Genomic DNA, 41,176 nt, shown 5'->3' on the forward strand with positions numbered 1-41,176 from the left:
GTCCGACCCCTACGCCGTCCGCCCGTTCGCCGAATGGAAGCAGACAACCGCCCCCGGCGCGTCGCAACCACCCATGATGCACGGGACGGGGCCACAGAACGCCGCTCCTGTCGACCTGTCATCAGGGCAAACGCTCGTACTCCCCGACGAAGCGCTGCAAGGGCTCCTGATCGCATTCGCGTTCGCGGGGGCGGACGCCGACCTGACGCTCCTCCTGCTCGACGACTCGGGCAAGGTGCGTGGCGATGAGGACTTCGTCTTCTACCATCAGCCGACAGCGGCCGGAGGGGCGGCGCGGCTGCTCGGGAAGCAGCCCGAGGGCCAGGTGATGACCGAGCGGGCCGGCCTGCACCTGTCCGCACTACCGGAGGACGTTCGCCGGGTCGCGGTCTCCATCAACATGGACGTCGACACCGGCCTGACCTGCGCCGCCCTCACCTACGCAGCACTGCACATGCGCTGCACAACCGGCGCAACCTGGACGTTCCGCCCACCACCAGACCCATCCATCTCCGCGATGCTGATGGCCGAGTTCTACCGCCACACCGTGAACGGCCACCCCGCCTGGAAACTCCGAGCCCTGGGCCAAGGCTGGTCAGACGGCCTAGGCGCCCTAGCCCGCACCCACGGCGTCAACGTGACCTGATCCGGGCACTGGGGCGTCCGCGAACCTGCAATCGGTCAGTCAGATCCACTCCCGGTGCGGGAACAGGCGGTGTTTGAGGGGGCGTACACCCACAGCAACGGCACCGGGAACCGGAACTCGCGCCGGTCGTACAGACCGACGCACCGCCACCCCAGCGGCAGCAGCGCGACCCGCAGGACCTCCAGCCGCCGCACCGCCGCCTCATGGCCGACCAGCGTTCGCGCCTCCAGAACCAGCCGCCACCGGCCGACCGCCCGCACCAGCCCGTTCGTCACCGCACACCGTCCCCGAACATGAGGTGCTCGACCTGCTGACGACTGAACCGGCGGACGCCACCGAGGGTGCGAATGGACGCCAGCTTGCCGCCATCGGCCCAGCGTGTGACGGTCTTGGGCTCGACGCGGAACATCGTGGCCACATCACCGGGCGTCAAGAGCTGCCCGGCACCGAAGTCCCACCCATCGACGATCACCGGTTCACCACCCACCGGGGGCCTCCGCCTCTGTGGCGGCGTTTTCGGCGGGCGGACGCCCCACTCGGCGAAAACGGTCTTGCCGCCCGCCACGTCGCGCAGTGCGCCCCAGCGCGAGACCAGTTCACCGACGATCACCAGCCCGCGGCCGCCCACCGCGTCGGGGCCGGGCGCGCGCGACACCGGAAGCGTCCCGTCGCCGTCCCAGACCTTCACCGCGTGCACGTCACCGTCCGAGCCGGCGTCCACCCGGATCTCATCGGTCCGCGCGTGCCGGATCGCGTTGGTGACCAGCTCCGACACCACCACCCGCACGTGATAACCGTCGACCGGCCATTCAGCGGCGATCTCCGCGACATAGTCCCGGGCCACCTTGATCATTTCGACGTCCGGCTTGAACGCGAGCATCTCGCCCCTCCTTACGCGTTTTCTGGCCACAGCGTGACGGCCCGCGCTAGGGTTCAATTCGTTCAACCAGGCAATCTGTACTTAAAGGATCAAGAATGGGCGCCCGCAACGATCTCGACCCGGACCGCGATCATTGGCATTGGCTGGCATCTGACCTGCGAGTATGGCGTGTCGAACGGAATATGACACAGACCGATGTGGGCAAGATCCTCGGCGTCACAAAAACCCAGGTTTCGAACTGGGAATCGGCCCGCGAAAACCTACCCTTGAAGCACGCCGAAACCTTGGACCGAGTTTGGCGCACATATGGGCATTTCACCCGACTTCGCCGTCTGGCGGAACAGGCGCACGACCCGGGCTGGTGGGCCCAGTACACGCCAATTGAGGCACAAGCGTCCCGCATCTGCTATTGGGCTCTCGCGATCATCCCTGGATTGCTCCAGACGCCGGACTACGCCAGGGCCCTCCTGGAGGACGGCCAGATCATCGAGGACGTGGAGGCCACGGTCGAAGCTCGCATGGCCCGGCAAGAGGTACTGAGCCGGGACAGGCCGCCCGAACTACGGGCACTTATCAACGAGTCGGCACTCGACCAGCCCGTCGGCGGCCCGGAGGTCATCAGAGAACAACTCGCCCACCTCATCACGCTCAGCCACCGGCGCAACATCATCCTGCGCGTCGTACGCCGCAGCGTCGGCGCGCACATCGGCCTGGACGGCTCCTTCGCAATCCTCGATGGGCCAAGGGATTCCGCGGCCTACATGGAGGCCAACGCGGGTGGCAGACTGACCCACGACCCGACTGGGCTGGACGACTTCCACCGGCGCTTCGACCTCATCGGCTCCGAGGCGCTGTCCGCGTCCGCCTCACGTGCTCACATCACGCAGATCATGGAGGCCATGCAATGATCGAGTGGCGCAAGTCCAGCCGCAGCAACGCATCCGGCAACGAGTGTGTGGAGGTCGCGGCACTCCCCGACGGGTACGGCCTCAGAGACAGCAAGGCCCCCGAAACCGGCCACCTGACCCTCACCACCGAAGATTTCGCTCAACTCCTGACACACATCAGGCAGGGCGAGCCGAACCCGTGATGACCGGCCTCGAACCCCCCGCGCTCAATTGGCGCATGGCAACGGCCAGCCAGGGAGTCAGGGCTGTGTCGAACTGGCTCCGCTGCCGAACACCGTCACGATCCGCGACTCGAAGGCCCCGGAAGGCCCTCGCCTAATCCTCGGCACCGAGACCGCCCGAACCGTACTTACCGCCGTAAAACACGGCAACCACCGCCTCTGACCGACAATGCCACGGCGACCGGGCGCCCCGGCGTCAGCCGCCGCCCGGGCGGTCATCGCCGTGACCGTCCCGGCCGAGACCGGGGCGCAGAACACCTCCGCCAGCGCACGCGCGGTGCGATCCTTGGACGGGTCCCTCGAACCGGTGCCGGCGGGCAAACCCGGCGCCACAGGCCAAGCCTGCATGCAGTTTGCATGCTAAAATGCCTGCATGGGAGTCATACAGATCCGGGACGTCCCCGACGAGACCGAGCAGACACTGAAGGCGCGAGCCGAGCATGAGGGCAAGTCGCTGACGGCCTATGTGCGAGATCTCCTGAACGAGGAGGCCGCCACCCCGACGCTGGACGAGGTGATGGCCAAGATCGCCTCCGATGAGCCCGTGCCTTACGACCCCGACTTCGTTCGCGAGACCATGCGTGAGGGACGCCGGTGAGCCTGGTCGTCGATGCCTCGATCGTGTTCCGCCTGCTGGCCAACGTCAAAGGCGACGATCTCCTTCGGCAACGGCTGGCCCGTAAGGTACACGCCCCAGCGTTGATCGACGTAGAGATCGCCTCAGTTGTGCGCGGACATGCAATCACCAGCAAGCCGGAGGTACGCATCTCCGAAGCACGTGCCCAGATCATGCTCGAGCGCTACGCACAACTCAAGATCGTCCGCCATCCCATGCTGCCCCTGCAGCGGCGCGTGCTGGAGCTACGCAACAACCTCACCGCCTACGACGGCATGTACGTGGTCCTCGCCGAACTGCTCGGGGTGCCCCTGCTCACCGACGACGCCAAATTCGCTGGCTCCGCAGGGCACCGAGCAGAGATCCACCGCTACCCACCACCCCAGATGTGAGACGGAGGCCGCGTCGTGAGCGCCCGGCCGAGAACCTGTACGAGGATCGCTTGAGAGAACACCAAGTGCAGTAGGAGCAGCGATGACAGATCTCCCCAAGTGGAGCGGGGTCGGCGCCGACGTCGTCGCAGCCGCCGGCGGCGAGGAAGCCGTTGCCGAAGCCCGCAAGCGCAGCCAGGCCTGGCAGTGGTCACGGTCATCGGCGCACGTCCTCAGCCCGCGCTCATTCGTCCGCGAGACCGGCTCAGCCAGGCACCTCCAGGCCGACCCGCGCACGCGGTGACAGGCCGCTCAGCCGGAGGCTGAGCGGCCTGTCACGCTCTTCGTCGGTATTCCCGACCAGGTCTCATCCGGCCTGGGAGAGGTGCGGCTGGGTTCCTGGTGGTGGAAAGCGTGACTGGACGCGGCGCCGCCTCTCCTGAGGACCGGGTCAGGGGGTCAGGGTCAGCGTCCGTTGGAGTTCGTCGGCGGTGGCTCGCATTCGGGCGGCGGAGCGTTCGACCTTGGCGAGTTTGGCGGGACGGCACGAGATGGCCAGGGCGCCGAGGACGGTGCCGGTGGCGTCGCCGACCGGGACGGCCGCGCAGACGGTGCCGAGGGCGTACTCCTCGCGGTCGTACTGGATGTCGCCCGGCGCCGCGAGGGACCGGAACAGCCGGGCCGGGTCGGTGATGGTGTGCGGGGTCAGGTCGACGAGCGGGTGCCGGGACAGGTAGTCGCGGCGGGCGTCCTCGTCGAACTGGCTCAGCACGCACTTGCCGATCGCGGTGGCGTGCGCGGCGTCCTCGAAGCCGACCCACACGTCCACCCGGGGGGTGCGCGGGCCGTCGGCGATATCGATGAGGCGGATCTCGTCGTCCATGTGCATGCTGAAGTACGCCGCGACGCCGAGGTCGTCCCGCAGGGCCATCAGGGTGGGGCGGATGCGGGCGAGGAGCTGCTGCGTCCGGCTCTGCCCGTGCAGCGCCTCGACCCGCTCGCCCAGCACCCAGACGCCGTCCGGCAGGCGCGTCGCGTAGCCCTCGTGCGCGAGGGTGCGCAGCAGGTGGTAGGTCGTGGCGAGGGGGAGCCGGGCCTCCCGGGAGAGCTGCTTGGCGGGCGCGCCGTTCGGATGCGACGCGACCACCTCCATGAGCCGCAGGGCACGCTGCACCGAAGCGATGAGCGTGGGTTTGCGTGTCTCATCCATTACCCACAGCGAACCCCTCTGGCCCGGCGCGGTCAAGGCCCTCGGCGACGGTCGGTCCTTCATTGGATCACTTCGGGCGTGCGGACGCGGAGGGTTTCTCCATACCGCCTGGGGAAAGGGCGCTCACATGTACGGGACCACCCAGGAGTACGGGGAGCCGCCCGAGGAGGACGCATGAGCCAGACCAGACCCGCGCAGACCGGCCGCCAGGGGCACGTGGACGAGCGCACCGCCCGGAAGGTGGCCGAGGAGGCGCGGGAGACCGAGTGGCGGCTGCCGAGCTTCGGCAAGCAGCTCTTCCTCGGGGACTTCCGCCTCGACCTGATCCACCCGCATCCCCGGCCGGACGGGGAGGCCCGCGGCAAGGGCGAGGAGTTCCTCGCGCGGCTCACCGAGTTCTGCGCCACGAAGATCGACCCGGCGGTGATCGAGCGGGAGTCGCGGATCCCCGACGACGTCCTGCGCGGCCTGCGGGACATCGGCGCGCTCGGCATGAAGATCCCGGAGAAGTACGGCGGTCTCGGGCTCAGCCAGCTCTACTACGGGCGCGCCCTGATGGTCGCCGGGTCGGTCTCTCCGGCGCTCGCCGCGCTGCTGTCGGCGCACCAGTCCATCGGCGTCCCGCAGCCGGTCAAGATGTTCGGGACGCCGGAGCAGCAGGACGAGTGGCTGCCGCGCTGCGCCCGGGAGATCAGCGCGTTCCTGCTCACCGAGCCCGACGTCGGCTCCGACCCCGCCCGGCTGCGCGCCACCGCCGTCCCCGACGGCGACGACTACGTCCTCAACGGCGTCAAGCTGTGGACGACCAACGGCGTCGTCGCCGACCTCGTCGTGGTCATGGCGCGCGTCCCGAAACAGGACGGGCACCGCGGCGGCATCTCCGCGTTCGTCGTGGACATGTCCACGCCGGGCATCACCGTCGAGAACCGCAACGCGTTCATGGGGCTGCGTGGCATCGAGAACGGCGTCACCCGCTTCCATGACGTCCGCGTCCCGAAGGCGAACCTGATCGGCAAGGAGGGCGCGGGCCTGAAGGTCGCGCTGACCACGCTGAACACCGGGCGGCTGTCGCTGCCCGCGATCTGCGCGGCGGGCGGCAAGTGGGCCGCCAAGATCGCGCGGGAGTGGTCGAAGGAGCGGGTGCAGTGGGGCCGGCCGGTCGGCGAGCACGAGGCCGTCTCCCGCAAGATCGCGTTCATCGCGGCGACCGCGTACGCGATGGAGGCGATGCTCGACCTGTCCGGCCAGCTCGCCGACGACGAGCGCAACGACATCCGGATCGAGGCGGCGCTGGCGAAGCTGTGGTCGTCGGAGATGGCGTGCCGCGCCGCCGACGAGCTGATCCAGCTGCGCGGCGGCCGCGGCTACGAGACCGCCGAGTCGCTCGCGGCGCGCGGCGAGCGCGGGGTGCCCGCCGAGCAGCTGTTCCGCGACCTGCGCATCAACCGGATCTTCGAGGGCTCCACCGAGATCATGCACCTGCTGATCGCCCGGGAGGCGGTGGACGCGCACCTGTCGGTCGCCGGCGACATCATCGACCCGGACGCGTCCGCGGGGGCGAAGGCGCGGGCGGCGGCGAAGGCGGGCGGGTTCTACGCGCGCTGGCTGCCGACGCTGGTCACCGGGGCCGGGCAGCGCCCGAAGTCCTACGCCGAGTTCGGGGCGCTGGCGCGGCACCTGCGGTTCGTCGAGCGGTCCTCCCGCAAGCTGGCCCGGTCGATCTTCTACGCGTCGGGACGCTGGCAGGGCGGGCTGGAGCGCAAGCAGGGCTTCCTCGGCCGGATGGTCGACATCGGCGCCGAGCTGTTCGCGATGAGCGCGGTGTGCGTCCGCGCGCACGCCGACTCGTCCGCGGACGGCCCGCTCGCGAGCGCCGGGCCAGGCGGCGAAGGCGCCGCCACGGCGCCCGGCAAGTCGGCCGTGCTGCTCGCGGACGCGTTCTGCCGGCAGGCGCGGGTCCGGGTGGAGGAGCTGTTCGACGGGCTGTGGCGCAACACCGACGCGATGGACGTGAAGCTCGCCCGCGCCGTCCTCAACGGCGACTTCGCCTGGGTGGAGGAGGGCGTCCTCGACCCGTCCATCCCCGGGCCGTGGATCGCGCCGTCCGAACCGGGGGCGAGCGAGAAGGAGGACGTCCACCGCACCATCGGCTGACCGGACCGGCGCGGGCGCCTGACCTGCGTGAACCGTCGGTGCGGGCGCGCCGCGCGGTCACCGCCGGGCGCCCGCGGCCCGCGGCTGGGTAGACTGGCCCGGCTTCGTGCCGGAGATCGGGCCGTCCGAGCGGACCAGGTCACTCGATCCGGCCAACGAGAATCCGAGCGCCCACGCACCCAGCGAGCGGGAAGTAATGCACTCACCTGGTCAGAAGAAGTCCATCGCAGGCACCCTCCTCAACCTCGTCGGCAGCCGCCCGAAGGGCACCGGCGCCGCCGCCCCCGCGCCGCCGGGCGCGGACGGGGACGTCGTCCAGCCCGCCGCCGGAGAGGGCGCGCTGGAGAACCACCTGGGCGGGGACGAGGCCCGCAACTACCGCAAGTACGAGTACGAGACCGTCGCGCCGCACGTCGGGCGGTCCATGCTGGAGGTCGGCTCGGGGCTCGGGCACTTCTCCGAGCAGTTCGCTGGGCGCCTCGACTACCTCGTCGTCAGCGACAACGACCCGTACTGCGTCGGCGAGCTGCGCAAGCGCTACGACGGCAGCGACGACGTCGAGGTCATCGACCTGGCGCTGCCCGCCGACATCGTGATCCGGCGCAAGGTCGACACCGTCGTGATGATGAACGTCCTGGAGCACATCAAGGACGACGTCCAGGCGCTGCGCGACCTCGCCGCCGTCACCGAGCCCGGCGGCCGCATCGTCATCTGGGTGCCCGGCTACATGCAGCTCTACGGCGACTTCGACCGCAAGGTCGGGCACGTCACCCGGTACACGCCGAAGACGCTGGAGGCGTCGGTCCGCGAGGCGGGCCTCGTCCCGGAGGTGCTCAAGCCGATCAACTTCCTCGGCGGGATCGCCTGGTGGTTCGCGGTCCGCCGCGGCGGCGCCGGCTACCCGGACCCGAAGCTCGTCAAGATCTACGACCGGACGGTCGTGCCGCTGACCCGCACCATCGAGCGCGTCGTCAAGCCGCCGTTCGGGCAGACGGTGTTCTGCGTCGCCCGCGTCCCGCGCTGACGCGCGCCCCGGGCCACGGGCCCGTAACGCTCCGACGGGGACGGATCACGGAAGGTGACACGTCCCCGTCGCTATTTTTCACCGCCGCTCCCCGGTATGTCGTCCGGCATTCGGCGGCCCCCGGACCCGAGACTGTGCAGTGGCCGGAACGATGACGGGCCGCCTCTCCGGGCGGCGAAGCACCGCCTGCTTCCGCGGGACGTCACCGCGACGGCCGGCCACGAAGTTCCCGTGTGGTCCGACGGTTCGGCGGCGGGGGTCCTGCGGAGGGGAGATCCCCGCCACCGAATCAGCCCACGGCACCAGCCCACCGGCATCAGCCCGTGGGATCAGCCCGCGGCATCAGCCCACCGGGGCTTCGTCCCGCCCGGCGGGGACGGCGAACAGCGCCAGCCGGTGCGCGGTCGCGGCGGCCTCGCCGCGACTGGCGACGTCCAGCTTCCCGAGGATGTTGGACACGTGCACGCTGGCGGTCTTCACCGAGATGAACAGCGCCTCGGCGATGTCGCGGTTGCTGCGGCCGTCGGCGACCAGGCGCAGCACCTCGTACTCGCGCGGCGTCAGCCCCAGCGGCGCCGCGTCGCCCCCGCGGGCCGTGCGGGTGCGGCGCAGCAGGTCGGCGACGCGGTCGCCGAGCGGGACGGCGCCGAGGCTTTCCGCCAGTTCCGCCGCGGTGCGCAGCCGGGCCGCCGCCGCGTCGTGGTCGCCGTCCGCCAACGCGGCCCGCGCCGCGTTCAGCAGCGCGCACCCCCGCAGGAAGGGGTTGCCGAGCGCCTCCCACGCGGCGGCGGCCTCCTCCCAGGCGGCGAAGTCGAGGACGCCGCGGGCGCGGGCGGCCTCGGCGGCGAACGTGGCCCGGTGCGCCCGCTGCAGCGGGCCGACGGCGCTCAGCCCGGCGGCGCGCTCCTCGATGCGCCGCAGGTCGCCGGCGGCCGCCTCGCCGAGCTCCGCGCAGATCGACGCGCCGGTGACCAGCGCGGGCCACGCGTAGCGGGCGTCGTCGGGCAGGCCGGCGTGGTCGAGGACGGGACGGATCGCGTCCAGCCCGGCCTCGGGCCGGCCCTCCGCGAGCGCGACGTTGGCCTCCAGCCAGAGGGTGGTGAAGTAGTCCTGGGTCTTCAGCCACTTCATCTTGAGGTTCATGATCTCGCGGGCGCCCGCCAGCCGCTTCCGCGCGGTGGGCAGGTCGCCGCGCGCCAGCGCGAGCCAGCCGGACAGGACGAGCAGCGACGTCCTCGTCGTCACGGCCGGCTCCTGCTCCATCGCCTGGTTCAGCACGGCGGTCGCCTCGTCCCACCGGCCGAGCGAGACCAGCGGCTCGGCCGTGTTGATGGACAGGGACGTCCCCTGCGTGCGGGCCACGCCGTACTCGCGGGCGAGCTCGATGCCGCGCCCGGCGACCGCGGCGGCCTCCTCGTGCCGTCCCGCGCCCTCCAGGAAATGCGACTTGATCACGTGGAAGCGCAGCAGGACCCGCTGGTCGCCGGTGCTCACCGCCGTCCGGTCGATCTCGGCGAGGTACTCCTCGCCGAGGTAGTCGACGTCGGCACAGAACTGAGTGATCAGCGCCTCGGCCTCGGTGACCGGGTCGCCGAGCGCGCGGGCGACCGCGAGCGCCTCGGCCGCCGCGTTGCGCGCCTCGTCGATCTCGGGCGTGAGGCGGACGTAGTTCCCCAGCGTGGACAGCGCCCGCGCGCGCAGCGCCGTCGGCGGGTCGGCCGGCAGCATCGCCACGGCGGACCGCAGGTCCTCGACGAAACCCGGGCGCGCCATCTGGTACCGCATCCGGCCGCGCAGTTCGAGCAGCATCGCCACCCGGGCCGGATCGTGGCCCCCGCCCCGCTCCCGGACCGCCTCCACCTCGCGCAGCGCGGCGGTCACGAGCTTGATGCCGCGGTCGTACTCGCCCGCCTCGTCGGCGGCGGCCGCGGCCTGCTCCAGGACGGTGACGTGGTCGGCGCCGATGCGCTCGGCCGCGTCGGGGACCCGGTCCCACAGTTCGAGGACCCGCGACAGCATCGCGAGGCACTCGGCGTAGGCGAGGGCCTTGCGCGCGTCGGCGGCGGCCCGCCACGACGCGACCAGCGCCCACGTGCTGTCGTGGGCGGCCTTCCAGTGGTGGCTGAGCTCGACCCATAGCCGTCCCGCCGGAACGAGCCCGGGATCGTTCTCCAGCGCCTCCGCGTAGCGGCGGTGGAGCCGCGTGTGCTCGCCGGGCAGCAGGTCGTCGTGGATGACCTCGCGGATCAGCGCGTGCCGGAACGCGTAGCCGTCGCCCTCCACGACGAGGACGTTCGCGGCGACGGCGGGACGCAGCGCGCGGGTCAGCCCGCCGTCGCCGAGGCCGGTGACGGCCGCCAGCAGCGCGTGCTCGATGCGGGTGCCGCCGCCGCTCGCGTCCCGCAGCACGTCCTGCGTCTCCTCCGGGAGCCGCTGCACACCGGCGAGCAGCAGGTCGCGCAGCGACTCGGGCAGTTCGCACGCCAGCGTCCCGTCGTCGTCGAGCAGCGCCTCGATGAACAGCGGGTTGCCCTCGCTGCGGACGGCGATCCGCTCGACCAGGCCGGGCGGCGGCGTCCGGCCGAGCAGCTCGGTCACGAGCGCGGCGATGTCCGTGCGGGTCAGCGGCGCGATCTCCGCGCGCCGCACGTGCTCCACCCGCTCCAGCCCGGCGAGCAGCGGGCGCAGCGGATGGCTGCGGTGCAGCTCGTCCGACCGGTACGTCACGACGATCAGGATCGGCGCGGTGCCGAGGTTGCGGATCAGGAAGGCCAGCAGGTCGCGGGTGGAGCGGTCGGCCCAGTGCGCGTCCTCGACGACCAGCACGACCGGGCCGCGCTCGGCGAGCCGCTCCAGCAGCGTGAGCATCACCTCGAACAGGCGGGCCCGCTGCTCGCCGGAGGCGGCGTCGGTCTCCGGCTCCCCGAACTCGGGCAGCAGCCGGGCCAGGCCGCCGGTGTCGCCGCGCGGCACGAGTTCGGCGACGCCGCCGGTGCCGATGTCGCGGACGAGGTCGCGCAGGACGGTCGTGAACGGCGCGAACGGAAGGCCGTCGGAGCCGAGCTCCAGGCAGCCGCCGGTGAGCACCCGCGCGCGGCCGTCCACGGACCGGGCGTACTCGCGGATCAGGCGGGTCTTGCCGACACCGGCGTCACCGCCGATGAGCACGGCCCCGGGTGCGGCGGCGAGCGCGTCCTCCAGTTCCGCGAGCTCGGCGGATCTGCCGATCAGGACAGGGCTCAACGCGCGTGGACTCACCGTCCCAGCATGCCAAACGACCCCGACATTCCCACCTGTTTTTCCGGCCGGTGCGGCTCCGCCGGTCAGCCCTGCGGGTTCTTGTCCAGCTTGCGCCGCTCCCAGCGGTTGGGGTGGCGGATCACCACTCCCGCCATGCCGCCGGATCCGATGACCCTGATCAGCGGGGTGCCGGGCAGCCGGTCGCCGGTGGTCTTGTCCGAGCAGCCGCCGACGCCGGGGTCCATGCCGCCGGTGTCGGCGGCCCAGCCGTCGGGCAGGACGATCACGACCCCGGCCGCCTCCCCGTACGCCTCCACCAAGACCTCCGGCAGCCGGCACTCGACCCGGGTGAAGTCGATCTTCACGCCGCCCAGGCCGCCGTGCGCGATCACGTGCGCGGGGACGTCCCAGCGCCCGGGGCCCCGGGAGGCGCCGTGCATGCCGCCCTTGAGCACCAGCGGCGGACGGTTCTCCACGGGCGCCGGGCCCGGCAGGTCGCCGGTCAGGGCGGCCAGGTCGGCGTAGGTCTTGGCCGTCAGCGCCTGCTCCAGGCGCGTCTCCAGCTCGTCGAGGTCCAGGCGTCCCTCGGCCGCCGCGTCCCGCAACCGCTCCACCACCGCTTCCCGGTCGTCGTGCGAGGCGCGGAGGTCTCCCGAAGGGGCGGGGCGCGGAGCGGGCTCCGGAGGCAGGGGCGTCATCCCCCAAGAATATGCAGCGGCACGCGCGACCGCCTGCCCCGGCGCCATCGTTGACAGGGCGTCCGGTCGGGACGAGGCTGACTCGCAGGCGACCGGGTGACGAGAGGCGGCGCCGCCCGATCCCGTCCTGGAGGTGGTCACGATCCGATTCGCGCTCTTCTACGAGCACCAGTTGCCGCGGCCTTGGGGGGAAGGGCAGGAGCTCAAGCTTTATCAGGACGCCCTTGACCAGGTGGAGATCGCCGATCGGGTGGGCTTCGACTACATCTGGGAAGTCGAACACCATTTCCTGGAGGAGTACTCGCATTCGTCGGCGCCCGAGGTGTTCCTCGGGGCCGCTTCGCAGCGGACGAAGCGAATCCGGCTCGGGCACGGGATCGTGCAACTGCCGCCGGCCATCAACCATCCCGCACGTATCGCCGAGCGGATCGCGACGCTCGACCTCGTCTCCAACGGGCGGGTCGACTTCGGGACGGGAGAGGCCAGTTCCAGCGCCGAACTCGGCGGGTTCGGGGTGCGGCGCACCGACAAGCGGGCGCAGTGGCAGGACGCGATCGACGCCATCACCAGGATGTTCGTCGAGGAGCCGTTCGCGGGGTGGAACTCGCCCGATATCCGGATGCCGCCGCGGAACGTCCTGCCGAAGACCGTCCAGAAACCACACCCTCCGCTCTGGGTGGCGTGCTCGCGCCGGGAGACGATCCATTTCGCCGCGCGCAACGGGATCGGCGCCCTTTCGTTCTCCTTCGTGGAGCCCGAGGACGCGGGCAAATGGGTGGACGAGTACTACCGCATCATCGAGTCGGAGGAATGCGTCCCGGCGGGGTTCGCGGTGAACCCGAACGTGACCGTCGTCCTGCCGATGATGCTGCACGAGGACGAGGCCACCGCGATCGAGCGCGGCATCGACGGCGCGCATTTCTTCGCGTTCGCCCTCGCGCATTACTACGGGACCACGCCGCACGATCCGGGGCGCACGGACGTGTGGCAGGAGTTCCTGGAGCGGCGCGCCTCGCGGGGTCTGTCGCGGGAGCAGATCATCGCCAACGCCGGGACCCTCAACGTCAACGTCGGTTCGCTGCGCGGCGCCGTGGGGACGCCCGAGCAGGTCATCGACCTCGTCCGGCGGTACGAGTCGGCCGGCGTCGACCAGGTCGCCTTCGTCCTGCAGTCGGGCCCGAACAGGCACGAGCACATCTGCGAGAGCCTGGAGCTGTTCGGGAAGGCCGTCCTCCCCCATTTCACCGAGGGACGGGACGAGCGCGAGGCCGCCAAGGCGGAGCGGCTCGCGCCCGCCGTCGAGGCCGCCCTCGCGCGCCGGAAACCGGCCCGGACCAGCCCGCCCGGCTACCGCATCGACGAGGACGCGGAGGTCGCCCGCGCCCGTCGCGCGTCCCGTGGCCGGCGGCCGGTCGAGGACGTCCGCGCGGCGGGCCGCAGAAGGTTCAGGCAGGGCTTCTACAAGCTCGTGCACGGCCGTTCCGACGCGCAGATCGAACGGCGGTTCGGCCCGGCGGCGCAGCGCGTGTTCTTCGCCGCGATGGCCCGCGCCTACGACCCGTCCGCGGCCGGCGGGTTCACCGGTGAGCTGGAGTTCCGCTTGAGCCGTGCGGACGAGGAGTCCGTCTGGACGCTCACCATCGGCAAGACCCGTGCCCGCGCCAGTCAGGGGCCTGCGAAGGATCCGTCTCTCACGCTCATCGTGGCCGCGGCGGACTTCCTGCGGATGCTGGCCGGAGACGCGAACCCGGCGTCGCTTCTCATGGACGGCCGCCTGGAACTGCGCGGAAATTTCGACCTCGCGCCGCGGCTCAGCGAGATGTTCGGCGGGCCGTCACCCTACTGATGGCGGGTGGCCGTGGTCCCCCGACGCACCACGGCCACCCAACGATGAGACGCCCGCATTGCGGGTCGGGTTCGCCAGATCGACCGCCGCGCACACTCAAGTGGAGGGGCGGCCGGCGACGAGGTCGCTCAGGCGGTCGCCGAGGCGCTGGACGGGGCGGCGGTAGCGGCGTTCGCGGTTGCGCGCCCATCGTTCCTTGCGGGAGCCCGGGGTGTAGCGGCGGCGTGCCCACGGGGAGTCCGGGCGCGCGAGCCGGATCGCGCCGACCAGCGCGACCACGCCGATGAAGAGGCCGATGACGCCCGTCCAGATCTTGCCCTTGAGCAGCGCGACCACGGCGAGGGCGGCGTTGAACAGGAGGACGAAGACGATGCTCCAGAGTCCTTCCCCGGCGACGTCGTCCATCCCGACCGGGTGCAGCCCCAGCAGGAGGAGGCCGCACAGGGCGACCGTGATGAACACGGCCTCGACCGACAGGCGGCCCTTCTCGCTCCAGTAGACGTCCTTCAGGTAGAAGACGAGCGCGAACTCGTCCAGGACGAGGGCGGCGCCGACCCCGAACAGCGCCGCGGCGGCCGCCGCCAGGCCGGACGACCCGTCCTCGATGGCCAGCCCGCCGACTCCGCCGACGCACATGAACACGAGGCCGAACACCACGTGGTGGACGTGCTGCCCGCCCGGGGTGACGTTCCCCGGCCACCACCGCACCTGCCGCCGGATCATCCGCACGCTGAACCGGATGAACAGGAACCCGGCGATGAACGCGACCAGGAAGCAGAACAGCCGGAGGCGCCCGGCGTCCGCGATCTCCCGTGTGAACCACTCCCCCACACGGGAGGCATTCCCCTCGAAGGTCGGCCCCTCAGGTCATCGAGGACCTCGGCGGGTAATACTTGTCCCAGGTTTCCCAGGGCTGCGGGGGCGCGAATTGAAGATCATCGTGGACGACCTGTCCGGCGCGCAGATCGCCGGCTTCCTCCAGGAGCACGTCGAGGAGATGCGGTCCGTCACGCCGCTGGAGAGCAAGCACGCCCTCGACCTCGACTCCCTGCGCGTCCCCGAGGTCACGTTCTGGTCGGTGATGGACGGCGGTTCGGTCGTGGGGTGCGGTGCCATCAAGAGGCTGGACGACGCGCACGCCGAACTGAAGTCGATGCGCACCGCACCGCGGCGCAAGAGGAGCGGGGTCGCGTCCCTGCTGCTTGAGCACATCCTGGCCGAGGCCGGGCGCGCGGGGTTCACCCGGATGAGCCTGGAGACCGGGTCCGCCGAGTTCTTCCTCCCCGCGAGGAAGCTGTACGAGCGGTTCGGTTTCACCTACTGCGAGCCCTTCGCGGACTACAGGCCCGACCCCAACAGCGTGTTCATGACGCGGACCCTCTGACCCCAGGGGCCGCCGCCTTGCGCGACGGCCCCGGAGGCCGCTTCCCCGGGAGCGCTACCGCCCCAGGTTGCGGATCTTGTCGTTGAGGGTCGGGCGCATCTGCTTCAGGCACATGATCGGGAGGTAGGCGCCGTCCGCCGTCATGTGGTGGGTGGACGTCGCGGGGCACTCCCGCTTCGTCTTCACCCGGCCGGTGACCTGCGCGACGGCCGTCTGGGAGGTGCAGTCGGCCTTCTTCAGGCCGCCGACGGCGAACGAGGGGTCGGCGATGCAGTCGCCGGCCGCGACGACGCCGCCGCCCGCGCCGAGGCACAGCACCGGGCGCTCGATCGTGTTGCCGCTGAAGGCCCGCAGCTTCATGGTCTCCAGCGTCTTCGCCGGGCAGGACGCCTCGGTGTCGACGCGGGCGATCACCTTGCCGTACCAGTCGTTGGTGCTGCAGGCGACCTCCTTGCCGCCGAGGCCGAGGCCGCCGCCGCTGACGCAGTCGCCCACCGACAGCAGCGCGCCGCCCGCGCCCGGGTCGCCCGGGTGGGGGCCTTCGATGTTGCGGGCGCACGCCTCGAAGTAGTGCTCGTCGCCCTTCTTGAGGGTGACGTTGGTGACGCCGTCGGTGCCGGCCGGGCAGTCGGGCTCCGCGCGGGTCTGGAACCGCAGCGCCGCGGCCTGCCGGTCGGAGGTGACCTTGAGCACCTTGGCCTTGGCGGCGGGGTCGTCGCAGTTCACCCGGGTACTGGCCGGGATCCGGTTGGACGCGCCCTCCCCGAAGCCCGTGTCGATGCACTGCTCGGCTTGGAGCGGTCCACTGACCCGGTTCCCCGCGCTCTGGAAGACCATGACGCCCACGGCCACCACACCGAGGACGACGACGACCGCCAGGCCGGCCAGCACGAACACGAGCGGGGACCGCTTCTTGGGCGGCGGCATGGGAGCGCCCATCGGCGGAACGGGGGGCGGCGGCTGTCCCTGCCCCGGTGGCTGGCCGTACACGTCCTGACCTCCTGATCATGGTGGGGAGATAAGGACCTTATCGGCAAACGTCCGGCGTCCGGGGCTAGGGCCGGAGATTGGGCGGGGACTCCAGGCCGGTCAGCTCGATGCCGGGCGCGGCGACGACGACGTCCCCCGCCAGGTGCACCGCCTCGATCTCGCCCGTGGCCAGGTCCGTGATGTCGTACCGCGTGACGGGCAGCGGCTCGGTGTCGGTCTCGTGGTACTCCGTCCCGGCCCGGCGCCAGCGCCAGATGGTGGTCAGCGGCGCGAGGGACGGGCCGCTCAGCCGGACGAGCCGCACGTCGGCCTGGGCGTTCTCGTCCAGCTCCAGCGAGTACGCGATCGCGACGAGGAAACCCGGCGAGTCGTACAGGAACCCGGCCGCCCGCTCGGTGTGCTCCGTCCCCGTCTCGCCGGCGGCGCGGACCCAGGCGACCTCCGGGCCGGTGAGGCCGCCGCGCAGCCACCACGCCGGGGTGACGAGTTCGACGCGGATCTGCCGCCAGCGCGCGTCCGTCACCAGGTCGACGCGGACGCCGTCGGGCCGCCGGGACGTGTACCGCCACCCGCCGGGCCCCGGCGCGCACTGGAAGCGCTCCTCGATCTCTCCGTCCAGGTGGAGGTAGGCGCCTGCGGGCATCGGCTCAGGACCCGATGCGCCAGGAGCGCAAGTAGTCCTCTTGCTCCTTCGAGAGCCGGTCGATGGCGATGGACATCGACGCGAGCTTGAGGCGGGCCACCTCGGTGTCGATCTCCTTCGGGACGTCGTGGACGGCCGGCGCCAGCGTCGGGTGGGCCGTCGCGAGCCACGCGCACGTGAGGGCCTGGTCGGCGAACGACATGTCCATCACGGCGGCCGGGTGCCCCTCGGCCGCGGCGAGGTTGACCAGCCGCCCCTCCGCCAGGAGGACGAGCCGGCGCCCGTCGGCCAGGACGTACTCGTCGGCCTGCGGGCGCACGCCCCGGTGGACCTCGACCGCCAGCTCGGCCAGCGCGCGGACGTCGATCTCCACGTCGAAGTGGCCGGAGTTCGCGAGGATCGCGCCGTCCTTCATCACGGCGAGGTGCTCCCCGTTCACGACGTCCCGGTTGCCGGTGACCGTGATGAAGACGTCGCCCTCGGCGGCCGCCTCCGCCATGGGCTGGACGGAGAAGCCCTGCAGCGCCGCGTCCAGTGCCTTCACCGGGTCGATCTCGGTGACGACGACCCGGGCACCGAGCCCGCGCGCCCGCTCGGCCAGCCCCCGCCCGCAGTAGCCGAACCCGGCGATGACGATCGTCTTCCCCGCCAGGAGCGTGTTCGTCGCGCGGACGATGCCGTCCAGCGTCGACTGCCCGGTCCCGTACCGGTTGTCGAACATGTGCTTGGTGTCGGTGTCGTTGACCGCGACCATCGGGAAGCGGAGCGCGCCCTCGAACGCCATCTGGTGCAGCCGGATGACGCCCGTCGTCGTCTGCTCGCAGCCCGCCTTGACCGTGCCGAGCAGGTCGGTCCGTTCGGTGTGCAGGGTGTTGACCAGGTCGCATCCGTCGTCCAGGACGAGATCGGGTCCGGTCTCCAAGGCCCGGTGGATGTGGGCGTAGTACCCCTCACGGTCGGTACCGGCCCGCGCGAAGACCTCCGCGCCGTACTCCTGGACGAGCGCGGCGGCGGTGTCGTCCTGCGTGGACAGCGGGTTGGACGCGGCGAGGGCGACGCTCGCGCCGCCCGCCTGGAGGGTGCGGATGAGCCCGGCGGTCTCGGTCGTGATGTGCATGCACGCCGCGACCTTCAGCCCCTCCAGCGGACGCTCGCCGGCGAACCGCTCCCGGATCTGCCGCAGCACGGGCATGCTCCGGTCGGCCCACTCGATCCGCTTGACGCCCTCGTAGGCCAGCGAAACATCCGCGATGTCGCTCATCAACCCCCCTCAGGCGCGGACCGCCGCACCACTACTACGACAACATCAGGCGACACCCCGGCCACGCGACAACCCGAACACCACAATGAACTCAGTACCTGTAGTGGTCGGGCTTGTAGGGGCCCTCCACGTGGACGCCGATGTAGGCGGCCTGCTCCTTGGTGAGCTCGGTGAGCTTGACGCCGAGGGCGTCCAGGTGGAGGCGGGCGACCTTCTCGTCCAGGTGCTTCGGCAGGACGTACACGCCGATCGGGTACTCGTCGGTCTTCGTGAAGAGCTCGATCTGCGCGATGACCTGGTTGGTGAACGAGTTCGACATCACGAACGACGGGTGGCCGGTGGCGCAGCCCAGGTTCATGAGGCGGCCCTCGGCCAGGACGAGGATGGAGTGGCCGTCCGGGAAGCGCCACTCGTGCACCTGCGGCTTGATCTCGATCTTCTCGATGCCGGAGATCTTGGCGAGGCCCGCCATGTCGATCTCGTTGTCGAAGTGCCCGATGTTGGACACGATCGCCTGGTGCTTCATCCGGCTCATGTGGTCGGCCGTGATGATGTTGAAGTTGCCGGTGGTGGTGACGAAGATGTCGGCGATGTCGACGACGTCCTCCAGGGTGGTGACCTGGAAGCCGTCCATCGCGGCCTGCAGCGCGCAGATCGGGTCGATCTCGGTGACGATCACGCGGGCGCCCTGGCCGCGCAGCGCGTCGGCGCAGCCCTTGCCGACGTCGCCGTAGCCGCACACGACCGCGACCTTGCCGCCGATCAGGACGTCGGTGGCGCGGTTCAGGCCGTCGATGACGGAGTGGCGGCAGCCGTACTTGTTGTCGAACTTCGACTTGGTGACCGAGTCGTTGACGTTGATCGCCGGGAACGCGAGCGTGCCGGCCTTCGCCATCTCGTAGAGGCGGTGGACGCCGGTGGTGGTCTCCTCGGTGACGCCCTTGATGCCGGCGGCGGTCTCGGTCCAGCGGCCGGGCTTCTCGGCGATGGTGCGGCGGAGGGTGTCGAGGATGACCCCCCACTCCTCCGGGTCCTCCTCGGTGGCGGTGGGGACGGCGCCCGCCTTCTCGTACTCGGCGCCCTTGAGGACGAGCATGGTCGCGTCGCCGCCGTCGTCCAGGATCATGTTCGGGCCGGTGCCGTCCGGCCATTGGAGAGCCTGGTCGGTGCACCACCAGTACTCTTCGAGGGTCTCGCCCTTCCAGGCGAACACCGGGACGCCCTTCGGGTCGTCGGCGGTACCGTCGCGGCCCACGACGACCGCGGCGGCGGCGTGGTCCTGGGTGGAGAAGATGTTGCAGGACACCCAGCGGACGTCGGCGCCGAGGTCCACCAGCGTCTCGATCAGGACGGCCGTCTGGATCGTCATGTGCAGCGAGCCCATGATCTTGGCGCCGCGCAGCGGCTGTGCGGCGGCGTACTCCTCGCGCACCGCCATCAGGCCCGGCATCTCGTGCTCGGCGAGCCGGATCTCCCGGCGCCCGAAGTCGGCCAGCGAAAGGTCGGCGACCTTGTAGTCCATGCTTTGGTGCTCCTTGGTCCGCGGGGATGCGGGTCGGTGCGCGGTGCGTCAACGCCCGCGAGTCTACGGTCGGTGCACGCCCGGTGGCACGCGCGGAGGCGACTTCCTACCACAAATTTGTCAGAATGGGTCGCATGCGCATCACGGAGGCCGCCCAGCGGCTCGGCACCTCGCCCCGCATGCTCCGCTACCGCGAGGCCCTGGGGCTGCTGCCGGTCACCCGGGAGGGGGTCTCCGGCCGGGGCCGCGCCGGCGGCCACCGCCAGTTCGGCGACAGCGAGCTCCGGGCGGTCGCGCTCGCGCTCGCCCTGGAGAAGCGCTACGACATCGGCCCCGCCGAGCTGGCCTTCGGCCTCCGCGTCCTGGCCGAGCCGCAGGTGCAGGCGCACGTCCGTGAGCTGGGCGAGCGCATCGGACGGCTCTCCGCGCCGCCGACCCGCGCCCTCGACTTCGAGAAGGAGAAGGCGATGCGCCTGCTGCGCAGGCGCTAGCCGGGCCGCTCGCGCCCGGTCAGTCGCGGGCGTTGCCGCCGGGGACCACGACGCCGGACTCGTAGGCGAGCATGACGGCCTGGGCCCGGTCGCGGAGGCCGAGCTTGGTGAAGACGCGCGCCACGTGGGTCTTCACGGTGTGCTCGCTGACCACCAGGCGTTCGGCGATCTCGCCGTTCGACAGGCCGCCCGCGATGAGGACGAGGACCTCCGACTCGCGGGCCGTCAGCGTCGACAGCTCCGACGGCGCCTGCGGCCTGTTGCGCCGCTGCCTCGTGAACTCGCGGATCAGCCGCCCGGTGACCTGCGGGGCGAGCAGCGAGTCGCCGCGCGCCACCACCCGCACGGCGGAGACCAGCTCCTCGGCCGTGGCGTCCTTCAGCAGGAAGCCGCTCGCGCCGACCGAGAGCGCCTCGTAGACGTACTCGTCCACGTCGAACGTCGTCAGCACCAGGACCCGGACGCCCTCCGAACCGGGCAGGGCGAGGATGCGGCGGGTCGCCTCGATGCCGTCCATGCCGGGCATCCGGATGTCCATGACGACGACGTCGGGCCGGCTGCGCTCCGCGAACCGGACCGCCTCGCGCCCGTCACCCGCCTCGCCGATCACCGTGATGTCGTCCTGCGCGTCGAGCAGGGCCGCGAACCCGGCCCGCACGATCGTCTGGTCGTCGACGATCAGCACCCTGATCACCGCCGCCGCCCCTCGCGCCGCGCGGGGTCACCGGCCGCCGCGAGGCGCCTCCGGACCGTGTCCACGGGTGGAACTCCCCTCGCTCGCCAGCGGAAGCTCGGCCTCCACCAGGAACCCGCCCTCGGCGGCGGGACCGGCGGAGAACCGTCCGCCCAGCATCGTCGCACGTTCCCGCATGCCGAGGAGGCCGTGTCCGCCGCCGGCGTCCGCGGGCTGCACGCGGGTGCGGCCGGCGTCGCCCGCGACGGTACCGGGCGCGGGACCCGCGGGGCCGTCCAGTATCGCGGTACGGGACGCGGGGTCGTCGCGGTTCAGCACCATCGTCGGCGCGGCCGGGTCGTGCCCCGGCGGGACCGGGCCGGGCGGCGCCGGCGGGTGCCGGCCGTCGTCGCGGACGCGGACCGCGAGCCGGTCCGGCAGGAACGTCAGGTCGACGCGCACCTCCGCGCCCGGCGCGTGCCGCCGGGCGTTCGTCAGCGCCTCCTGGACGATCCGGTAGGCCGACAGCTCCACCGTCGTGGACAGCGCCCGCGGGTCACCGTGCACGGCGAGGTCGACGCTGCCGCCCGCGCCGCGGTGCTGCTCGATCAGGTCGGGCAGCCGGTCCAGCCGCGGCTGCGGGGAGTTGGCCGCCTCCGGCTCCGGGGCGGCGTCGGCGCGCAGCACGCCGAGCAGCCGCCGCATCTCCACCAGCGCCTCCCGCGCGGTCCGGGCGATCTCGGTGTAGCCGGCGCGGGCCTCGGGCGACAGGTCCTCCATCGTGTACGGGGCGGTCTCCGCCTGCACCGCGATCATGGAGACGGAGTGCGCGACGACGTCGTGCAGCTCGCGGGCGATGCGGGCGCGCTCGCGCATCACCGCCTGCTCCCGCTGGACGGCGGTGAGCCGGGTGAGGGTCTCGTTGGTGCGTTCGGCGGCCGCCGCCTCGGTGCGCCCGGCCGACTCCACGACGCGGCGCGCGTCGCCGAGGCCGATGGCGGCCAGGACGGCGAGGAACGCGGCCGGCCACGGGATCTCGTCCAGCGAGTCCCCCGCCAGGTACACGACCGCGAGGGTGGCGACGCTGCCGGCCGCGAGGACGCCGGCGGACTGGCGGGGCAGCTGCCGTCCCAGCGCGTACAGCGTGTAGAGGCCGGCGAACCCGGTGGTGATGAGCAGGTTCTCGCCGGTGAGCAGGTTCGCCGCGACCGTGCCGAGCACCACGGCCGCGACCGGGCGCAGATTCTCCTGGCGCCACACGAGCGGCAGCGTCGCGGCGACCGCGAACCCGCCCGCGAGGCTGATCGGCGACTCGGCGCGCGGCGCGAGCTCGGCGAGCGCCGCGACGGTCAGCGCGAGCCCGGTCAGCGGCGCGAAGTACCAGGAGGCGGTGAACTCCCGCCACGCGTTGATCCAGCGGGGCAGCGGCGCCGTCGCCGCCGCCGGGCCGCCGGGCGGGTGCGGCGCCTGCTGGCGTCCCACGCCGTTGAGGCGCGCCGCGAGCCGGACGGCGAGCGGGCGCAGCAGGGTGCCGATGCCCGTCAGGATCCACAGCAGCAGCTGCCCGACGCCCGCCACGATCCGGCCGGACAGCCGCCACGCGTGGTGCGCGACGGCCGGGCCGAACCCCGCGGGACCGGGTCCGGGCCGGGCCTTGCCATCGGAGGTCACCCTCCAATACTGACCGCTGGGACGCGCGGATTCCTCACCGCGGGGGTGTATGCGGGACGGCCGGCTCCGCCTGGAGTACCACCCGCTTTCCCTCCCTGAGGGGGACGTGCGGGGGACCTGCGCGAACGTAGTGTCTTACCCGTGACCGCGACGGTGGCCCGCCGGCTTTGGGGGTTCGGCGGGGGCCGCCGCGGTCACACCAGAACCGCCCGGTTTCAGGGGTCCGGGCGGGGACGCATGGGAAGCACCTCGCCGGACGGCCGCGGTACACGCCTCGCCAGGGGCACTCGCCGGTCTCGCCTGGGCTGGGGTCGGCCGGCACGACGGCGGCCGCCCGGCGAGGGGTCCCGAAGACCTTCCGAGCCGCCCCCGAAGGGGCGGCCCGGGAGGGTCAGGACGGCGCCGAGGTCTCCGGGTCCGCCGAACTCTCCGCGTTCTCGGCGTTCTCCGTGGGCTTCGGGACGGCCGCGGCCGGGTCCCACAGCGCCGGCTCCAGGTAGATCAGCTTCGCCTCGGGGAACTGCGACCGGATCTTGGCCTCGGCGGCGTCGATGCCCCGGGCCACGTCCACGGCGGTGTCGTCGTGGCTCACCGCGATCTTGGCGGCGATCAGCAGCTCCTCCGGCCCCATGTACTGGGTGCGGATGTGGACGAGCCGGTCGACCTGCTCCACCGACTCCAGCGCCTCGATGATCTGCCGCTCGGTGTCGGGGTCGGCGCCCTCGCCGATCAGCAGGCTCTTGGTCTCGAACGCCAGGATCACCGCGATCACGGCGAGCAGGACACCGATCGCGATGGTGCCGACGCCGTCCCACACGCCGTCCCCGGTGACCACGGCCATCGTGACGCCGAACAGCGCGAAGATCAGGCCCACGAGGGCGCCCAGGTCCTCCAGGAGCACGACCGGAAGCTCGGGCGCCTTGGCGCGGCGGATGAACGCCCACCAGGACTGGTCGCCGCGGACCTTGTTCGCCTCCACGATCGCGGTGCGGAACGAGATGACCTCCATGACGATCGCGGCGCCCAGCACCCCGAACGCCCAGCCCGGGGACGTGAGCTCCTCCGGGTGGGAGATCTTGTGGTAGCCCTCGTAGAGCGAGAACATCGCCCCGATGGTGAACAGGACGACCGCGACGACGAACGCGTAGAAGTAGCGCTCGCGCCCGTAGCCGAACTGGTGCTGCTGCGTCCGGCCGCGCTTGGCGCGCTTGCCGCCCACCAGCAGCAGCGCCTGGTTCCCGGCGTCGGCCACCGAGTGGACCGACTCGGCGAGCATCGACGACGAACCGGTGAACAGGAACGCGACGAACTTCGACGCCGCGATTCCGGTGTTGGCGAGCAGCGCGGCGACGATCGCCTTCGTTCCGCCCTCAGCACTCATATCTGGGAAACCCTCGCCTTTAGTTCTTGAACGGAAGGCACCGGAGTGGGGTCCACGCCCAGCGCGATAGCCAAGTAAACCGTGACGTAGTCCGCCAGCGCGATGAGTGTCGCGATTCTCTCCAAGGGATGCTCGCCCTCGGCCCGGATCTCGGTGACCGCCACGCCGCGGTCACGCGCCATGGCCGTGGACGCTTCGGCCCGCTTGCGGATGCGGGGGTGCTCGTCCGCGTCCCGCATCATGACGAGGTGCAGGCCGTGTTCGGGGTCGCCCGTGCGGTCCCGGAAGAAGTCATCGGGGTCGGACGGGGAGCCGCCGCGCGCGAAGAAGCCGTCGAACGCCATCAGCTGGTTGTGGTCCACCTCGGGGATTTCACCGAAGATCCCCAGGTATTTGGCGTTCTCGTTCAGCTGGCTGCACATCCGGTAGGCCGCCACGGCAGCCGGTTCGGAGGACCCCCAGACCATCGGGACGTCGCCGGCGAGGTCGAGCGCCATCCGCTTGGCCGGGTTCAGGAACGGCTCGCTGGACGGGCGGCACCGGTGCGCGACGTCCTCCAGCAGCTCGGCGGTGGACTCCAGCGCCTCGTCCGGCACCTGCGCCAGGCCCAGCGTCCGCGCCGCGAGGACGACGGGGATCGTGAGGCCCCACAGCGCCGCACGCGGCTGCCCCACCGGGCGCACCGGGACGAACACCCCGCGATGCCGGTCGGCCAGGGCCGCGAGCGGCGAATCCGCCCCGCCGGCGAACAGAATCCTGCACCCCCGGCGGGCCGCCTCCGCGGCGACCTCAAGGGTCTCCTCGGTCTCCCCGGACGAGGACACCGCGATCACGAGGTCGGCGGCGCCCACCCAGCCGGGCAGCCGGTGGCCGCGCACGGTCGTCACCGGAACCGCGCAGCCGGGCCCGCACACGGCGGCGAGGACGTCCCCGGCCAGGCCCGCGGCGCCCATCCCGGCGACCACGATCGCGCGCGGCCGGCCGTCCCCGGCCAGCGCGGCGATGCCCGCCTCGGCCGCCGCCCGCTGCGCCTCCCGGACCTGCGCGGCCGACGACGCGACCTGCCGCAGCATCCCCGCGGGATCGGCCGCCTCGACGGCCGCCGCGTCCTCCAGCCGCGCGGGGTCGAGCCCCGCGCTCATCGCACTGCCCCGGCCCGGCGGCCCGGACCGCTCACGGAGCGGGGGTCCTGGCCTCGTCGACGAGCAGGACGGGGATGTCGTCGCGGACGGGGTACGCGTACCCGCACGAGCCGGTGCACACCAGCTCGGCGGCGGCGTCGTCGGTGCGGAGCCCGCCGCCGCAGTTGGGGCAGGCGAGAATCTCCAGGAGCCAGGAGTCGAGCTTCAGCGTCATGGCAGCGTCGTTTCCCTTCGCAGTCACTTCTCCCTGACCGGTCACTTCTCCCTGACGAGGGCCAGGACCTCGTCACGGATCGCCGCCATGGTCGCCTCGTCGCCCGCCTCCGCGTTGAGGCGCAGCAGCGGTTCGGTGTTGGACGGCCGCAGGTTGAACCACCAGCCGGCGGCCTCGTCGCCCACGGTCAGCCCGTCGAGCTCGTCCATCGCGACGCCGGGGCGCCCCTCGAACGCGGCGCGGACCTTCGCGGTGGCGGCCGCCTGGTCGGCGACCTCGCTGTTGATCTCGCCGGACGCCACGTACCGGGTGTACTCGCCGAGCAGCTCCGACAGCGGCCCGTCCTGCCCGCCGAGCGCCGCGAGGACGTGCATCGCGGCCAGCATGCCCGAGTCGGCGAACCAGAAGTCGCGGAAGTAGAAGTGCGCCGAATGCTCGCCGCCGAACACCGCGCCCGTCTCGGCCATCGTCTGCTTGATGAACGAGTGCCCGACGCGCGTCCGGACGGGCGTCCCGCCGTGCTCGGCGACGATCTCCGGAACGGCCCGCGAGGTGATCAGGTTGTGCACGATCGACGAGCCGGGGTACTTGGCCAGCTCGCGCGTCGCGACCAGCGCCGTGATCGCGGACGGGGCGACGATCTCGCCGCGCTCGTCCACGACGAAGCAGCGGTCGGCGTCGCCGTCGAACGCCAGCCCGATGTCGGCGCCGGTCTCGCGGACCTTGGCCTGCAGGTCGCGCAGGTTCTCCGGCTCGATCGGGTTGGCCTCGTGGTTGGGGAAGGTGCCGTCCAGCTCGAAGTACAGCGGCACCAGGTCGATCGGCAGGCCCTCGAACACCGACGGGACGGTGTGCCCGCCCATGCCGTTGCCCGCGTCCACGACGACCTTGAGCGGGCGGATCGACGACAGGTCGACCAGCGTCTTGAGGTGGTCGGCGTAGCCCTTGAGGACGTCCCGCCGCGTGACCGTGCCCGGCTCGCCGTCATACGCGGGGACGCCGTTCTCGATCATCTCGCGGATCTCGGCGAGGCCGGTGTCGCTGCTGATCGGGCGGGCGCCGGAGCGGCACAGCTTCAGCCCGTTGTACTTGGCGGGGTTGTGGCTCGCGGTGAACATCGCGCCGGGCAGGTCGAGGCTGCCGCTGGCGTAGTAGAGCAGGTCCGTGGAGCCGAGCCCGGCCTCGATCACGTCCGCGCCCTGCGCGGTCGCGCCGCGCGCGAACGCCTCGGCCAGCGGGACCGACGACTCCCGCATGTCGTGCGCGGTGACGACCGCGCTCGCGCCGGTCACCCGGACGAACGCCGCGCCCGCCGCCTCGGCGACCGCGGTGTCGAGCTCGTCCGGTACGACACCGCGGATGTCGTACGCCTTGAAGATCTTGGCGAGGTCGCCCACTCCTGCTCCCTGTCCGAAGAGACCGGCCGGTCGGAATCCGGCCCGGGTGAGCGCCGCCCGGAGGCGGCGGCCCCGGAAACGGCGACGGAGACACGAGCCTACCGGGACGGGGGGTCACGGCCGGACGGGATGTCACCGCACCGGCGGCACCGGATTCCCGCGGACGGATCTTCCCCCGCGGGCGGGTCTCACTCCTGGCTCATTCCCGGCTCACTCCTGGCCGGGCTGCGTCGCCGCGGGCTCGGAGCGGAGGACGCGCAGGTGGCCGCGGCGGCCGACCTCGGTGCCCTGGCCGACCGGCTCCTGGCCGGTGCCGGGGGCGGGCCTGGCGGCCTCGCGGACCGCGTCGGCGAGGGCCTCCAGGTCGTCGGCGCTGGGCTCGGCCTCCTCCTCGACCGGCAGCCGGACGAGTTCCCAGCCCATGGGGGCGGTGAGCCGCTCGGAATGCTCCGCGCACAGGTCGTAGCAGTGCGGCTCCGCGTACGTGGCCAGCGGCCCCAGGACCGCGGTGGAGTCACGGTAGACGTACGTGAGCGTGAACACTGCAGGCGCCTTGCAGGCGGTGCGGGAGCAGGTACGGACGGGGCTCACGATGGCTGACCGTACCTCCCTCCCCCCGGCTCCGCCACCACCCGGGCGCACGTGTCGCCGTTACCGGGCGATTTCCGAGGTAACAGTTACATTCCGTGTGGACTCCGACTCTCACCGTGCGGGGTCTGGACCGGGCGCGCCAGCCGTGGCAGTCCGTCGCCCCGCCGGCGCTCGACCCCGTGACGCCCGATGGCACGGCCGGAGGCAGAGGTACTCTTGAGGCGTGCGATCCCGTGTGGCAGGCGTACGGCGTCGCGACCGGCGCGGTCGCGGCGTTCGCGGTCCTCTGGCACCCCGGCGGGCGCCGGTCTCGCGCACCCGCGCGGAGCGGTTCGAGGACCTCGTGGACGACGAGGTCCGGCGGCTGCACCTGCGCTGGGGCCGGGAACTGGCCGGGGTGGCGTTCACGGTCGAGGACGTCCCGAGCGTGGAGCCGTTGTTCGACGGCCCCGTCCCGCTCGGGCAGACCGTCCTCGCGCCCCCGCCCGGCGGCCGGCCGCCGGACGCCGCCCGGCCCGCCGTCCCCGCGCCGGCCGAGGGCGACCCGGCGGTGCGCATCGTGGTGTTCCGCCGTCCCGTCGAGGCCCGCGCCACCGGGGACGCCGAGATGTCCCTGCTGATCCGCGACCTGCTCGTCGAGGAGGTCGCGGACCTGCTCGGCCTGTCCCCCGAGTCCGTCGACCCGAGCTACGACTCCCCCGACGACTGACCCTCCGGCGGGCGCGCGAGCCCGCTAGCCGGGGATGAGCGCGGTCTGCGAGTCGGCCGTGTCCGGCAGGTGGAGCGTCGTGCGCGCCGGGATGATCGGCAGGACGGTGAACAGGTACCCGCCGCCCTTGCCCGTGGCGAGCACCCGGGACGCGTGCACGGGCCCGGACCCGGGCTTCGGGACGATCACGGCGCCGTAGGCCGCGTCCTTCCCGCCGGTCCCGGGCGGGGCCTCCAGCTCGGCCCGGACGGTGCTCCCGGCCGGGATCTCGACGTCCTTCGGCGCGCTCGTCCCCTCGGCGTTCAGCGTCCTGACCTGGACGGTCGCCGCGCCCGCCGGGGCGCTGACGAGCAGGGCGGAGTCGAAGCGGTTGTCGGCGACGATCCCGGGCCCGGACGCGGTGAGCGGCGGGGTGGCGGTGCCGTAGCCGACGTCGGCGCCGCGCTTCGCGGCGAAGCCCGCGATGATCGGGCGGTCCGCGAGCAGCCGGACGGCGGCGGCCTTGCCGAGGAGGGCGCGGTCGAGGCCGACGGACGTGACGGTCCGCGCGGGGGCGTCCACGATCTCCCGGCCCTGCGGGTTGTAGGTGCCCTCCGCGGTGATCACCTGCACCCGGATCTGCGCGTCGGACTCGCCGGGCACCGCGACGACCAGGCGGCGCTCGCCGTCGCCGTCCGGCACCCCGGGGACGATCAGGGACGGCGCGGCGGCGTGCGCGCGCGGCAGCCACTCGATGCCCTTCTTCTCGCCGATCCGGACCCGCACGGACGCGGCGACCCGGCCGGTGGTCGTCCGGACGCGCAGGCCGAGGTCGGCGGCGGACCGCACGACGTCGCCGAGGCCCTCCGTCGACTCCCCGATCTTCACGACCCTGGTGGTGTACGGGTCGACGCGGATGCCGCGGCCGTCGACGCTCTCAAGGGGGCCTTCGCCGGAGAGGGCGGTGAGGTCCGCGAACGCCGGCTGCCCGTCGACGTTGGTGAGGTAGAGGTCGAGTTCGTCGGCGGTGTCAGGGCCCGGCCCGAGGAACCAGTGGTCGGTGCCGGGGGTGGCGCAGCGCGCGCCCGCGAGGCCGCGGTCGTTGCCGCCGCCCCAGTGGGTGGTCTGCTCGGCTTCCAGCCCGGCGGCCATGGCGCCGGTGGCGCGGAGGGTGTAGGAGTCCTCGCCGGACTTGGTGTTCTCGTCCCAGCCCTGGCCGGGCGCCGACATGGCCCCGAGCGCGGGGCCGCCCTTGGTCGGCGTCAGGGCGACGCTACCGCCGCCCTTGCGGTCGGGGAGCGACTGCATGGCCAGCCGCCCGCCCTCGTGCCCCGGGCACACCATGACGGCGGTGGTGATGAAGGCCGCCCGGCCGTTCTCGGAGGCTTCTCCGGGACGGGAGAACGACGCGGCCCCGTACAGCGACGCGAGGGCGACGAGCACCAGGGCGGCGGTGGCATAGCGGCGAGTGAGCAGCCGCAGAACCTTCTCCAGGTTGACGTTCTTGACGTCGACCTTCAGGTTCGGCTTCTTGAAGCTCGGCTTCGTGAGGTTCGGCTTCTTGAGATTCGCGCCCAGCTTGAGTTTCGGCTTGAGGTTCCTCATCACGACACCTCCTCCGGGCTGGGCGCCGCCACCGGCTGGGGAACCGGTGCCTCGTGCCGGACGCGGGAGCGGTGCCGGCGGCGACGGCCGCGTTTGCCTTTGCCTCGGCGCCGCTCGCGCTCCCCGCCGAACGGCCCGCTGAAGGGCGGGGCGTCGGACTGCGCCCCGGGCATCGCGAGCGCGACGACCAGCAGCACCGCGATGCCCTGGACGACCATCCACGCGTGCCGCATGGTCATCGACCTCTCCAGCCGGAACTCGCCTCCGGCGGCGGGGACGTCGTAGCCCTGCGCCCAGCCGTCCACCGTCCGCCCCTTGGCGTCCCGGCCGTTCAGCGTCGCCCGCCACCCTCCGTCGGCGGGTTCGGCCAGGAGCAGGGTCCGCCGGCCCTCACCCGGTGGGATGCGGATGTCGGCGTCGATGCGTCCGGCGCGCAGGGGCGTCACGGTGGAGCCTTCGACGAGCATCATCCGGGCGGACGGCGAGTGGAGCCGCCACACGGCGAACGTCCCCGTGCGGCTGAGGCGCATCAGTTCGGGCGCCGCGTCGAGGGCCTTGGTGGTGGGGTCCGTCCTGGGGTAGGGCACGACGATGTACTGGACGCCCATCCGGGTCAGCGCGGGCCCCGCATCGCCCTCCTGGCCGGCGACCAGACCGGCGACGAGGCCGTCCAGGCGGTCGCGGGCCGGGCCGCCGGACATGACCTCCGCCTCCCCGATCCGCGGGCCCGCGTCCCTGAGGACCGTGTAGGAGACACGTCCCGCCGGCTCCTTGCTCAGGACGAGCGTGCGCACCCCGCCGGGCGCGTGCACGAACGCGGGGACGGTGTCGGGATCGACCTCGGTGAGCGGGCCGCCCGCGCCGCCGGCGACCCAGAACCCGGCGGCCAGCACGGGTGCGCTGAGCGCGGCGAGCGCCACCGCCGCCCCGCCCGCCCGGTGGAGCCGGTGATCGCTCGCGAGGGCCTCGGTGGCGCGCAGCACCGCGGCCGTCGCGGCGAATAGCACCCCCGCGCCCGCGAAGAGCAGCGCGACTCCCGGCCAGGCGGGCGCCGCGTCGGCGCCCTTGGTCACGGTGGCGGCGCTGGCCAGCGTCGCGACGAGCAGCCCGAAGATGGCCAGCAGCCAGCCCGCGAGGACGGCGTTGCGGCGGCGGCGCAGCGGCAGCGCGCACACGGCGACGGCGAACAGCCCGGCCAGCGCCCACCGCGCGGGGGTGCCGGGTCCGCCCGGGTCGAGGAGCAGCAGGTCCGCCGCGGCCGCGGGCTCGATCCGGCGGTGCAGGCCCGCCTCGGTGAGGAACCGCGACGGGTGCAGCAGCAGGCCGGCCGTCCACGGCAGCAGCAGGAGCGGCGGGACGCCGAGCGCGATGGCGAGGTGGCGCCGCCCGCTCGGCTCCGGCCGGTCGAACAGCGCCCACACCAGCCCGGCGGCGACCACGCAGATCAGCCAGGTGAGCGGGACGAACGCCATCGCGACGGCGAGCAGCAGCGCGACCGTCCACGCGGACCGCCCGGCGCGCTTGCGCAGCGTCCGGGCGTCGGGGGCGGCGGCGCCCTTGCGCGGTGTGTTCGCGCGCGAGACGCCGTACACGCGGGCGGCGTGCACGGCGATCAGCGGGAGCAGGACGTGGACGACGGCCGTCCCCAGCCGGCCGCCCGCGATGGCCCCCGTGGCGGACGGCAGCAGCGCGTACACGGCGGCGAACCACGCCCGGACCGCGGCGACGGGGACGCGCAGGCCGCTCCGCCGGGCGCGCCGCCCGGGACGCGGCGGGGCCGGCACCAGCAGCCGCGAGGCGTAGTAGGCGGTCAGGCCCGCCAGCGGCACGCTGCCGAGCAGCAGGACCGACACCGCCAGCCACGGCTTGCCGAACAGGACCGTGGACACGACGGCGAGGACCCCCACATACGGCGGGCTGCCCGCGTCGCTGCCGAGCCCCACCGGATGCCACCCGGAGAGGTACTGCGCCCACAGGTCGCTCGCGCCGCCCCACGCGGGCACGAGCGCACCCCCGCCGAGCCGCCCGGCGGCGGTGAGCAGGGAGCGCTCGGCGGCGACCGCGAGGGCGGCCAGCGCCAGCACGAGCAGGACGCCGGGGCGGGCGAGGAACCGGCGGACCGGGCCGGGCTCGCGGGAGCCCGGCTCCTCGTCGATGTCCTCGCGGTCGCGCTCGTGGGCGGCGAGGTACTCCGCCGCCGCCTCGACCGTGCGGCGCAGGACGACCCGGCGGGCCTGGAAGCGGCGGATGCTGCGGTGGGCGCGCGTCCGGCCGTCCGTTCTGGCGGCCCGCGCGCGCCGCAGCCGGCCCGGGTCGCGCAGCACGTCGGCGAGCGCGCGGACCTCCTCGCGGGCCGCCGCCGGCCGTTTGGTGAGCACCAGGTAGAGCGCGTGGACGAGGGAGGCCCAGACGTTGCGCGCCAGGGCCCGCACCATCGCGGGGAGCGGCTGGTTGGCGAGCAGCGTGTGGAGGGCGTTGCGGCGGTCGCGGCGGGACGGGTGCTCGGCGGTCATGCCGATCTCGCGGAGCCCCCGCCGGGCCGCCTCGGCGTGGTAGACGACCGCGTCGCTCGCGGTCACCACCCGGTAGCCGGCGGCGTGCACCCGCCAGCAGAAGTCGAGGTCGTCGCGGAAGATGCCGTACTCGACGTCGAAGCCGCCGAGCCGGTCCCACACGTCCCGGCGGACCAGCATCCCGGCGCTGCTCACGGCGAGCACGTCGCGGACGCCGTCGTGCTGCCCCTGGTCGAACTCGCGCCGGTCGAGGCCGGTCTGGCGGCGTCCGGCGGCGTCGACGGTGACGCCCAGCTCGCGCAGGACGTGCCGGTCGGCCCAGTCGCGGACCTTGGGGCCGAGCACCGCCACGTTGGGGTCGGTGTCGGCGGTCCGCAGCAGGTGGGCGAGCGCGTCGGGCGCGGGCGCGGAGTCGTCGTGCAGCAGCCAGATCCACTCGGTGCGCACCGGCGTCTCGTAGGACGAGTGCGGGTGGGCGCCGGAGCCGGGATCGTCGGCCGGGACGGGGGCGGACGCGGCGTCCTGGCGGAGGGCCTCCGCGACGGCCTCCCCGTAGCCGGTGGTGCGCGGCAGCGTGAGGACCGCGGGCCGGCCGAGGACCTCGGCGAGGATCGCGGGCCCGCGGTCGCGGCTTCCGGTGTCCACGGTGACGAGGCGCTGCACCGGACGCGCCTGCGTCAGCAGCGCCTTCAGCGTCTCGGGGAGCCACCGCGCACCGTCATGGGTGACGAGGACGGCCGTGACGATATGGCGATCGAGAGTGGGGGCCAAGGGGTCGCTCGATCTGTGGGACGACAGGTACGTGGCCGAAACGACGGCAGCCGTGCCGACCCGAGGGGGCCGGCACGGCTGACAACTGTACGCGTGGCCGCGGCGCGCACGCCCTGGATCGGCGAGATCCGGGTGCGCGGCCGGTCCGGCCGGGTCTCCCCCGTCGAAGAACCCGGGCGGGCCCGCGGGCCGCGCGGCCGGCCGGCGGCTAGACCGCCTGGCGCTTCAGCTTGCGGCGTTCCCGCTCGGAGAGCCCTCCCCAGATGCCGAAACGTTCGTCGTGCTGCAGCGCGTACTCAAGGCACTCCGTACGCACCTCGCATGCCCGGCACACCTTCTTGGCCTCGCGAGTGGAGCCGCCCTTCTCCGGAAAAAACGCCTCCGGGTCGGTCTGCGCGCACAGTGCGCGCTCCTGCCAGCCCAACTCTTCACCGTCTGTGCCGTGCGCCAGCGGGATGACCACCTCGCTCACAGCGCACCTCCCTGCCCGTGGAACCCCCTGGTCAATGCCGTCCCTCCGGTTACTTCCCCCGAGAAGGCATTGAAACTACACCGACGAAATTACACGCGTGTAGCGCCCGCCCCGTCAAGCCGGAAAGCTTTCCGGGGCGACTTAGCGGGTTATGCCGGGCGGGTCGGCCGACCCGCGGCTGAAGATCGGTAAAACGGAGGGTCACCCGCGGGATTCGGCGGCGGCATTCGGCACCGGGATTCGGCGCCGCGAATCAGCGGCGGGGCGGCCGGCTCACTGCGGGGGCGGGGGACGGTTGTCCCGGTACCAGTCGCCCTCGTCGGGACGCTGCTCGCCGCCGGGCGCCGGCTGGGTGCCCTGCGGCCCCTGCTCCTGGCCCGAACCGCCGTACTGGCGGGTCCACTCGCCCATCTCCTCCTGCTCGGAGGCGGGCTGCTGCCCGTAGCCCGGCTGGCCGCCCGTCTGGTAGCCGCCCTGCTGCCCGTACTGCTGCCCGTGCTGCTGCCCGTGCTGCTGCCCGTGCTGCTGGTAGTCCTGCGGCTGGCCGTACTGCTGCGGCTGCTGGCCGTACTGCTGGCCCTCGGCGCCGCCCTGCTGGCCGCCGTACTGCTGGTACTGCTGGTACTGCTGCTGCCCGTAGCCCTGCTGGCCGTACTGCTGCTGGCCCGGCTGCTGCTGACCGGGCTGGCCGGGCTGCTGGCCGGCCTGGCCCTGCTGGTAGCCGAAGTCGGGGTAGCCCTGCGGCATCTGCTGCTGGCCGGTCTTGGGGCGCGGCGGCTGCATCCCCTGGAAGACGGTGTAGACGTACCAGGCGCCGACGCCGGCCACGGCGAGCTTCCCGGCGCCGAGGAGGAACACCGACAGCTTCGTGAGCGCGCCGGCGGCGTCGGAGTCGGCGAGCATCCCGCTCAGCCAGGCGATGAGGCCGAACACGGCGATGCCGCCGAGGACCCCGAGGGCGCCCATGGTGATCGTCCGGGCCTGCGGCGTCGGCTGCTCGCCCCAGGTCACCAGCAGCACCGCGAGGACGAGGATCCCGACGACCCCGATCTGCAGGAACATCCCGTCCCGGGTTTCGAGCAGGGCGCGGAAGGTGAACGTCCCGTCGTCGCCGATGAGCGTGATGATGCCCGCGAGCAGCTGCACGCCCGCCGAGGCGAGCAGTACCCAGGCGGCCGGTTCGCGCAGGCGCTGGACGGCTTCCTTGTTCACGGTGACATCTCCAGACCGAGGCGGTGCTCTTAAGCTCTTACACGCCAAAGCTTGGCATAGATTCGGCCCGCCGACCCAACGGGGCGGCCCGGCGGCGCCGTGCGGCCGAAACGGCGCCATGGATACGCTGGCGGCATGAAGATCGTGGTGCTGGCCGGTGGCATCGGCGGGGCCCGTTTCCTGCGCGGGCTGCGGTCGGCGGCCCCCGAAGCGGAGATCACCGTCATCGGCAATACCGGGGACGACATCTCGCTGTTCGGGCTGCGGGTGTGCCCCGACCTGGACACCGTCATGTACACGCTCGGCGGCGGCATCAACGAGGACCAGGGGTGGGGCCGGGCCGACGAGACGTTCACCGTCAAGGAGGAGCTCGCCGCCTACGGCGTCGGGCCGGGCTGGTTCGGGCTCGGCGACCGCGACTTCGCGACCCACATCGTCCGGACGCAGATGCTCGCGGCGGGATACAAGCTGTCGGCGGTGACCGAGGCGCTGTGCGACCGGTGGAAGCCGGGGGTCCGGCTGATCCCGATGACCGACGACCAGGTCGAGACGCACGTCGTCGTCGAGGACGAGCAGGGGCGCCGGGCGATCCACTTCCAGGAGTGGTGGGTGCGGCTGCGCGCGTCCCTCCCGGCGCTGTCGATCGCGGCGATCGGCGCGGAGGACGCCAAGCCCGCGCCGGGCGTGCTGAAGGCGATCGAGGAGGCGGACGTGGTGCTGTTCCCGCCGTCCAACCCGGTCGTCAGCATCGGGACGATCCTCGCGGTGCCCGGCATCCGGGACGCGGTCGCGACCAGGACGGTCGTCGGCGTCTCCCCGATCATCGGCGGCGCCCCGGTGAGCGGCATGGCGGACGCCTGCCTGACCGCGATCGGCACCGAGACGTCGGCGCGGGCGGTCGCCGAGCTGTACGGGCTCGGGCTGCTGGACGGCTGGCTCGTCGACGAGGCCGACGCCGCCGTGCGGGTGGAGGGCATCGAGGTGCGGCCGCGGCCGCTGCTGATGAGCGACGCGGCGGCGACGGCGGACATCGCCCGCGCCGCGCTCGACCTCGCGGTGGAGCTGAAGCGGGCGGAGGAGTCGCGGTGACCCGGCTGGAGGTGCTCGGCGTCCCCGGGCTGCCGGAGGTCGCGGAGGGCGCCGACATCGCGGCGCTGATCCCGGCGGACGCGGTGCGGGACGGCGACGTCGTGGTGGTCACGTCCAAGATCGTCAGCAAGGCGGAGGGGCGGGTCCTGGTCGCGGACGACCGGGAGAAGGCGATCGAGGCGGAGACCGTGCGGGTGGTGGCGCGGCGGGCGCACGACCGCGGCGAGACGCGGATCGTGGAGACTCGGCAGGGGCTCGTCCTCGCGGCGGCCGGCGTGGACGCGTCCAACACGCGGCCGGGCACGGTGCTGCTGCTGCCGGAGGACCCGGACGCCTCGGCCCGCCGCATCCGCGCGGGCCTGCGCGAGCGGACCGGCGCGGACGTCGCCGTCATCGTCTCCGACACGCTCGGCCGGCCCTGGCGCAACGGGCTGATCGACGCGGCGATCGGCCTGGCGGGCCTGGAGCCGATCAGCGACCTGCGCGGGCGGGACGACTCCTACGGCAACCGCCTCGACGCCACGATCACCGCCGTCGCCGACGAGATCGCCGCGGCCGCGGAGCTGGTGAAGGGCAAGCTCGACGGGGTGCCGGTCGCGGTCGTGCGCGGCCTGTCCGCGCTGGTCACGAAGGAGGACGGGCCGGGCGCGCGGGCGCTGGTCCGCCCGCCCGACGAGGACATGTTCCGGTGGGGGCCGTCCGAGGTGCTGTACGCGCGGCGCACGATCCGCGAGTTCACCGCCGACCCGGTCGACCCGGCGGCGGTGCGCCGCGCGGTCGCCGCCGCGATCACCGCGCCGGCGCCGCACCACACGACGCCGTGGCGGTTCGTGCTCCTGGAGTCGCAGGAGTCGCGGACGCGGCTGCTGGACGCGATGCGCGACGCGTGGGAGGCCGACCTGCGCCGCGACGGCTTCTCCGAGGAGTCGATCACCAAGCGGCTGCGGCGCGGGGACGTGCTGCGGCGGGCGCCCTACCTGGTCGTGCCGTGCCTGGTCATGGACGGCTCGCACGACTACCCGGACGAGCGGCGGTCGCGCGCCGAGCGGGAGATGTTCGTCGTCGCGACGGGCGCCGGGGTGCAGAACCTCCTGGTGGCGCTGGCCGTCGAGGGGCTCGGGTCGTGCTGGGTGTCGAGCACGATGTTCTGCCGCGACGTCGTCCGGGAGTCGCTCGGGCTGCCGGCCGACTGGGACCCGATGGGCGCCGTCGGCGTCGGCCACCCGGCCGCGCCGCCGCGCGAGCGCCCGCCGCGCAGCCCGGAGGCGTTCATCGAGGTCCGGTGACCCGGCAGGGGCGGGAATAGCCGGCGGCCCGGCGGGGCTGCTAACGGATGCGGGCAATTCGCCCACCCCCGCCGCGTCGCAAATTATGACGATTGGCATAGAGTGCCTGCATGGACGCCACGAGCTCCGCGCTCCGCCGGGCACTGGCCCGCGCGCGTGACGGCAAGACACTCGACCGATCCGAGGCCACCACACTGCTGCAGGCCCGCGGGGCGCAGCTCGACGACCTGCTCACTTACGCCGCCCGCACCCGGGACGCGGGCCTGGACGCCGCGGGTCGGCCGGGCGTCATCACCTACAGCCGCAAGGTCTTCATCCCGCTGACCCGGCTGTGCCGCGACCGCTGCGGGTACTGCACGTTCGCGACCGTCCCCCACAAGCTGGACGCCCCCTACCTGAGCCCGGACGAGGTCCTGGAGATCGCGCGGCGGGGTGCGGAGATGGGCTGCAAGGAGGCCCTGTTCACGCTCGGGGACCGTCCCGAGGACCGCTGGAAGCAGGCCCGCGAGTGGCTCGACGCGCACGGCTACGACGACACGCTCTCCTACGTCCGCGCGATGGCGATCCGGGTGCTGGAGGAGACCGGGCTGCTGCCGCACCTCAACCCCGGCGTCCTGACCTGGCGTGACTTCCAGCGGCTCAAGCCGGTCGCGCCGTCCATGGGCATGATGCTGGAGACGACGGCGACGCGGCTGTTCAGCGAGCGCGGCGGCCCGCACTTCGGGTCGCCGGACAAGGACCCGGCCGTGCGGCTGCGGGTGCTGGAGGACGCCGGCCGCACGAACGTGCCGTTCACGACCGGCATCCTCATCGGCATCGGCGAGACGATCGAGGAGCGCGCGGACGCGATCTTCGAGATCCGGCGGACGATGCGGGAGTACGGCGCGATCCAGGAGGTGATCGTGCAGAACTTCCGGGCCAAGCCGGACACCAAGATGCGCGACACCCCGGACGCCGACCTCGCCGAACTCGCGGCGACGATCGCGGTGACGCGGCTCGTCCTCGGCCCGAAGGCGCGGGTGCAGGCGCCGCCGAACCTCGTCGGCGACCAGTTCGCGCTGATGCTCCGCGCCGGCATCGACGACTGGGGCGGGGTGTCCCCGCTGACGCCCGACCACGTGAACCCCGAGCGGCCCTGGCCGCAGATCGACGAGCTGTCCGAGCGGACGGCCGCCGCGGGGTTCGCGCTGCGCGAGCGGCTGACGATCTACCCCGAGTACGTGCGGCGCGGCGAGCCGTGGCTGGACCCGCGGCTGGACGCGCACGTCGCGGCGCTGGCCGACCCGGCGACCGGGCTCGCGCGGGACGACGCCGTCCTTGAGGGACGCCCCTGGCAGGAGCCGGACGGCGGGTTCCAGGCGTCCGGGCGGACCGACCTGCACACCGAGATCGACACGACGGGCCGCACCAGCGACCGGCGCGACGACTTCGACGAGGTGTACGGCGACTGGGACGCGCTACGCGACCGCATGTCCGCCCCCCAGCGTTTCGACTCCGACATCAGGACCGCTCTCGCGCGCGCGGAGCAGGACCCTGCGGGGCTGTCGGACGACGAGGCACTGGCCCTCCTGCACGCCGAGGGCCCGGAACTCGACGCCCTCGCCAAGCTCGCCGACGACCTGCGCCGGGACACGGTTGGCGACGAGGTCACCTACGTCGTCACCCGCAACATCAACTTCACCAACGTCTGCTACACGGGCTGCCGGTTCTGCGCGTTCGCGCAGCGCCGCACGGACGCCGACGCCTACACGCTCTCCCTCCGCCAGGTCGGGGACCGGGTGGACGAGGCGTGGGCGGCGGGCGCGACCGAGATCTGCATGCAGGGCGGCATCCACCCCGACATGCCCGGTACCGCCTACTTCGACCTCGCCCGCGAGGTGAAGAACCGCGCGCCGGACATCCACCTGCACTCCTACAGCCCGATGGAGGTCGTGAACGGCGCGTCCCGCGCGGACATGTCGATCCGCGAATGGCTGGAGGGCGCGAAGGAGGCCGGCGTCGACTCCCTGCCGGGGACGGCCGCCGAGATCCTGGACGACGACGTCCGCTGGGTGCTGACCAAGGGCAAGCTGCCCACCGACCAGTGGGTCGAGGTCGTCACCACCGCGCACGAGATCGGGCTGCCGACGACGTCCACCATGATGTACGGGCACGTGGACACCCCGTCGCACTGGGTCGCGCACATCAGGCTGCTCCGCTCCATCCAGGAGCGGACGGGCGGGTTCAGCGAGTTCGTCCTGCTGCCCTTCGTGCACCACAACTCGCCCATCTACCTCGCGGGGCTGGCGCGGCCGGGGCCGACCGTCCGGGAGAACGTGGCCGTCCACGCCCTGGCGCGGATCCTGCTGCACGGCGCGATCCCCAACATCCAGACGTCCTGGGTGAAGCTGGGCGACGAACTGTGCACGCGCGTCCTGCAGGGCGGCGTGAACGACCTCGGCGGCACGCTGATGGAGGAGACCATCAGCCGCATGGCCGGGTCGGAGAACGGCTCCTTCAAGCCCATCAGCGAACTGGAGGAGATCGCCGCGCGGGCCGGCCGTCCCGCCAGGCAGCGCACCACCCTCTACGGCGAGGTGCCGGAGGAGCGCCTGACGGCGTCCCGCCGCACCGACGGCATCGGCCACTTCGGCCAGGGGAAGCTCAATCTCCCCCTGGTCGGCACGTGATCCCCGCTGTATGACTGACGGGTGAACCTCTGGAGGCGGCCGGCCGTCTGGGCCGCCGCGGCACTGCTGCTGTCCGGCGTGGGCGGCGGTGCCTGGGCGCTCGGCCTCCTCCCCGGCGGGTCCGCGTGCGGCGGGTCCGCGCTGCGGATCACGATCGCCGCCCAGCCCGAGATCGCGCCCGCGCTCCGGGAGGTCGCGGACCGCTTCAACGTCGAGGAGCACCGCGTGGCGGGCCGCTGCGTCGACGCCCACGTCGAGCCGGTCTCGCCCGCCGGCTACCTGGGTGACGCGGCCCTGCGCGCAAAGGCCGACGCGTGGGTGCCGGAGTCGTCGCTGTGGCTGGAGACGGCCCGCGACAGGGGCGGCACGTCCGTTCCCGAGGGTGGGACGCCGGTGGCCGCGACACCGGTGGTGCTCGCGACGCCCCGCCCGGCCGAGGCGGAGCTGCGCGACGCCGACGTGGACTTCGGGTGGGAACTGCTGCTGAAGGACAAGGCGGGCGGCATCCCGCTGGCCCGCTACTCGGCCGACCCCGCCGCCGGGATGAGCGGGACCATCGCCATGATCGCCATCGAGCAGGTCGCCGCCGGTGAGGCCGATGATGTCGCCAAGGCGCTCCGCGAGAACGCGCCCGGCCGTCCGGACGAGTCGTCCGGCGGCTCGATGACCGTCCTGGCCGATTTCATCGGCGCCGAACGCTTCGACCGTCCCCTGGCGGTCACCACCGAGCAGGCGGTCGTCGCCTACAACGACACGCACCGCCCCAACCCGATCGTGAGCCTCATGCCGGACGAGGGCACGCTCATGCTCGACCACCCGTACGTCGTGACCACCGGGGACCAGGACCGGCAGAACGCGGCGGAGGCGTTCAAGGCCGCGCTGGAGTCGCGTCCGGCGCACGACACCCTGCACCGGGCGGGCTTCCGCGCACCCGACGGCACCCTGCCCGCCGTGTACGCAAAGCAGCACGGCTTCACTGAGGAGCCGCCGCCGTCCCTGCGCTTCCCGACCCGCGAGCAGGTCGACGAGGCTTTGACGTCCTGGGGGACGTGATCAGAAGGCCCGGTAGTCCCGGACGGGCAGCCGCGGCCCGCGTCTCGGCGGACGCCTGCCGGACGATTCCAGCAGCCGGGTGACGCGGTACCGGTGCCCGGCGTAGGGCTCCAGCAGTTCGAGCATCCCCGCGTCGTCGACCTTGCGGCCGATCAGCGCCCAGCCAACCAGTCCGGGCAGGTTGTAGTCGCCGACGGAGACGGCGTCGGCGTCCCCGGCCGCGCGCTGCCGGATCTCCGCGGCCGTCCACACCCCGATCCCCGGCAGCGACCGCAGCCGGTCCTCCGCCGCGTCCTCCTCCAGGCGCCCCGCGACCTGCGCGGCCCGGATGATCGTCCGTGCCCGGACGGCCTCCAGCCCCGACCGGTGCCACTCCCACGAGGGGATCCGGGCCCACACCTCGGGCGGCGGAGGCACCCGCATATGCGGCGCCCCGGGCGCGGGCTCCCCGAACCTCCGCAGCAGATGGCTCCAGGCCCGGAACGCCTCCAGCCCCAGGACCTTCTGCTCCATGACGGCCGGGACGAGCGCTTCGAACACCCGCCGCGTCCGCCCGATCCGCAGCCCCGGCCGCTTACGCACCTGCTCCCGGACGACGTCGTGCCGCGCGACGAACCCCTCCGGCTCGTCCGCCGCCCCCAGCA

39 protein-coding genes and 1 pseudogene are annotated in these 41,176 nt (G+C 72.8%); 17 read left to right on the forward strand and 23 right to left on the reverse strand.

Annotation, left to right across the window (positions count from 1 at the left end; all coding sequences use genetic code 11):
* On the forward strand, positions 1-646 hold a 646-nt coding region (locus E1200_RS06255; RefSeq protein WP_207933205.1), incomplete at its 5' end, for a TerD family protein.
* A 35-nt stretch (positions 647-681) separates the two neighbouring features.
* Here the strand turns inward: E1200_RS06255 and E1200_RS06260 are convergent.
* From E1200_RS06260 to E1200_RS34680, 3 genes and pseudogenes are all read right to left on the reverse strand, one after another.
* Complete coding sequence (locus tag E1200_RS06260; RefSeq protein ID WP_131950839.1) at positions 682-921, reverse strand: hypothetical protein; 240 nt, start codon at positions 919-921, stop codon at positions 682-684.
* Positions 918-1,115, reverse strand: a complete 198-nt coding sequence (locus E1200_RS34675) for a BldC family transcriptional regulator (protein ID WP_279484045.1) — start codon at positions 1,113-1,115, stop codon at positions 918-920. Before E1200_RS34675 ends, E1200_RS06260 begins: the two co-directional genes overlap by 4 nt.
* Positions 1,116-1,202: 87 nt before the next feature.
* Positions 1,203-1,526 (reverse strand): annotated as a pseudogene (locus E1200_RS34680) (ATP-binding protein); the annotation flags it as partial.
* Positions 1,527-1,621: 95 nt separating this feature from the next.
* On the opposite strand from E1200_RS34680, the gene E1200_RS06270 reads away from it, so the two are divergent.
* The 6 genes from E1200_RS06270 to E1200_RS34300 all read left to right on the forward strand — a co-directional run bounded on the left by E1200_RS06270 (position 1,622) and on the right by E1200_RS34300 (position 3,946).
* A complete protein-coding gene (locus tag E1200_RS06270; RefSeq protein WP_131950841.1) occupies positions 1,622-2,434 on the forward strand; it encodes a helix-turn-helix transcriptional regulator in 813 nt (270 codons plus the stop codon).
* Positions 2,431-2,616, forward strand: a complete 186-nt coding sequence (locus E1200_RS06275; RefSeq protein WP_131950842.1) for a DUF397 domain-containing protein — start codon at positions 2,431-2,433, stop codon at positions 2,614-2,616. Before E1200_RS06270 ends, E1200_RS06275 begins: the two co-directional genes overlap by 4 nt.
* Before the next feature lie 28 nt (positions 2,617-2,644).
* Positions 2,645-2,818, forward strand: a complete 174-nt coding sequence (locus tag E1200_RS06280) for a DUF397 domain-containing protein (RefSeq protein ID WP_131950843.1) — start codon at positions 2,645-2,647, stop codon at positions 2,816-2,818.
* 210 nt (positions 2,819-3,028) lie between these two features.
* A complete protein-coding gene (locus tag E1200_RS06285) occupies positions 3,029-3,253 on the forward strand; it encodes a hypothetical protein (RefSeq protein ID WP_131950844.1) in 225 nt (74 codons plus the stop codon).
* On the forward strand, positions 3,250-3,663 hold the full coding sequence (locus E1200_RS06290; RefSeq protein WP_131950845.1) for a type II toxin-antitoxin system VapC family toxin: 414 nt from the start codon (positions 3,250-3,252) through the stop codon (positions 3,661-3,663). The genes E1200_RS06285 and E1200_RS06290 overlap by 4 nt, the downstream gene beginning before the upstream one ends.
* 82 nt (positions 3,664-3,745) lie before the next feature.
* Entirely contained in the window at positions 3,746-3,946 is a 201-nt protein-coding gene (locus E1200_RS34300) for a hypothetical protein (RefSeq protein WP_207933206.1), read from the forward strand.
* A 147-nt stretch (positions 3,947-4,093) separates the two neighbouring features.
* Here E1200_RS34300 and E1200_RS06300 read toward each other — a convergent pair whose 3' ends face one another.
* Positions 4,094-4,852 carry an IclR family transcriptional regulator gene (locus tag E1200_RS06300; protein WP_131950846.1) on the reverse strand — a complete coding sequence of 253 codons (759 nt, stop codon included), beginning with the start codon at positions 4,850-4,852 and terminating at the stop codon, positions 4,094-4,096.
* A 174-nt stretch (positions 4,853-5,026) separates the two neighbouring features.
* On the opposite strand from E1200_RS06300, the gene E1200_RS06305 reads away from it, so the two are divergent.
* Positions 5,027-7,006, forward strand: a complete 1,980-nt coding sequence (locus E1200_RS06305; protein ID WP_131950847.1) for an acyl-CoA dehydrogenase family protein — start codon at positions 5,027-5,029, stop codon at positions 7,004-7,006.
* Between the two features lie 196 nt (positions 7,007-7,202).
* Positions 7,203-8,030 (forward strand): methyltransferase domain-containing protein, encoded by an 828-nt coding sequence (locus E1200_RS06310; protein WP_131950848.1) that lies wholly within the window; start codon positions 7,203-7,205, stop codon positions 8,028-8,030.
* Positions 8,031-8,372: 342 nt separating this feature from the next.
* On the opposite strand, the gene E1200_RS35170 is transcribed toward E1200_RS06310, so the two are convergent.
* Both E1200_RS35170 and E1200_RS06320 read right to left on the reverse strand, forming a co-directional pair.
* Complete coding sequence (locus E1200_RS35170) at positions 8,373-11,288, reverse strand: helix-turn-helix transcriptional regulator (protein ID WP_131950849.1); 2,916 nt, start codon at positions 11,286-11,288, stop codon at positions 8,373-8,375.
* A gap of 65 nt (positions 11,289-11,353) precedes the next feature.
* On the reverse strand, positions 11,354-11,968 hold the full coding sequence (locus E1200_RS06320) for a DUF1707 domain-containing protein (RefSeq protein ID WP_131950850.1): 615 nt from the start codon (positions 11,966-11,968) through the stop codon (positions 11,354-11,356).
* Between the two features lie 133 nt (positions 11,969-12,101).
* On the opposite strand from E1200_RS06320, the gene E1200_RS06325 reads away from it, so the two are divergent.
* On the forward strand, positions 12,102-13,814 hold the full coding sequence (locus tag E1200_RS06325; protein WP_131950851.1) for an LLM class flavin-dependent oxidoreductase: 1,713 nt from the start codon (positions 12,102-12,104) through the stop codon (positions 13,812-13,814).
* Between the two features lie 96 nt (positions 13,815-13,910).
* On the opposite strand, the gene E1200_RS06330 is transcribed toward E1200_RS06325, so the two are convergent.
* Positions 13,911-14,645, reverse strand: a complete 735-nt coding sequence (locus tag E1200_RS06330; protein WP_131950852.1) for a hypothetical protein — start codon at positions 14,643-14,645, stop codon at positions 13,911-13,913.
* 97 nt (positions 14,646-14,742) lie between these two features.
* Between E1200_RS06330 and E1200_RS06335 the strand changes: the two genes are divergently transcribed.
* Complete coding sequence (locus E1200_RS06335; RefSeq protein WP_131950853.1) at positions 14,743-15,198, forward strand: GNAT family N-acetyltransferase; 456 nt, start codon at positions 14,743-14,745, stop codon at positions 15,196-15,198.
* 54 nt (positions 15,199-15,252) lie between these two features.
* Here E1200_RS06335 and E1200_RS06340 read toward each other — a convergent pair whose 3' ends face one another.
* The 4 genes from E1200_RS06340 to ahcY (E1200_RS06355) all read right to left on the reverse strand — a co-directional run bounded on the left by E1200_RS06340 (position 15,253) and on the right by ahcY (E1200_RS06355) (position 19,614).
* Positions 15,253-16,137: a hypothetical protein gene (locus tag E1200_RS06340; protein WP_131950854.1), complete on the reverse strand. Its 885-nt coding sequence runs from the start codon at positions 16,135-16,137 to the stop codon at positions 15,253-15,255.
* A gap of 115 nt (positions 16,138-16,252) precedes the next feature.
* Positions 16,253-16,831 carry a hypothetical protein gene (locus E1200_RS06345; protein ID WP_131950855.1) on the reverse strand — a complete coding sequence of 193 codons (579 nt, stop codon included), beginning with the start codon at positions 16,829-16,831 and terminating at the stop codon, positions 16,253-16,255.
* A 4-nt stretch (positions 16,832-16,835) separates the two neighbouring features.
* Positions 16,836-18,092 carry an adenosylhomocysteinase gene (gene ahcY, locus E1200_RS06350; protein WP_131950856.1) on the reverse strand — a complete coding sequence of 419 codons (1,257 nt, stop codon included), beginning with the start codon at positions 18,090-18,092 and terminating at the stop codon, positions 16,836-16,838.
* A gap of 91 nt (positions 18,093-18,183) precedes the next feature.
* Positions 18,184-19,614: an adenosylhomocysteinase gene (gene ahcY, locus E1200_RS06355; protein WP_131950857.1), complete on the reverse strand. Its 1,431-nt coding sequence runs from the start codon at positions 19,612-19,614 to the stop codon at positions 18,184-18,186.
* A 134-nt stretch (positions 19,615-19,748) separates the two neighbouring features.
* Between ahcY (E1200_RS06355) and E1200_RS06360 the strand changes: the two genes are divergently transcribed.
* Positions 19,749-20,105, forward strand: coding sequence for a MerR family transcriptional regulator (locus E1200_RS06360; RefSeq protein WP_131950858.1), 357 nt, complete (start codon positions 19,749-19,751; stop codon positions 20,103-20,105).
* A gap of 19 nt (positions 20,106-20,124) precedes the next feature.
* On the opposite strand, the gene E1200_RS06365 is transcribed toward E1200_RS06360, so the two are convergent.
* The 7 genes from E1200_RS06365 to E1200_RS06395 form a co-directional block, all read right to left on the reverse strand.
* Positions 20,125-20,799 carry a response regulator transcription factor gene (locus E1200_RS06365; protein ID WP_131950859.1) on the reverse strand — a complete coding sequence of 225 codons (675 nt, stop codon included), beginning with the start codon at positions 20,797-20,799 and terminating at the stop codon, positions 20,125-20,127.
* Between the two features lie 27 nt (positions 20,800-20,826).
* Positions 20,827-22,449, reverse strand: a complete 1,623-nt coding sequence (locus tag E1200_RS34695) for a histidine kinase (RefSeq protein WP_131950860.1) — start codon at positions 22,447-22,449, stop codon at positions 20,827-20,829.
* 391 nt (positions 22,450-22,840) lie between these two features.
* Positions 22,841-23,830 carry a cation diffusion facilitator family transporter gene (locus E1200_RS06375; RefSeq protein WP_131950861.1) on the reverse strand — a complete coding sequence of 330 codons (990 nt, stop codon included), beginning with the start codon at positions 23,828-23,830 and terminating at the stop codon, positions 22,841-22,843.
* Positions 23,827-24,972: an SIS domain-containing protein gene (locus E1200_RS06380; protein WP_131950862.1), complete on the reverse strand. Its 1,146-nt coding sequence runs from the start codon at positions 24,970-24,972 to the stop codon at positions 23,827-23,829. The genes E1200_RS06375 and E1200_RS06380 overlap by 4 nt, the downstream gene beginning before the upstream one ends.
* Positions 24,973-25,003: 31 nt before the next feature.
* On the reverse strand, positions 25,004-25,186 hold the full coding sequence (locus E1200_RS06385; protein ID WP_131950872.1) for a Trm112 family protein: 183 nt from the start codon (positions 25,184-25,186) through the stop codon (positions 25,004-25,006).
* Positions 25,187-25,227: 41 nt separating this feature from the next.
* Positions 25,228-26,583 carry a phosphomannomutase/phosphoglucomutase gene (locus E1200_RS06390; protein ID WP_131950863.1) on the reverse strand — a complete coding sequence of 452 codons (1,356 nt, stop codon included), beginning with the start codon at positions 26,581-26,583 and terminating at the stop codon, positions 25,228-25,230.
* A gap of 210 nt (positions 26,584-26,793) precedes the next feature.
* Complete coding sequence (locus tag E1200_RS06395; protein WP_207933207.1) at positions 26,794-27,174, reverse strand: DUF3499 domain-containing protein; 381 nt, start codon at positions 27,172-27,174, stop codon at positions 26,794-26,796.
* A 235-nt stretch (positions 27,175-27,409) separates the two neighbouring features.
* Between E1200_RS06395 and E1200_RS06400 the strand changes: the two genes are divergently transcribed.
* The gene (locus E1200_RS06400) at positions 27,410-27,883 is read left to right on the forward strand and encodes a metallopeptidase family protein (protein WP_131950874.1); all 474 of its coding nucleotides are present in this window, start codon (positions 27,410-27,412) and stop codon (positions 27,881-27,883) included.
* A gap of 24 nt (positions 27,884-27,907) precedes the next feature.
* Here E1200_RS06400 and E1200_RS06405 read toward each other — a convergent pair whose 3' ends face one another.
* From E1200_RS06405 to E1200_RS06420, 4 genes are all read right to left on the reverse strand, one after another.
* Entirely contained in the window at positions 27,908-29,467 is a 1,560-nt protein-coding gene (locus E1200_RS06405) for a DUF5719 family protein (protein ID WP_131950864.1), read from the reverse strand.
* Positions 29,467-32,751, reverse strand: a complete 3,285-nt coding sequence (locus E1200_RS06410; RefSeq protein ID WP_131950865.1) for a glycosyltransferase — start codon at positions 32,749-32,751, stop codon at positions 29,467-29,469. The genes E1200_RS06405 and E1200_RS06410 overlap by 1 nt, the downstream gene beginning before the upstream one ends.
* Positions 32,752-32,959: 208 nt before the next feature.
* Positions 32,960-33,223: a WhiB family transcriptional regulator gene (locus tag E1200_RS06415; protein ID WP_021594342.1), complete on the reverse strand. Its 264-nt coding sequence runs from the start codon at positions 33,221-33,223 to the stop codon at positions 32,960-32,962.
* 273 nt (positions 33,224-33,496) lie between these two features.
* The gene (locus E1200_RS06420; protein WP_131950866.1) at positions 33,497-34,435 is read right to left on the reverse strand and encodes a hypothetical protein; all 939 of its coding nucleotides are present in this window, start codon (positions 34,433-34,435) and stop codon (positions 33,497-33,499) included.
* Between the two features lie 135 nt (positions 34,436-34,570).
* Between E1200_RS06420 and cofD the strand changes: the two genes are divergently transcribed.
* From cofD to E1200_RS06440, 4 genes are all read left to right on the forward strand, one after another.
* A complete protein-coding gene (gene cofD / locus E1200_RS06425; RefSeq protein WP_131950867.1) occupies positions 34,571-35,524 on the forward strand; it encodes a 2-phospho-L-lactate transferase in 954 nt (317 codons plus the stop codon).
* On the forward strand, positions 35,521-36,810 hold the full coding sequence (locus E1200_RS06430) for a coenzyme F420-0:L-glutamate ligase (protein WP_131950868.1): 1,290 nt from the start codon (positions 35,521-35,523) through the stop codon (positions 36,808-36,810). The genes cofD and E1200_RS06430 overlap by 4 nt, the downstream gene beginning before the upstream one ends.
* A gap of 110 nt (positions 36,811-36,920) precedes the next feature.
* The gene (locus tag E1200_RS06435; protein ID WP_131950869.1) at positions 36,921-39,479 is read left to right on the forward strand and encodes a bifunctional FO biosynthesis protein CofGH; all 2,559 of its coding nucleotides are present in this window, start codon (positions 36,921-36,923) and stop codon (positions 39,477-39,479) included.
* Between the two features lie 21 nt (positions 39,480-39,500).
* On the forward strand, positions 39,501-40,532 hold the full coding sequence (locus E1200_RS06440) for a substrate-binding domain-containing protein (RefSeq protein WP_131950870.1): 1,032 nt from the start codon (positions 39,501-39,503) through the stop codon (positions 40,530-40,532).
* Here the strand turns inward: E1200_RS06440 and E1200_RS06445 are convergent.
* Positions 40,533-41,176 (reverse strand): DNA-3-methyladenine glycosylase 2 family protein (locus E1200_RS06445; protein ID WP_131950871.1); only part of this gene is annotated, 644 nt, incomplete at its 5' end.

Source organism: Actinomadura sp. GC306 (assembly GCF_004348665.1).
Taxonomy (GTDB): domain Bacteria; phylum Actinomycetota; class Actinomycetes; order Streptosporangiales; family Streptosporangiaceae; genus Spirillospora.

Bases quoted from the DNA above. Each gene is read 5' to 3' on its own strand.
- E1200_RS06270 (WP_131950841.1), top strand. From the start codon at position 1,622: ATGGGCGCCCGCAACGATCTCGACCCGGACCGCGATCATTGGCATTGG.
- E1200_RS06275 (WP_131950842.1), top strand. From the start codon at position 2,431: ATGATCGAGTGGCGCAAGTCCAGCCGCAGCAACGCATCCGGCAACGAG.
- E1200_RS06285 (WP_131950844.1), top strand. From the start codon at position 3,029: ATGGGAGTCATACAGATCCGGGACGTCCCCGACGAGACCGAGCAGACA.
- E1200_RS34300 (WP_207933206.1), top strand. From the start codon at position 3,746: ATGACAGATCTCCCCAAGTGGAGCGGGGTCGGCGCCGACGTCGTCGCA.
- E1200_RS06300 (WP_131950846.1), bottom strand. From the start codon at position 4,852: ATGGATGAGACACGCAAACCCACGCTCATCGCTTCGGTGCAGCGTGCC.
- E1200_RS06305 (WP_131950847.1), top strand. From the start codon at position 5,027: ATGAGCCAGACCAGACCCGCGCAGACCGGCCGCCAGGGGCACGTGGAC.
- E1200_RS06310 (WP_131950848.1), top strand. From the start codon at position 7,203: ATGCACTCACCTGGTCAGAAGAAGTCCATCGCAGGCACCCTCCTCAAC.
- E1200_RS06320 (WP_131950850.1), bottom strand. From the start codon at position 11,968: ATGACGCCCCTGCCTCCGGAGCCCGCTCCGCGCCCCGCCCCTTCGGGA.
- E1200_RS06340 (WP_131950854.1), bottom strand. From the start codon at position 16,137: ATGGGCGCTCCCATGCCGCCGCCCAAGAAGCGGTCCCCGCTCGTGTTC.
- E1200_RS06345 (WP_131950855.1), bottom strand. From the start codon at position 16,831: ATGCCCGCAGGCGCCTACCTCCACCTGGACGGAGAGATCGAGGAGCGC.
- ahcY (WP_131950856.1), bottom strand. From the start codon at position 18,092: ATGAGCGACATCGCGGATGTTTCGCTGGCCTACGAGGGCGTCAAGCGG.
- ahcY (WP_131950857.1), bottom strand. From the start codon at position 19,614: ATGGACTACAAGGTCGCCGACCTTTCGCTGGCCGACTTCGGGCGCCGG.
- E1200_RS06360 (WP_131950858.1), top strand. From the start codon at position 19,749: ATGCGCATCACGGAGGCCGCCCAGCGGCTCGGCACCTCGCCCCGCATG.
- E1200_RS06375 (WP_131950861.1), bottom strand. From the start codon at position 23,830: ATGAGTGCTGAGGGCGGAACGAAGGCGATCGTCGCCGCGCTGCTCGCC.
- E1200_RS06380 (WP_131950862.1), bottom strand. From the start codon at position 24,972: ATGAGCGCGGGGCTCGACCCCGCGCGGCTGGAGGACGCGGCGGCCGTC.
- E1200_RS06385 (WP_131950872.1), bottom strand. From the start codon at position 25,186: ATGACGCTGAAGCTCGACTCCTGGCTCCTGGAGATTCTCGCCTGCCCC.
- E1200_RS06405 (WP_131950864.1), bottom strand. From the start codon at position 29,467: ATGAGGAACCTCAAGCCGAAACTCAAGCTGGGCGCGAATCTCAAGAAG.
- cofD (WP_131950867.1), top strand. From the start codon at position 34,571: ATGAAGATCGTGGTGCTGGCCGGTGGCATCGGCGGGGCCCGTTTCCTG.
- E1200_RS06435 (WP_131950869.1), top strand. From the start codon at position 36,921: ATGGACGCCACGAGCTCCGCGCTCCGCCGGGCACTGGCCCGCGCGCGT.